Source organism: Pseudoalteromonas fenneropenaei, from assembly GCF_042643375.1.
In the GTDB taxonomy this organism is placed as follows: domain Bacteria; phylum Pseudomonadota; class Gammaproteobacteria; order Enterobacterales; family Alteromonadaceae; genus Pseudoalteromonas; species Pseudoalteromonas fenneropenaei.
Genome location: NZ_JBHRSD010000039.1, coordinates 1 through 57,671, shown reverse-complemented (window position 1 = coordinate 57,671; position 57,671 = coordinate 1). Strand labels below are relative to the sequence as shown.

Here is a 57,671-nt window from a genome sequence, read left to right as displayed (position 1 = left end):
CGTTGTAGCTTTGGATTTTTCGCTGTCCGTTTAGAATTAGCCTCATCAATCAACAATACTGCCCGCAGCACCAGCCGCTGCTCCACGCATATTGAAAATTATAGCCGCCTAACCAACCTGTTACGTCGGTGACTTCACCAATAAAGTAGAGTCCGGGCGTTTTTTTGGCTTCAAAGGTTTTACTGGAAAGCTCGTCAACGTCCACGCCGCCTAAAGTCACTTCTGCCGTGCGATACCCTTCGGTGCCGTTGGGTTTAATTTGCCATTGCGTGAGTGTCTGCGCTATTGCCTTTATTTCGCTGTGGTTAAGTTGATTCAGCGGTTTGTCTGGCAATGCCCCTTCTTCAGTCAGGATCTCAATAAAGCGTTTTGGCAATAACGTTGCCAGCACAGTTTTTAGCGATTTTTGTGGGCTTTGCTCACGCCAACCGGTGAGTAGTTCCGTCACATCCTGATCTGGCAATAAGTTAATGGTCACAGCTTGGCCTGCCTGCCAAAAACTGGAGATCTGTAAAATAGCGGGGCCTGATAACCCTCGGTGAGTAAAGAGGATATTCTCACGAAATTGCGTTCCATCTTCACTGCTCACTAAGCTATCAATACTCACGCCTGAGAGGCCTTCAAATCTTTGCTTGTCGTGGTCGTGTAAAGTTAGCGGCACTAGCGCGGCAGTGGTTGGGTGCACTTGCAGGCCAAATTGCTCAGCAATTTTATAGCCAATTGGCGTGGCGCCCAGTTTAGGCATAGTTAAGCCGCCAGAAGCAATCACCAGTGATTGGCAATGCAATTGGCCTTGGTTGGTCGTCACGGTATAACCTTGCTCGTTTCGCTCAACATTTAATACTTCGTGGCGTAAATGCAGTGCAACACCAGCCCACTCACACTCAGTTAAGAGAATATCAACAATGTCTTGCGCGCTGTTATCACAGAATAACTGCCCTAAGGTTTTATGGTGGTAAGCCAAACCATGACGGTCCACCAGCTCGATAAAGTCATGCTGGGTGTAGCGACTTAAGCAGCTTTTAACAAAGTGCGGATTACGACAGAGGTAGTTTTTTGGTGAAGCATTTTCATTGGTAAAATTGCAACGCCCACCACCACTGATGAGAATTTTACGACCCGCCTTTTTACCCATATCGATAACCGCAACTTGGCGGCCGCGATAACCCGCTTGTGCGGCACACATTAAGCCGGCAGCACCGGCACCAATGATCACTACGTCGTAATTCACTCGCTCTCTCGCTCTTTGCAATCAAAGACTATTTTAGGTTGTGCAGTATACCAGAGCGGGAAAAAGCCGTGTACCGGCAATTTTATTTACATTCGTTCACAATTACAAAATGCTACAAAGTTGAAACTTTCGCCAATAAAAGAAATTAATATCCAAAATTTAACATTTTTTTGCATTGAAAATCAGTAAAAAATCGTTCCAACTTTTCCACTGTCATATTAGAGACATATAGACATCCACTTATATCAATTCGGATATGAGAAATAACAAAACTTTATTTTGTTTAATTTAACATCAATTTTACCTTGTTAACCTTCTTTTAGAGTCTGCACTCAAAAGAAGTACATAAAATCTATCTAGGGAAAAATTATGACAACAATTAAACAGTTTAAGCTCGGTGCTTTAAGCATTGCAGTTGCCGCAATGATGCATACACCAGCTACTTTGGCAGCGGCGACAGCACAAGCTGAAACTGCAGCAAAAATTGCCGCGCAGCCAACGCTGGGCACGCAGTTTATTATTAAGTACAAAACTGCCAGCAACGACTTTGCAACCGCGATGAGCCAAGGCCAAGCTGAAGAACACGCCAAAGTTAAAGCTAAGCAATTTGTTGACTCATTTGCGGGCAAACAAAGTAAAGCAGCCGCTAAATATGTACGCGCCATGGCACTGCAAGGCCATCACGTCGTTCAGGCAGGTAAAAAATTGTCTCCCGCTGAAGCGCAGGCCTTTATGGATGACATGATGGAGTCTGGTCAGGTTGAATACATTGAAATCGACCAAATGCTCAAGGCATTTGCTACGCCAAACGACCCGCGCTACACCGACCAATGGCATTACTATGAGCAAACAGGTGGCTTAAACCTACCAACCGCTTGGAATACCGCTACTGGTGCAGGCGTTGTGGTTGCCGTACTGGATACGGGTTACCGTCCACATACTGATCTGGCAGCTAACATTTTACCGGGTTATGACATGATCTCAGACACCTTCGTGGCGAACGATGGTGGTGGCCGTGATAGCGACGCGAAAGACCCAGGTGATGCAATTGCGAAAAACGAGTGTGGTGACGTACATGATGCACAAGACTCAAGCTGGCATGGTACTCACGTTGCAGGCACAATTGCGGCAGTAACCAACAATAACCAAGGTGTGGCTGGTGTTGCTTACAACGCAAAAGTGGTTCCGGTACGCGTACTTGGTAAATGTGGTGGTTTAACGTCTGACATCGCTGACGGTATCATTTGGGCATCTGGTGGTAGTGTGTCTGGTATTCCTGCCAACTCTAACCCTGCTGATGTTATCAACATGAGTTTAGGTGGCAGCGGCGCATGTGGTGCAACAACGCAAAGTGCGATTAACCAAGCGCGTGCAAACGGCACGGTAGTGGTTATTGCAGCGGGTAACGACAACGACAATGCCAATAACTACAACCCAGGTAACTGTAATGGCGTGATCAACGTGGCATCGGTTGGTCGTAACGGTGGCCGTGCGTACTATTCAAACTATGGTACATCCATTGACGTTGCAGCACCGGGTGGCGCGCAAAGCTTCTACAATGACCCACAAGGTATTTTATCAACGCATAACTCTGGTACTGGCAGCCCATCAAGCGACAGCTACCACTATATGCAAGGTACTTCAATGGCGGCCCCGCATGTGGCCGGTGTAGCAGCACTTATCAAACAAGTTAAACCAAGCGCAACGCCAGATGAAGTGGAGTCAATTCTCAAATCGACTACTCGTTCATTCCCAGCAACTTGTAGCAACTGTGGTACAGGTATTGTTGATGCAGCAGCGGCGGTTGCGGCAGCGAACACTGGCGGTCCAGATCCAGTGGGTAATGAGCTACAAAACGGTGTGCCGTTAACGAACCTTTCTGGTTCAGCAAGCAGCAAAACCTATTACACTTACGATGTTGCAGCCGGTGCCTCTAAAGTGACTATCACTATGAGTGGCGGCAGTGGTGATGCTGACATGTACGTCCGTGCAGGCAGCCAACCAACCACGTCAACTTATGATTGTCGCCCGTACAAAAACGGCAACAACGAAAGCTGTACGTTTGACTCACCAGCTGCGGGTACTTACCACGTAATGCTAAGTGGTTACAGCGCGTATGCAGGCATTAGTTTAGTGGCGACGACTGAAGGCGGCACAACCACACCACCAACAGGCGGCGGCGCGACTGAAACTAACCTAAGTGCGTCGGCTGGCAATTGGATCCACTACACTTTGGATGTACCAGCAGGCATGTCGTCACTCACTGTAAGCACCTCTGGTGGTAGCGGTGATTCAGATATGTATGTGAAACTTGGCTCACAACCAACTACTAGCAGCTACGATTGCCGTCCATACAAAAACGGCAATAGCGAAACTTGTACGTTCTCAAATCCAGCAGCAGGTAAGTACTACATTAGCTTGTACGCTTATGCGACCTTCTCTGGCTTAACGTTGAACGCGCAGTACAACCCATAAGCTTTGACCCAGTAAGGATAAAGTCAGTTACTGACTTTATCCTTTTTAATTCGCTGCAGAATAAATAACCCCAACTGGGGTTATTTTTTGCCTAAATCCCTAACTTACTGCTGCAAAAAAACTGCAAAGCTCAACACACCCTCAGCTTACAAACCTAAGTTTTGTCGAATGGTGTTAATTTGCTCACGTAAACGCGTTTGAATATTACTGATCTGCGCGTTAGAGCTTTCAACCTGACTCTTCATGTTAAACATCGACTCACTAAAACGTCCTAGTAACTCGCTTTGTTGCTGTGCCAAGTTGGTTGCCTCACCCGCCACTTGATTGGCATGCTCAGCACTTTTTGCAACCCCTTGGGAGTTAGTACGTAGTTCTTTAGCATGCTGGGTTTGCAGCTCGGCATCGGCAGCAAGTGCAGTGATTTCATTCGACACCCGAGTAGAGTTATCACTTAAAATTTGCAGTTGCTGATTAATATCCGACAACGAGTTTTGTGTTTGCTGGGCAAGTTTACGCACTTCATCTGCCACTACCGCAAATCCTCGGCCATGCTCACCGGCGCGCGCCGACTCAATGGCAGCATTGAGCGCCAGCAAGTTGGTTTGCTCCGCAATTGTGCGGATCATTTCAATCACTTTACCAACATCGGCAACGCCGTTAAGTAGCTCATTCAAACTCCGCTGGCCATCTTCAACACGGCGCTCAGTCGTCGAGCTGGCTTTAAGCATATCATCAGCAAAGCCCACACTGTGCTCCATTGCCGCTACGGTGGACTTAGCATTTTCGGCCACTTGACCGTTGATGGCATTGACCTGACCACCGAGATCTTTAATGTCTTCTAGCATGCCCTGCGTTTGCTCTACCTGAATCGCAGTATGCTCTGCTTGCTTACTGATATTAGTTAAGTTGCCGCTCATTTCTTGCATAAACTCGTTGACCACAGCCAACATCTGTTCACGCGCTTCACTTTCTTCTTGCTGACGCTCTAACAAACGGTTGAAGTAATTTGCAATTTCTCCCACCTCAGTTTTGCTATTGAGATTATCAATGCGTTTAAGCTCATTACTTTCAAGTAAATACGCAAAGCCACTGCGTAGTTGGCGCAGTGGGTTAAGCACTTGCGACAACTGCACCCAATACACCCCAACCGCTAACACCGCCAATAAGCCAATTGCCGCGCTGAAAAATAAAAATACGTTAAATTTCAGCATATCTTGTTCGTCACGTAGCGCCTGCTCGGCACTTAATAAAGTATTAGAAAGCTGCTTGATATCCGCACGCAAGGAGTTGATCCCTACTCGGCGCTGCTCGGTTTGGGTTAAGGTATTGGCTAAGTCACGCTCATAACGTTTTGGCCAGCTGATCAATTCCGCTTTAATCTCAAGCGCTTTGTCTTCTGCCTCACCACCAAAAAAGGCTTCGTCTTCATCTAGTGGCTTCATCACGCCAAGATTATCAAGCCGTTCAATGTCGGTGGCTAAAGTCATTAAATTGGCCAGACTACGCTGTAAGCTGTGCTTGGTATTTTCATCAGCGTGGATCACTTGGTTATAGGTATAAATGGCAAGATTGCTAATTTCTGCTGAATAATCTTTACTGGCTTTTAAGTAATCCGCTGCCAATGGATGATTTTTCGCTTCCAAAGCGTAATTCACCATTGAGGAAGCAGAGCCCGACATCTGCCGTAAAGCGTTATCTAACAGCGCCATTTCATTACCTGAAAGCTTACCAAGGGCGCGATATTTACCCTGAATATCGCCATCTAAGCTGCTGAGCTGCTGATTAAGTAAAGTGGCAAGGTGCGTTGGCAGTTTGCCGAGTGAATCTGACTGGATACGCTTGATGATCTCAGACGCTTTACTCAAGTATTGGCTATCACCAGCACTGAGGTAGTCTTCTATCGTACCGGCTAAGTCCACCAAGATTTGGTTTTTGAGCAAAGAATAAGCAGAGTCTTGCTTATCGAGAGTGGACAGTACCTGACTGCCCCAAAACAAAGTGGCTGCCAGCACCATACTCGCTATCGCGAGTAATATTGCCAATAACCGAGTAAATGATGATACACGCATACGTCACAACCCCAATATTCCATAGCTGGCGCTAGAGTATTAAGCTTTTATGACAATTTGATGTAATTCCGCTGCTTTCTTCTAACCAGAACCCAAGCTGAAGCATGTTCTGGACGTAAAACGCACCCCATTTGCGGCTAGATAATTTTAACAAAGTGCTGAAATAGCAATAGGTTACAGTTACTACCAGACTCAGGTAATGGTGCCTAAACCCGCTAAGTGAAAATGTTTCATCTAGAGGAACATTGCTCAAAAGCTCACAATAACAAGTAAAACAGTTACAGCATGGCAGCTTTGACATAGACGTCAAAGCGGTTTTTCTTGGTTTCAATTTGCATACTGGGTTTTTGTAGCGCTAAAAATGGAGCGTAATCTGGGCGCTTTACCACCACTCTTTTACTGGCGAGTGTCAGTGCAAACGGCAATAACGCATCGGCATCATCATCCCCGCCCACTAAACTTTGAAATACACGCATTTCTTTTTTAACTAAGGCGCTTTTTTCACGATGCGGAAACATCGGATCTAAATACACTACATCTGGGGTAAATTCACTTTGGCTCAGTAAATCATGGCTTGAACCAAACACCATTTGCATGTGTTGCTGCATCCATGGTCCGATTTCTACATCAAGATACGCACGCTGCAAGCCATCAAAAAGCAGCGCCGCCACTACAGGATGGCGCTCATGTAACAGTACTTCACAGCCAAGTGCTGCCAAAACAAAGGCATCGCGTCCAAGCCCAGCGGTGGCATCGAGCACTTTTGGCACCGCCCCTTTGTTCATACCTACAGCTTTGGCTATGGCTTCACCTTTCCCACCACCATATTTACGGCGATGCGCACTGGCTCCGGTAACAAAATCTACCCGCACTGCGCCAAGCTTAGGCTCATCCTGCTTAAACAGCTGTAAACCCAACTCGTCGTACACCAAACGAAACCCCTGATGGCGGCTAAACCACTCAGCAAGCTTAAATTGTTGTTCTAAGGAATCGAGATAAGGACGATTTTCTGCAAATGGGGTGTGAATAACCAAAGCGCGCTCCAACTGGCAAACTGCGCTCAGTATAACGTTAGCGAGCGCATCGCCAAAGCCACATGGTAAAGAATTGACAAAATTGTTGGCTAAAAGTCGCCGTGCGCAGTTGTGGCATCACTATGCTTTGCCACTAACTGCACAGCGGTTTAAAACAATTCGATATCAGTTTGTGCGGGAACGTCTTCTTCACCCCAAGGTTTTGCTACTTTATTGAGACTTTCAATCAGTTCATGGCGTGCATCAGTAATTTCAGTCAGTTTAAATTTGATAATCGACAGTTCGTCGTTTAAAAACGCAAAATGCTGATACAGCTTTTCTAACTCAGCTACGCGCTGCTCAGAAAGCGCTATACCAATTTCGCCTTTTAGCACGGCAAGCTCGGCTTCTAATGCGAGGAGCTTTTGCCCTTGGTGCTCACTTATGCCCATCAATTGTTCCGACAATTCCTCAAAGACAATGCCAATTTGCTCAACTTTATTAAGTGCTTCTTCACTCACTTCCATATCTTTAATTTTGGCGTTGGTGGCCTCCAAAATATGCGGAAACAAGTCTTTATAGCGGCCATACAACGTCTCATCATCAATTGGCATATTTTTGATAAGCAAAGAGACTTTTGGATAGTTGATAATGGTACGACGGCCAAAATCAACAAATCGATTACCGTCTTTATGGGTTTCCATCAGCTCTTGCTCAATAGGCTGCACCGCGCCCTCTGCGGCAAAAAACACATTACTGTTGTGATACCAAAACGCGACTGCGACCTCCAACCCAAACGGCTGAAAAAACTCAAAAAAATAACTGACTAAAGTACGCAGATCATGAGCATGATAAGACTGGCCGACAAAACGCATAATGCGCCCCATGTCGCCTGAATCTGTCATGGCAATTTCTGCAGTCAGCTGCGCGCGTTTAATGTCCTGACTCAGGCGCTTGGAGAGCTGCATATAGTTATACAACACTTTGATCCGCGCTTTTAATTCCTCGGCATTAAACGGCTTCATAATATAGTCAGAGGCACCTGCGTTATAGCCACGCATGCGCTCTTCTAAATTCACCCGTGACGACAAAAACATAATTGGAATGTCGGCAGTCTGCTGGCATTTTTTTAGCTTCTCACAGACTTCATACCCCGTCAGCCCCGGCATTTCGACATCCAGCAGGATAATATCAGGATGATACTTTAGCGCCTGACGTATACCCTCATCACCATTTTTGGCATGGATAAGTTTGCAGAATTCGGAGAGTGATTCATCAATTATGTGATGTACCAAGCGGTCGTCGTCTATCGCCAGCACCAGTTTGGACATACAGCTTTCCCTATCTATTCATTACTTTACAAAGCATAGTCAGTGATAAGAAATTTGCTAACGAAAAAGCACCGCAAGCGGTGCTTTTATCTGCAACTAGATAAAGGTGTTACCCTAAATCATGCGGCGTTTTTTTCACTGATACCACTGTGACGCAGTAGTGCATCCACCGTTGGCGCACGGCCACGGAAGCGCTCAAACAACACCATAGGTGACTCAGAGCCGCCCTTTTCTAGAATATGCTGCATAAAGTCGCGACCTGTTGCTGGGTTAAACACCCCTTCTTCTTCAAAGCGCGAGAAGGCATCGGCCGACAACACCTCAGCCCACTTATAAGAGTAATAACCTGCGCTGTAGCCCCCCGCAAAAATATGGCTAAAACCATGCTGGAAGCGGTTAAACGCCGGTGGTGTAACAACGGTCGTACGCGCACGCACCGCATCTAACACCGCCTGAATAGACTGTGGTTGAGCTGGGTTGTAATCGGCATGGAGGTGGAAATCAAACAGCGCAAACTCAAGCTGGCGACACATCATCATCGCTGATTGATAATTTTTTGCTGCCAAGAGCTTATCTAACAGCACTTTTGGCAGTGGCTCGCCCGTTTCGTAGTGACCAGAAATAAGCTGCAGTGCTTCTTCGTCATAACACCAGTTTTCTAAAAACTGGCTTGGCAGCTCTACTGCATCCCATGCTACGCCATTAATGCCCGCAACGGGTGCGGCGTCCACTTGCGTCAACATATGGTGAATACCATGACCAAACTCATGGAATAAAGTGGTGACTTCATCATGGGTGAAGAGTGCTGGTTTGCCACCCACGGCTTTATTAAAGTTACACACTAAATACGCCACTGGGTGTTGTAAACTGCCATCAGCACGGAAACGTCGGTCAATACAGCCGTCCATCCACGCGCCACCGCGTTTTTTCGCACGCGCATACAAGTCTAAATAGAACTGCCCGCGCAGCTGGTTTTGTGCATCATAGATAGAGAAAAAGCGCACATCAGGATGATAGCTATCGAAGTCCTGCTGTTCTTTTACTTGAATACCAAACAGGCGCTCCACTGTGGTAAACAAGCCTTTTAATACTCTGTCTGCTGGGAAATACGGGCGTAATTCTTCGTCCGAAATCGCATACTTAGCTTGCTTAAGTTTTTCGCCAAAATAAGTGTAATCCCACGCTTCAAGCGCACTCACACCATATTGCGCTTTAGCAAATTCACGCAGTTCTGCCACTTCTTGCTCTGCTTGTGGTTTAGAGCGGTCAGCCAAGTCATTTAAAAACGCAAATACTTGCGCTGGCGACTCGGCCATTTTGGTCGCCAATGATTTGTGCGCGTAACTCTCAAAGCCGAGCAGCTGCGCAAGCTCATGACGAAGCGCCAGTTCTTCATCCATAATCGCTGAGTTATCAAACTCACCGGCATTAGGCCCTTGGTCCGATGCGCGAGTCACAAACGCACGGTAGGTTTCTTCGCGCAGTTGGCGATTATCGGCATACATCATAATCGGCAAATAAGACGGGAAGTCTAAGGTAAACACCCAGCCTTCTAACTCTTGGCTTTGCGCAGTATGTGCTGCCAATGCCAAAGCAGATTCTGGCAAGCCAGCCAGCTCTGCTTCATCAGTAATATGTTTGTGCCAAGCATGAGTGGCATCGAGCACGTTATTGCTAAACTTTGTCGCCAGTTCCGACATACGCGTAACAATTTCGCCGTAGCGCTTTTGCGCTTGTTCATCTAACGCGATACCTGACAATTTAAAATCACGCAGCGCATTATCAATACTGGTTTGCTGGGCTAAGGTCAGTGAAGCAAATTCAGGGCTATTTTTAATCGCTTGATAAGCATTGAACAAACCTTGGTGCTGACCAACAAACGTTGAGTATTCAGAAAGCTTTGGTAAACAGGCTTCATAGGCGGCACGTAACTCATCGTTATTCATCACCGAATTTAAATGCGAAACTGGCGACCACATCCGCGACATTTGGTCGTCAGCCTCTTCCAGTGGTAATACAAAGTTATCCCAAGTAAAGTGGTCTTGTTGTAAAACTTTATCTATGGTGGCACGGCAATGGGCAATTGCGGCATCTAGCGCAGGAACAACGTGCTCAGGCTTAATTTGCGAAAAAGGGGGCAAGCCGGACAGGCCAATTAATGGGTTGCTCATAGCGTCTCGCTTCTTTATAAACAGTTAGATTAAAGTTGAAATAGGGGCACCACGCCTCAATTACAAGTTACACTGTGATTTTTTACATTGCCAGCAGGTCTATGTACTCGCTTATTTAAAGCCTATCTGCTGTTCAGTTTGAGGAAATATAATGGCTCAACATTTTGATTATATCGCCATCGGTGGCGGAAGTGGCGGTATTGCCTCAGCCAATCGTGCAGCGATGCGCGGCGCCAAAGTGGCACTTATCGAAGCAAAACACATGGGCGGCACTTGCGTAAACGTTGGCTGCGTGCCCAAAAAAGTCATGTGGCATGGTGCACAAGTGGCTGAAGCAATTAAACTTTATGCCCCAGATTATGGCTTTGATGTAGAACTAAAACATTTTGACTGGGCCAAACTCGTTGAAAGCCGCGAAGCCTACATTGGCCGTATTCACCAAGGCTACAATGGTTACTTAGCGAAAAATGGCGTGACCGTGATAAACGGCTTTGCGCGCTTTGTGGACAATAAAACCATTGAAGTAAATGGTGAGCACTACACCGCCGACCATATTTGTATTGCAGTGGGTGGCCGTCCTTCTATTCCAGATATTCCCGGTGCCGAATTTGGTATTGATTCTAACGGCTTTTTTGCCCTTGAAGCTCAACCACGCCGAGTTGCGGTAGTCGGCGCAGGTTATATTGCCGTTGAGCTGGCAGGTGTACTGCACAGCCTTGGCACCGAAACCCATTTATTTGTCCGCCAACATGCGCCGCTACGTAACTTTGACCCTATCATTGTCGACACCCTCAGCGAGATCATGGCTAAAGAAGGTGCGAAGGTTCACCCTCATTCAACACCAGAAAAGCTCAGCAAAGAAGCCGATGGCTCAGTAACCCTGCATTTAAGCAACGGCGAGTCGCACAATGTTGACCAAGTGATTTGGGCGATTGGCCGCGAGCCAGTCACTGATTTAATCAACCTGAGCGCTACCGATGTCGTAGTCACTGAACGCGGTTATATCAAAGTCGATGAGTATCAAAACACCTCAGTTGCTGGCATTTATGCGCTTGGCGACATTATGGAAGGTGGCATTGAGCTTACCCCAGTCGCGGTAAAAGCCGGCCGCATGCTCGCAGAGCGGTTATTTAACCCAGCCATGCCAAACGCCAAAATGGATTACGAGTTAGTGCCCACTGTAGTGTTTAGCCACCCGCCTATTGGCACCATTGGCCTTACTGAACCACAAGCCCGCGAGCAATTTGGCGACGACGCAGTGAAAGTCTATACTTCAACCTTTGCCGCCATGTACACCGCAGTAACGCAACACCGCCAACCTGTGCGCATGAAGTTAGTCTGCGTTGGCCCAGAAGAAAAAATCGTCGGATTGCATGGCATCGGCTTTGCTGTTGATGAAATGATCCAAGGTTTCGCCGTCGCCATGAAAATGGGCGCCACCAAAGCCGACTTTGATTCGGTCGTTGCCATCCACCCCACTGGGTCGGAAGAGTTTGTTACTATGACGGGTTAATGTAGAAAACATACTGTCACACGTTTATAAATCTGGAAAGTTAACATTTACCATCTAAGTCGAACCGGCTTAGATGGTGCAACTTTTTAGGTAAATAAATGGTTCAGTTAATAAACTCAAGTAATGTATTTAGAAACACAAAATTAAATTTTGACGAAGGGTATTACCACTGCATACCCATTGATTACAACATCGGGTCTCTGCCTACCTTTTTTTCAAGAAGTGGCCAATTTTTAATTGAGCCAAACAGCTACCTTTTCTATTTGAAGACAGTCAAAAAAGCTAAAGATCTCTGTCGGTAATCCTCACATTTTTTGCCGTAGCTAAAAGTAAAAGTTAAGCAGCCATTGACTGTGGTTTCCCTCCTTTAGCCTAATGTAGCCGCGTATGATTACAACACCTCATAGGGATGATTTAACAGAAAGGAGCTTCAATCACATCAATGCTTAAACGCTTTCGCGCGAATGGCATGGAGATCATAAATGGTAATCACATTCCTAAATTACCCACCTTAAAGCGCCTTCATCTGTGCGTGTTACGCAAACATAGTTTGTCGAATTATGCATGTTAAATGAAATGAAAATGTTTAATAATATGTTTAACTATTTATTATAAGTGAAACACAATTTAAACATAAATACATCAAACTCTCTTAATGGAAGCTTCATTATTGCGATTATCACAATTTTTATTTTATACAGTTCATGCAATTAATATGAATTTTGACAATGAGTTGTTTAGAGGAGCATAAAGAGCGGGCTATGGGGAAGCATACAAAAATATTAAACGGAATTGGTGCCGAAGATCTCATTATAAGTAGAGATGAAGATTTTAAAGCTTGTATTCTAGCTAAAAATGAGGAGCTTGCCAGTATAGTGCAAGGTGAAACAGGAACTGGCAAGGAAGAATTTGCCAAATTGATTCATCGCAAACGTGAATATTATCAAGGAGAAAAAGTTCCATTTGTGTCCGTAAACTGTGCAAATTTTAATAATGAATTATCTTTGTCTCTGTTATTTGGTCATGTAAAAGGGGCGTTTTCCGGAGCAGATAAAACCACTGAAGGTTTTATCGCAGAAGCAAATGGTGGTATTTTATTTCTTGACGAGATCCACACGCTTTCCATAGAAACGCAACAGAAATTGTTGCGAGTTCTGAATGATGGCTCATATAGCCGCCTAGGCGATACCAAAACCTTATATTCCAAATTCCAAGTGATTGCGGCCACAACGAGAGACCTAGACGCGGAAGTGGAAAACGGCTCGTTTTTATTGGATCTTAGATTTCGTTTACTCGGTATCGAAATGACCATGAAACCTCTACGAGAACGCAAAGAGGACATTCCTAAGTTTGTTGATGCCTTTTTAAACAAGAAGGGAATTACATTAAGTCCAGCACAATACACTGAGCTACTGAGTTTGTGTAAGAAATGCTATTGGCAAGGCAATATCAGGCAACTGTTTAATGTTTTAAATGCTTGGGTGGCCATGTGTGATGGTAAACTCAATGTCGCCTATTTCCCGCAATATAATAATATGTACAAGCCTTCTGTTGTTTCTAAAGCTGAAAAGGAGAGCTATAAGAAAGTAATTTCTGTACTTGAACGCGCAGTAAGCTTAGATATTTCTTTTACCGAGGCCATTGAAGAAGTTGAATGCTTTATTCTTGAAGAAGCAATGGGCTTAAACCCGAGCATTTCTGATGTATATCAAGGCTTACAGCTCAGCAGAAATAACTTTTATGTTAAGAGAAGGAAATACGGCTTAGCTTAAGCAGTATCAACTGAATTTAGATTTAAACTGAATTAGTGTGATTACCAGCCAACTTAGCCGTAATTAACCTAAAAACAAATCATCCCGTGTATTTGTCAGTGAACTCTTTTACTATTGCAAAGCGTATTAAGAGTTCATTTACTCAACTGTATTTACAATTTCTACGTCTGCACTTTATGCTACTAGGCTCTAGTAGTGCCAGGCTCGGCGTTTACCAAAAATTGCCCCTCAACTACCTAACACAACCATCAAAGCACTGTGTGCAGCCGAGTGTGAAATAATTCCAGCAGACGCACAGCATAAAAAACCTAGACTCTGCATAACAATTCCATGTTCATGCAGGCATCTAGGTTTGAAGGTTACACAACTAATTCAGGGTTACGCGACCTGAGTATGTTGCTTTTTTCGATAACTGAAATCAGTATTATTTGGGAAGTGTTTGGTCAGGCCAAAGTCTGTAATAGCTAAGATAGACAAAGTTCCAGAGCCAGTATTTTCACTGAAATGATCAATCCATCGCGGTACGTAAACCAGTTGCCCCACTTTCACATCGATATGCTCGTCACCAATGTGCACTCGACCTTGCCCTGAAACCACGTAGAACAGTGATTCATGTGCATGCTTATGACATTCATTGCGACAGCCCTCAGGAATTTCTAACAACCTTGGGTCCATCACTTCACAACCTATGTTAAAGCGGCTTACTTCGAAGCTGATCCCTTCATTTTGTTGCTGATTGCTATAAAGTTTCACACCGCTTGATTTCGCCAGCGAGCTGGTAAATACCGAGACATCATCCGTGTTCAAATAAGGTAGTTTGCCACAAATAGCTGTCACTAAAGGCTCAATCTTAGCAGTAGTGATATCTTGATAAATTGCTTTAAAGTATTCGTTTCTAAGATCTAACGCTTTGTAGATAGCCGTCTCAATTTCACCAGCATGCGCTGCAATGTCACCACCACATTGAGATAATGCGATATTCTCAATCACCGCAGCGTGATCATCATCACACTCCATGTGAATGCTCAGATAACGCAACGCTTCTGGCGCAACACCCAAATTGAGCAACCCTTCGTACCAATACTCGTAAATGTTTGCCACTACACCTTCCGTGCCCCAGCCAAGGAAAGCTGCGGCACCAATACTGTTGGTGTTTTTCAAAAAGCGTAAACACTCATCAAAATAGCTAACCGTATAAGTTTTAAAATCAGTACTGTCAGGTTCTGCAATGCCAAACACATCGTTCATCATTTTGCGCAGTAAGTTGGAATGGCGTTCTTCCATATTTTCTTCGCCAGCTTCTTCCCATAAGTTATGAGATAGCTCAGCTCGAAATTTATCGTCCTCACACTGCATCATCAATGCAGAAAGAAGGCGTGTGAAGCCACGCGAATAGTAAAAGTGTTGCGCTATGAAATAGCCATAATCCTTGAGACTGAGTTCATTTCGCGCACACGCTACCAATAGCGGGTTTTGCCAAATGGGGTGTTTTGAAACTAACTCTTCAAAGCGCTCTCCAACCCGAGTTTTTGCTACGCTAGTTACGGTTCCTTGCATGATATACTCCGAAATTATTGTTTAAATTAGATTTTTAACCAAAAAGTAGTTCGTTCAACTCTGTATCAACTTCTGACTCGTGCTGGTAACCTGACACCAGTAACGCAACCTCCGAATCTATAATTGATTTGTTTTCGATTAGTCTGAATAACGCCGCTGCTAAGCTACAGAGTGTATTAAAGTTCTGCTTAACCTGAGCCACCAGCTCTTCGTCCGAATGCGGTGTAACCAAAGCGCGCTGCGCTCGCTGACCAAAGTTGTCGCGGCGGTCCACTATGATGTCTTTTCGCAATTCTCTATCAGGGAGTTCCTTACTCCAACGCCGGAATACCTGCTGCATGGTGGTATGCAGTTTGCCCATGAGCATTAACTCATCACTCACTTGCATAGCAACTTTGCTATTAGTGAATCTGTCGTTACAGAACATCACTCCAGCACCAGACCATGCCAGCGTGCCATCCCACAACAATTTACAACTCATGGCTAAGTTGTGTGCGAAAATTCCATATTGGTTTTCCACCGTGGAGATAAGCGAGTCATATCCAGCAAAGTACATTTGCTCCGATGCTTTACACGGTTCGGTCAGATCATTACCCGCGAGATCTTCGCCGATCAATTTACAAATCAACGTATTGGCTATGGCGATAAAGTCCGTACCTGGTGAGTAAAAAGGATCGGTAAAAGAACCACTGATCCCTGTTAATGCCCAACGCTGTGGACTAAATACGGTGTCACAGCGATAGGTGAAATTACCCATCGTCTTATAATCCATGACCTCATAGCTTTGCTTTTGTAGATAATGTGCTAATTGTGGTTCATGCGCTTGTAACCACTGCTGAGTTGACTCTAAAGTGTTTAGCTGCGCAACATCGTGCAACTCTGGGTCCACCACCACACCAATACTGGTATTATTGCCTGATAGCGGAATGATCCACACCCAATAGCCTTTACCAACCAGATGATTGGTACAGAGTTGGCGTGCAACCTCAGGAACTTGGTTTAACCACTGTGAGTCGCTCGACAAAGCGTTGACTTCAACCTTGCCTACTACCCTAAACCATGCTGAATAATGGCTCTTGGTATGACGAGCTGGCAATTTTAGTGCTTTTTGCAATAGTCTTGCGCCACCGCTTGCATCCAATACCCAATGGGCATTGATGTCGTGCTGGCTTCCGTCTGGCTTGCTGTAAGTTACAATATGAGAGGCATTGCCGATTTGGATATCGGTGACGCGTGCCGAATCGATAAAATCGACCCCTTGCTCTAATAACAGCGCATGCATAAAGTTTTCAAACTTACCCCGATCAAGCTGGTAACTCTTGGATGCTGGTCGTTTGCAATTGCCAACCTCAACGCGCTGCGTGATATCCTTGTTATCGCCAGCGGGTAAGAAAAACCGTAGTCCATATTTTGGCAGCTGCTCTTGCTCAAGATGCGCCTCTAAGCCTAGTACATTACGTAGGTAGTGACCCGCGATATCCACGGTCGATTCACCTACTTTAAATTTGGCTAATGGCACTGGAAACGAATTGGACTCGATAATTTTAATTTCTAAGCTTGGGTACATCAGCTTAACTTGTCGTGCTAATGTCGACCCAGCTAACCCCCCACCTAGGATAACCACTGTATTCGTCGCTGAATTTACTGCTTGGTTCATGTAAACTATGCTCCTTTAATTATTGTTAAAATTTAACCCTTGTTGTCGCCAGTTAGCAGCGTACGCAGACCAGCTTGCATGCGAGATCCATGCTGAACTTTGCGCAGCAGAGGTTGCTGAGTGTTGTAAGTCACACTCCATTGTTAGGTGAGTAAAATACTCAAGCCACTGCGGACTATGCGGCTCGGTATAAAACGGCAACACATTCAACAGCTGAGTGGTGTGTAGTTGTACTTTGCGGTGAATAGCTGCTAGCCATTGTTGCCACGACAGCGTTTGCTCTTCTTGACAACCAAGCAGGGCGAGCACCTCGTGCAATGGTTGAGCAACTGGCGCCTGTAAATTAAACAGCTGTATTTGGTTGTCGCGACTCTGCGCACAGCACAAGATAAATTGCACCAACCAATCAACAGGTAACATATCCACCACCAGCGCTTTTCCACGCAAGGAGGACGGATAAACGCCTAGTGATGCCATAACAGCTAATAAATTATGAACAAAGTCGTTGCTGCGTCCTTTGCCTGAATGACGCTCCCCCCCTATCTCACCGATACGATAAATAAAGGTTGACGCACTAGCGCGACATGCAGTGAGGAATTGTTCCCCAAGCCATTTACTCTGCCCATATCCAGACACTATCTCCTCTCCATGATGAAATACCGCTTGTTTTGTCCAGTTACCCTGTTTTAAACGGCATACCGCAATAGATGAGAAAAAATGAAACTGGGTGGATTGTTTGCGTAGAAATGGAATGAAGTTTTTCCAAGTTTGCAGCAGATCTGACCTAAGTGCTGGGTAACTTTGAATATGGTTCACATCTGCAGCGAGGTGATAAACCGTGCTAACTTGCGTTATCAGCTGAGTATAAGCTGATAACGAAATAGCAAATTGCGGCTTGCTGATATCCGCACGGAACGCATATAAGTTGCCGTTGACCCGTTCTGCTAAGCCATACTGTGCTAAGTTGCGGATGACTCGCGCCCGCGCCTCGTCATCACTGTCAGCCCGAACGGGGCAATATACTTTATGCTCACGTAGCAGTTCTGCCAGTAAGAAAGCGCCGACAAAGCCACTTGCACCTGTTAGCAGAATGGCACTACCAGCCGCTGCTATTGTGGTCTCTGCGCTTGCAGCAGCGCTTAATAGCAGATCTAAATCGCTATGCAACTGAGACTTGCTCAATTGTATCGGCTCACCTTTGATAAGCTTTACCAAATCAAGCAGTTGCTCGAGATTGGCTAACTCAGCAACCGAGTACACTTTGCCAAACCGTTGTTCAACAATTCTCGCTAACTTCACCAAAGCGAGTGAATCGATGCCAAGTTCACTTAGCGTATAACCATGCAGCTCTGCGACGCTCAGAGGCAACTCTGTGAGCTGCGATACAATTTGGATTAGCGCCTCAGTCACATCGTTGACGTGCGGCTCCGCAGACAACGTTAACTGTTTAACCAACGTCACTTTGTCCAACTTGCCATTCGCTAATTTAGGTAATTGAGTAACTTGTTTGAAGTAAGCAGGACAATAGTGGGCCGGCAACAGCGGTCGACACTGGCGCAGCAAATCAAGGGGGGACCATTGCTCATCGACGTAGAATGCGACCAATTGGGTTTCACCGTCTGATTTAGTGCGTGCGACCAAACTGAGTTCATGACAGGGTAGCAATGAGCGCAACTGTGCCTCAACACTCACCAGATCAACACGCATCCCTCGGACTTTGACAATGTTATTTTGCCGACCCAGTGGATAGAGCAAGCCCTCTGCATCGTAAAACACCCGATCACCAGTGGCGTAGCCAAACTCACTCATAGGCAGCGCTTGCAGGGCCCCATCTGCGTCGAGATAACCGAGCGCAAGTGTCGAGCCTGCAACATGTAGCATACCAGGTTGGAATGGTAAGCAAGGCTTACCATTACTACTCATAATTTGCACGTGCGCCGCATCCGATGGCTTGCCAAGCGCCACTCGACCTTCCGTCAGTAAGTGAAAAAACAGACAATTGCATTCGGTCGAACCAAAATCATTAAAGACGTCACAACCTGAAAATGCAGCACGCAGCGCGTTCACAAGCTGTGCATCAAAGCCTTCTCCAGCAAGTGAACAAACTCGCATGGTCCGACATCGAGCTTTGATATCGTCTGAATCCAGCAACAGCTTGGCAAGTGATGGCACCAGCGCGAGTCGAGTAATGCCAAATTTTTCTATATGAGCGGCTAGTTTAATTGGCTCCGCAACCACATCGTCTTGCAAGATAACGAGTTTAGCGCCTTTTAAAATAGCACCCAGACATTCCCAAATATGTGGCCCAAAGCCTAAATTTGTCCGCTGTCCAATGACGTCTTCATGGGTTATCGGCGAAACTCGCCATTGCCAATTAAAACGCTCCAGAAAAGAACGCTCAGCATGTACCACGGCTTTCGACTTGCCTGTTGAACCAGACGTAAACAAAATCGCAAACTCATGGTCGAATCCCCTTGTTGAAGGTGAAATCACCTTCGAGGGATGTAAACTGAGTCTGCGTAGATTCAACGCTTGCGGCAAAGTACCGTAAAATGCATGCTCATCATCGTACAACACCACCTGCGCATCCACTAAACTGAGCTGTTCACGAATATAGTGCTCTGGGTGCTGTACTTCGATGGGCACATATACCGCACCGATATAGTTAATTGCCAATAACGCGATGACAGAACGGCGACTGCGTTTGAGAATTACAGCTACACGACCACCCAGTGTCGTGTTTTCAGCTAAATGCTGGGCAACACTGAGCACCTCAGTGTAGAGCTGCTGATAAGTAACGCGCCCTTCATCATCCTCTATCGCGACTCGGCTTGGAAACTGCGCCACAATCGCAATAAATTGCTGTGTAATAGTCGTAAGTTGTGATCCCGTTGTGGCACTAAAAAGGGATTGTTGTAAATTTAGCGCATAGTGAGTGCGTTCGCTGTCACTGCTCAATTCGACTTCTATCAAGCGCAACATGATTTCGACTCGGTCTTCGGAAATCACCTGAGTATCAATGTCTAACTGTATTTTATCTGGTGTGACTTGCAGCACCATAAAAACGCGAGGCTGTGCTTCGGCTACCAGCTCCCTTTCAAACAAAGTTATGGTCGCGGGGAGCTGACACCCAGCAAGGTTTACTACGTCAAGTTGTTGCACGGCTGCAGACACGCTTTCCAGCTCCGAGACATCGAATCTAAAGCGCCGATTTTCAAACGCACAGCTCAGCTCGCTATCTCCTTTAACCTTACTTACGACACAAAGCGCCGTGGCCAGCAATTGCTTGGCCTCATGAGTATCACAATGCAAAGCATATTGTGCCCAAGCTGTTGACTGTGCCTGCGAACTTGACGTATTCCCGCTCATCTACCGTTACCTTTGTGCCAATTCATTGGTAAAGAGAATGTCGTTCAATGACAATTTGGAGCCTCTAGGCAATGGCGCTTTATTACGTTTGCCAAACACCACGAAATTACAAAGTACATAATTGTCAGGCAATGAGATAAGCTCACTTACCGCAGCAAATTTGAATCCAATCATGGGGCATGAGTCGTAACCCAAACTTGCCGCAGCCACCATCAATGCTTGTGAGTATGCAGCGCCATAAAACATTGCTTGGTCACGTAAATGGGTGTTGTTGTCCTGCGCTAATACATCAGTATCAATACACACCACCCATAGTTCACTGGCGCCAGTGTGCTGTGGCTGGTTGTAACCCACCTCACGGATTTGCTCCCGCAATGCCTTATCAGTGACACGACAAATGCGCAGCGGCAATGTCGCCAAACCAAGGTCAAGATCCTGTGCAAAATGCAATATGTAATCTCGGTCACTGGCTGGCACTTCAAAACTCGCTTCAAAATGCTTGATGGCTCTGCGTTCACGCATGGCTTTGTGTAATCTTTCATTAGAAATCATCATGATTAAAATCCGTTCTCTGAAACAACATGAGTACCTGCATGACATTTATGTAACGGCTTAAAGAATGCTGTATCAAATGTCACAACCGCAGCCACGGTATGGCTCGCTGGTATGTTTAATAGTTCTGCCACCGCTTCATTGCAGACTCCCTTGAGTATCTGGCAACCTTTACCCAACAGATTTGCGGTGATGGTCATATTGGTCAGCGCAAATCCGCAGCTCCGATTCACTTCATCACGTTGTGTTTGTGGGCTCTTTTCGTACACAATGGTCGATTTGGCAAGCGAGGCTTCTTCAAATTCTCGATTCACATGCTGCGCGAATGTTGCTGCTGCCTGCCAAACTTGGGTATCACCACATACCACCAGCACCAACTCAGGAACCAATGCTCTGTCCCAGTTACTGGCACTATTAAGTAACGTCAGCTTCTTATCCTCGTCTTGTACGTCAATAAAACGAAAATGCTGTAAGTTGAAGGACGTCGGTGCGAGTAGTGCTGCATCAAGCAACTCGTTTAAAAACTCTTTCCTATCCATTGCCTTATCCTTTTATGAAAAAGTTATAATGTTGAAAACGGGTATCTTTTTCGAATCCGATTTGTTCGTATAGCGTACTAGCAGCGGTATTGCTGAACTCAGTAGAAATGCGCAGCAGTTTTACTTGCTGCACTGTAGCAAGCTCAATACAGGTGTTGATGAGACGTTTGGCAATCCCCTGTCCTCTTGCGCTTTCACATACATACAGGTCGTTGATAAGCCAAACATTAGCCATTGAGATAGAAGAGAAAGTCGGGTAAACCTGCAATATACCTACTGCGCCGCTTGCATCAGAAGCCAGTAAAATGACAGAATCACAACGACTAATACGCGCATCGATGAACTGCATCGCCGAATTTAAATCAGACTGCTGCTGATAAAACTGGCGATACTTATCAAACAATGTTGCCACTGCCATACAGTCTTGTGCTGTCGCTACTTTGATCTCGACAGATTTCTTAGTCATGTATTTTGCTCCTGAGTATTTGACTAAAACCTGACATCACAGTCCGTGCAACTGCCTTTTGGCCCTGCAAACTCCAATGCAGCCCATCTTCTAAAAACATCGTCTCGCTTCTTTCACCAGCAAATAGCGGAGCGATGTCAATATGTTTTTCCGGTCTGGTTCTGATAAGTTCTGCGGTTTCAAGGATTTGTTTATTGCTCCAAGAGGCGCAGAATTGATTGAGCAACCAGTCTTGTTTGATCCACTCTTCTTTTACTCCCACAGGGGTTAACCAAATGAACTGTTTAACGACACTGGACAGCGCGCGCGAAGCAATTTCTGATAAGTTATCGATGACCTCACGGAACCCAGTGCAAGATTTTTCGCCAGCCCCATGAATGCGCCCATCGTTCGTACCAATCAAACAAAATAGGTAATCTGGCTTTAGCTTCTCTATTTGGGTTAAAGTTGAAAATAACTGCATCGTGGTATCACCAGATAAAGCAGTATTAATCCATTGCAGCTCTAACTCTGGACGAGCGATGGCAAAGCTTTTAGCAATAATTTCAAACCAAGACTGATAGTCGTCAGTTAGACTGTCTCCGATCACCGCGATTTTACTTCCTGCTGGCAGCGTAATGGTCTTAAGCGAGCGCATGTAATCCACTTCATTAAGTAGCTCTCGTGCAGTCAGATTGACATTCAGTTCAAACTCTTCGCGAATGGACAGATAATTTTGCTGCGAAACACCGAAGATCCTCGCCAAAGCCTCAGTGTCATTTGCTCCCGGCATAAACCCAAAACGCTTTTCTGGGTGGAAAAACCTGATTATTCTTTTTGCTTTTTCAAGCTCACTTTGCGACATACTCCCTCCCGCATTTGAATACCGTTACACCAAACAATATGGCTTTACTTCCAAAAGTTATGCCAAATAGATAAGCTTTTGATTTATATGAATTAAGATCAATAGTGAGCCACCTGAAAGGCCACTAAAGTACTGAAATGATTACATCGGGTACTGACAATAGGACATCACCCTAATGACAATTTGAACTAGTTTTAAAATGAAACAATAAAATTCATTTAAATCAAACAGATAAGTGCAAAAAGGAGATTTATAAATTTTGGCTTAGATTTTGCGTTAGCGTTCTACACTATAAACCATACCTATTTCAGGAAAATATAATGAAAGCGAGAATGACTTATAAAGACATGCCAAACTTTGTTTTCGGTTCTTTGATGAATATGGAGGAAAATATTCAATCAAGCTCCATTGACAAAAAACTACTACACCTAATTAAACTCTACGCTTCGCAAATAAATGGCTGTGCATTTTGTGTAGATATGCACTTTAAAAATGCACAAAAGGATGGACTGAATATTTACGAACTGGCTAACGTTCAGAATTGGCGTGAAACACCTTACTTTAATGAAAAAGAGCGCGCAGTATTATTATGGACAGAAACTCTAACCAATATATCGGCACAGCAAGTGCCAGATCATATATATGAAGAAGTACGAGCTTATTTTTCTAATAGTGAGATTGGCGAACTCAGTCTCGCAGTAATTGGGATCAACAGCTGGAACCGTTTAGTGCTTTCAATTGGTACAGTGGCAGGAACGTATAACGCATAGGAGAGTCATGATGCGTGCTTTAAAGATAGCTAAATTTGGTGGAACCAGTGTTGCCAGCTTCGAATCCCTTCTTCACTGTGCAAATATTGTAAAAAATGATAAAGCAATCAAAATAGTCGTTGTCAGTGCACAAGCCGGCATTACTGAAAAATTGATCGCTTTGACTCAAGCTAATTCTTTAGAGCATCTTCATGCCACAATACATAGCATTATATTATTTTATGATAATTTCACCTTACCTATGTACGGTTTGCCACTACAGACTGCATGTCAGAATATAATTTCAGATTGGGTAAGTAGTTTAAATAGTATTGCGTTGCAATATTTTTACACCAAAAGCCAAGATGACTACCAAACTGTTATTGCGATGGGTGAAATTATTTCTTCTCAACTAACATCGGTGATCTTCGATAGCTGTTTGTTGAAAAATAATCAAGTATCTGCACTTGAGCTTGTTTATGTCAAAGGCGACACCTACGATAACCACGAATTTGTACTACCCGCTTGTCGAGAAGCTTGCAATAATTGGCTTGCTAAACTTGAGCCAGGACAACTGATCGTCACCCAAGGGTTCATAGCAAAGCATATTGAAACCGCAAAGCTGATTACACTAGGGCGAGGAGGGAGTGATTTAAGTGCTGCCATCCTTGCAGAAGCATGTGATGCCAAAGAACTGCAAATATGGACCGACGTTGCGGGAGTCTATTCCGGCGATCCTCGCTTACTCCCTGCCAGCCATGCCATTCGAGAGCTGAGTTATCACACCACCGCCCTATTAGCTAATTTAGGCGCCAAAGTGCTGCATCGCAGATCTATAGAACCTGCTATGCGCGGCAACATTCCTATCATTGTTGCCTCAACCTTTAGACCCAATTCAGGTTATACCTTAATACATGATATGGTCGAAACATCAGGGCCATGCTCCGTTACCTATTTAAAGGACGTCACCGTCTTAAAAATAAAGCAAAATGCCTTAAATGGCGTGACACTAACTCATATTCTAATGGATATTCTTACGCAACTAGCTAGCTGCGTTTACACTTGTGAACTCCACGCAGATACTATCACCTTAGTAACGCCTCAGATTGAACAAACAACCTACACCAAGCTTAAACAATACTTAGTTACCCATGGTTTTAATGACATTGTGATAGAGTCACAACGCCATTTAACCTTAGTTTCAATCGTGGGTCACAAACTGCAGCAAACAGATCAATTTTATGAGCAAATTGGCGAAATAACTGGCTTATTCCCTATCAACAAGGTTATCGGCGTTGGCCATGAAAGTGCGCTCAGTTTTGTCATTGAACCTGTATACTTGTCGCAGCTCTTAACCTTTTTACATCAGTTAGTTGTAGAACATCAGGGTAATTCTGCACAGCAAATCGTGAATTAGAGTAGCGTTAAATAACAAACTGACTGGGTAATTCTTGTCGCAGGAAATCAATAAATGCTTGAATGGTTTTCTGCGTAAAGCTGTCTTTTAAGTAAAACACATAAACATGTGTACGGCCAATGTTCGCTTCCCAATCATCTAAGCAACGTACCAATCGGCCTTCGCGTAAATCCTGATAAAGTACCCATTCTGGTAGTAAAATATACCCTAAGTCTTGTCGAGCTGCTTCTATTAGCACTTGCCCACCCGCTGAAAGCAGATTACCGCGTACTTCAACACCAATCTCCTCCGCTCCTTTGCAAAAGTTCCACTTCACAGCTTTACCATTGCGACTCAATGACAAACAATTGTGCATAGTCAATTGATTCGGATGTTGTATGACTCCATGTTCACGCAGATAGGCTGGCGAAGCGCACAACACCAAGTTATTCCTGACCAGCGGGCGCACAACCAAGCTGGAATCTTTCGGGACGCCCAAGCGGATCCCAACGTCAAAACGCTTGCGGTAAAGATCCACCACATCATTATTCAAATCTAACTCTATCGACAAATTGGGGTGTTGCTTCAAAAATTTAGGTAACAATGGAGAAATATAAGCCAAACCAAAAGACTCAAATACGGAAATGCTCAGGGTACCCTTGATCTCGGTACTGTGAGACTTAACCGTTGAATTGAGGTTTTCGATATCTTTGATAATTTTAGAAGCTTGTTTGTAATACTCTTGCCCAATTTCGGTCAAAGCAAGAGAGCGGGCGGTTCTCTTTAACAGTTTGCCTTCGACTTTATCCTCCAAGTGACTGATTTGTCTAGAAACGGCTGAAGGGCTAACCCCTAATACTTCTGCGGCTTTACTCAAACTCCCGCATTCAACTACTTTCAAAAATGTAGAAATTGTTTTTAACATCCTTCTTACCCACATTACTACGCAAACAGCCCAATGCAATCGCGAGAAAAATCCAACATCTCATAGAAGAATTCAATAAAAATCACCAAACAAGTTAATAAAATGGAAACAAAAGCCCTTGCACCATAAGGCACATAAGAAGTTAACTCTCACATTTTCATAACTATTGTTGATATAAAAAGAGATAGTAATAAATCTAAGTTTATTTTTATATATGATCAACAATAAAATTTTTAAAATAATCAACTTAAAGCATCTCACCCTTTAAGTGTTGCAAAAAAACCAACAAAGTCACCCTCAAACTTTTTAATCTCAACCTAAAAGAAAAACAAGTTATTTAGCTTTAGTCAACACAGAAAAATGTTACTCTAAAATCACTACCCCTCCCTACCCCTGCATTAATACGAACAATAACCATTACTACCAATTTAATCAGACTTACCATTTCTAATTTAACACCTTGGATACTGCTGAACTTTGTAACGTATAAGATACATGGTGTACTTTTTTATCAATACAGCAAACCACTCAAAAAAATTAAAACACTGTATATAAAGGAAAAAATTATTGGTTCGGTTCTTGCTGAAAGAGATCAAACTTAATCTGCTATTTAATATTCAAGGAAAAAAAATGGAAGCTATTATCAAGAAAGAAGATTTAGTAATCGAAAAGTATGAAACCATAGAGAATGTGAACAGGCGTAGTGCTGTAAAACTAAATAACATTCGTAATAGTCGCGAAGATAAAAGAGCGGATCTCAACGGCCCAGTTATTTGGTTTGATACAAAAGGCTTGAAGCAACAGTCGCCAGATGACGATATATTTGCAAGAATTATCAACCTACAGTATTCAGGTATAATTACCTATTTAAGTAACATAGAAAACTTAATCAAATATATACCTAACCGTATGCTAGTGATTCTCAAACTCGCTGATAAAGACGAGCTTGAGCAATTCAAAAAAAGTAAATTTTACAAGCAATTTAAAGAAGATAAATCAAAGCGTTTAGTGGTTAGTTACACCGACAACCAAATGATCACAACTTTGAAGCAAGATGGTCTAACTGTTTGCTATCACTGTTATGTTGACGATAACCAAAGTCTTCATAGTTCGGTTTATGATGGCTTAAAAGCGGATTACTTGAGCATTTTATTTAAAGATCCAACTAATATCCCTCTCGAATTAGTCATTGCATCGTTACAAAAAACCAATACCATTTTGATGAAACAGATTTCATCGCCAAAAGATGTAGATGATGCCATCGTCACACTGGGTGTTATGGAATATGGTGCGGAAGGGGTAATTTACTCGCCTGAAGACCATGCTTGTCTTGACCAATTTATTTCTCGTATTGAGCACCGCGATCAAGACAATGTCAGCCTACAAGTCGGCACAGTTAAAGCCAGTTACCCAGTTGGCATGGGCTACCGCGCATGTATCGATACCAGCACTTTATTTGATGATGATGAAGGTATGTTGGTCGGCTCAACCTCACAAGGCGGCTTATTATGCTGTCCAGAAGTGTACTTCCTACCTTACATGGAATTACGTCCATTCAGAGTGAATGCAGGTGCCGTTCATAGCTATGTTTATAATACCAACGATAGAACCGATTACATGTCTGAACTCAAGGCTGGTTCTAACGTCATGTTGGTGAATTCGAAAGGCCGCGTAAGAACAGCGCCGGTTGGACGAGTGAAAATTGAAAAACGTCCGCTGCGGATCATTGAAGTCGTCTTCGCCAACGGTGAAGAAGTCAATGTGATTATGCAGGACGATTGGCACGTTCGTATTTTCTCTGCTGACGCCAAGCCATTAAACATCTCTGAACTCAAAGCCGGTGACAAGGTACTTGGTTACGTTACCGAAGTGGGTCGTCACGTTGGTATCAAAATCGATGAAACTATCATCGAACGCTAATTGCTCACCTGTTCAAAGGATTAATTAACATGAGTTATTTTGGAAGAAAATTACGCTTAAGCAGACTGCTCTACGGTGAGCAATCTGCTGGACTCATCGTTCCGATCGATCACGGCCTGACGGTAGGTCCGATTAAAGGTATCGAATCAACCCAACAGATCCAAAGCTGGGTCGGCAATCCTGACATTAGTGCGATCATTGCGCATAAAGGTATGTTGGAAAAGCTTATTCTGGCTGATGCTATCCCCTCTTCTACTGGCGTTATTGTCCATCTCAATGGCATGAACAGTTTGTTTGAAGACGCGGACACCAAACAGCTTGTCACAGATCTAAGCTATGCTGTGCAGCTCGGTGCGGATGCAGTTTCTATTCAAGTTAATTTTACTGCGAACAATGCAGCACACAATACGCGCCTACTTGGCGCGGTCGCTGACAAAGCACACGCTCTAGGTATTCCGCTGCTCAGCATGGTCTATGACAAAGTGGATGCAGGAGATTTAGAATCGGTCGAGCGGATGCGTTCATTTATTCGGATGGGGATTGAGCTAGGCAGTGACGCTCTGAAAATTGGCTTTCCGAAGCGTATTGAACAGTTAGAACACTTGCTTTCTGCCGCAGATGACAGCACGCCAGTGTTCTTTGCCGGTGGTGAAAAAGGTGATGAAAACGCGCTTATCAACAAAGCACAAGCAGCAATGTCTTATGGTGCAAAAGGGCTCTGTATTGGTCGTGGCGTCTTCCAAAGTGACAACAAGGAATATATTTTGTCGCGTTTAGCCAAAGTGCTCAAATCATCGGCAGCACAACCGACAGCAACACTTGGCTATTTTGATCAGCAACAAGCTGTGTAAGTCATCGACTAAGAGGGAAAGAGAAATGAGTCAAGTAGACCCATTTGAACTCCACAAAATGCTTGAAAATGAGCATTTAGGTGCGGGTAATTTTCTTCACTACTTAGTGAGGGAAAATAGTTACAGTGATCATGACTATTTGTTTTTAGAGCGTCCAATTATTGGCTTTGGTAATACCAAGCGCATGAGCTTTTCACAACAGAGTCTGTTGGAATGCGCCAAACAGTGGTCATCATTTTACTGCAAAGCGGGAGTAACGAGTAAAGATGTTGTCGCGGTCTTTATTGACGATACTATCGATTACTTTCTGCAATTCATTGCGCTCTCCAGTTTAGGTGCGATTCCAGCACTAATTAACAGTAAGCTCGCACCTGAAATTGCCATCCAATATATCAAGCACATCCAAGCCAATTTGGTACTGTCGACCAAAGAGCGGCTATCGGATATGCAAGCTTTTGAGAGTACGGATGGCATACAGTTTTTTGATATTGAACAAGTCGTTCAGCAACCAGCTGAAAACAAGCTACCTGTGCAATATCCCTTTATTCATGCCCCAACCGATCCCGTTTTGTTGACCCACACTTCTGGCACAACAGGCATACCTAAGTCGGTCATCGCAGCGCACAAGCCTTACTTTCATGGGATCCGGTTTAGACTAAATAATCCGATTGCGAATCTTGATCGCTATCTGACAGCCTTGCCGCATTCTCATAATTCAGGCCTAGCCTATTTAATGGAAGCAAGTATGCGCGGATGCCCTACATTGGTGCTGAGCGATAAATCGCCACAAAGCTTAGCGCAGCAAGTAGCGAGTTTTAAACCGAACTTTGTCGTCGCTTTTCCAAAGATTTTCGTTGAATTGGTTAGAAGTAAACCTCGAGTAGAAGACTTAGCTAGCGTCAACTACTGGCGAAGTACAGGCGATGCAGCGCACGAGCGGCACGTTAAGCATCTCACCAGTTGGGGTTCTCACTATCATCAAGGGGTACTCAAGCCCGGCTCCATTTACATTGATGGACTCGGTTCTTCGGAAATGGGCTCATCATTATTTACCGTTAATCATCACCAAGGTAAACGTGATTATGACCGTTGTGTTGGTAAACCACAGCCTTGGGTTGATGCGCAGGTAATTGATGATTTGGGGAATATCCTCCCTTGCGGTCAAGTTGGCCGCTTAGGCATAAAATCCCCGTCTCTCACCCCAGGATACTGGAACAGTACCTTACTGACTGAAAAATCACGGGTGAATGGTTATTGGATAACCGGTGACTTAGTGAAAAAAGATGAGCTTGGCTATTTTTATCACCTCGACCGGATCACAGACAAAATCACTTCTGCCGCAGGGGTACTCTATAGCCTACAAACCGAAGAGCTGATACTGAAGCAGTTTGATGAAATCTTCGATTGCTCAATTTATACCTATCAAGATGCACAACTCCATACCAAAGTGGCTATCCGAGTTGATTTAGTGAGTGAGGACAGATCAGAGCAATACTTAGCGTCGTTGTTAAGCCAGATCAATGATTGCTTGAGTGCAGACAAGATCCCAAAACTGGACAGTATTTCTGTGGTTGATAAAGATCAATCTTATGCACCTGAAGGCGTGACAGGGAAAGTACTGAAGCGTGTATTACGCCATGATGATAAGAGTGAAATCCGCGTATTTGCGCACACTTAAGTAAACTAGATGTGCCTTTGCTAAATGTGCTTTAGCAAAGGCATCCTTCCATAGGGTCTGGAATATTTTACGTTTTAATTCCACATTATTCATTGATGAAATGATAATTTACTAATACCTTTATTGCACCACATTAGATTTAAAAAATAACAAAGAGCAACCAAAGGCACTCTTTACATATAAAAACTCACGTACCAAATCTAATACACCTCGTACTTAATACGATTCAAAATCAACATTTAAAACCCTACAAACCAGTTTTAACCCCATTCATAAACCAGAAAAACCCTAATTAATCAACCACCATAACCCTAGATTAAATAATCGATAAAATGGCATAAAGCTTGCCTTAACTGCCTCTGGTTATTACACCTATAAATGGAAATATAAAAATGCATATTAAAACCTTAGCACTACTGGGAGTGCTCTCAACCTCTTCGGCAATGGCAGGCCAGCTTGTTGAAGATAAATACCCAGTCAGTGATCCGGAAGTATTTGGTGAACAAGTGTTCGACAATGGTCTTCATACGTTACGCGTATACGGTGAAGTCATGCATATGGCTGGCGGTACGGTGAATACTTGGGTAGCGCTGGCCGCTGGTGGTTATTACAAGATTGGTATGACACTGTCTCCTGAAATTTTAGATATCAACAACCTACCAACGGACGCAACGCATCACGATGCTCACCTTAACTTTCCGCGCATAGCAGGCAGCCCATTCAAACATTCTTATTTCTCTTGGAATCCAGCAGGACACTCACCCAGTGGTGTTTACGATATTGCTCACTTTGACATTCATCTGGCTTTTGTTGAAAAAGAAGAGTTGGCGGCAATTCAATTTGCAGATCCTGAAGGACAAATTTTACCTCCCGCAGAATACATGCCACCAACGTCAATCCCGCAAACGTTCCCTAACGGGAATTATATCAACGTGCCAGGTCAAGGTGTGCACTGGTATTATAACGACACACCAGAATTCAATGGTGGCGTATTTACCGAGACATTATTATGGGGTTCATACAACGGTAAACTTACTTTTGTAGAGCCTATGATCACATTCGACACTATTATTTCCAACCCTCATTTCGAAAAGGAAATAGACATGCCGTTATGTGTCGAGAACACTGGATTCTACCCGAAAGTATACGGTTGGGATCACAAACAAAATAGTGAAGGTCAAACCTATATAGAAATATATATGAGAGACTTCCGCATGATGTTTAAAAATGCACCAGGCTGCAGATAACATTTGCTAAAAGTCATCAGGGAAGTCTATTGACTTCCCGTATTTAATACTGATTACACCTAATGCTATTGTGTGGTTTTATGGAAAAAATATTTCACGTCGTCGTCACAACTTTGGTTTTAGTATTATTAACAAGCTGTGCTTTTTTTATTCATACCTTAAATTCAGAAAAAGCTACAACCGCAATACCTAATAGCGTTACAAAAACGAACGTTACTTCAAATACTTCTAACCAAACTGTCTATATTTGCCCCATGCACAATCATATTTTAGACAGTCATCAAAGTGATTGCCCAATTTGTGGTATGCAACTTGTTGCTCGAGACAATCCTCTCGATACCCATGCACGCCAAGTGATAGTCTCAGCATCAGCTCAAGCAAATATTGCTTTAGCAACGTCACCCGTAGAGCGCTCTACACTGTGGCAATACATTGAAACCCTAGGGACGGTGGACTATGACAAGAATCGGACTTTGGCTGTACATTCAAAAGCAAACGGGTGGATAGAACATTTAGCAGTAACTACACCTGGCGAGCTTATCAAAAAAGGGCAACTCTTATATAAGATTTACTCTCCTGATCTCGTCGCCGCACAAGACTATTACTTAGGTATTTACAAGAGTAAAACCGTAAATAAAACGCTGCTAGAACGTGCGCATTCTAGGCTGATACTCTTAGGGATCACCCAAGAGCTAATTACAGAAATTGAAAAAAGAGGAGATTCTATTGATATTCTTCCGTTTTTCTCACCATTTGACGCGATTGTCAGCACTATGCATATTCAACAAGGAGCTTATGTCAGCACGGCATCACAAATGATGACATTGGCTGATGCGTCAACCATGTGGATGCTCGTCAATGTCTTTGAGCATCAGGCAAATTGGCTTAATAAGGGCACTTGGGCAGAAGTAGATATTCCGGCTATCGGGAAAAGTCGCCTTGAAGCCAAAATTGAACATATCTATCCCGAACTAGACCCCGTTACTCGTACGCTGCGCTTACATCTTTCCGTCAATAATAGCGACCTAAAAATTAAGAAAAATATGCTTTCAAACGTGAGAATATACGGAGGCGGGAAACATAACGTGCTGAATGTTCCAGTAGGCGCCGTGATCCGCACCGAGCATGAACAGCGTGTTATTGTTAAAGATGATCAGCATCACTTTTCGCCGCGAGTGGTAAAGGTGGGCATCACAACACAGGGAAGAGTGGAAATTTTAGCGGGTCTAAATGAAGGAGAGCATGTCGTCACCTCCGGCCAGTTCCTTATTGATTCAGAATCCAACATCCGAGAGGCCATCATCAAAATGGCACGTACGGACTCTGGCCTGCAAGAGAATTAACATGCTCACAAAACTCATTATAAAAAGTCTAAAAAATAAAGTACTCGTTATATTGCTCGCTTTGGCATTAGCCTTAAGCGGATTACATTCGTTAGTGAAAATCCCTTTAGACGCTATCCCTGATCTCTCAGATGTGCAAGTGATTGTTAAAACCACTTACCCGGGTCAAGCATCTGAGATAGTGGAGCAGCAAGTGACTTTTCCACTTTCCACTTGGCTGCTCTCTGTACCTAAAGCTAAAACCGTGCGCGGCTGGTCATTTTTCGGCGATTCATATATTTACGTGATCTTTGAAGATGGCACAGATCCTTACTGGGCAAGAGCGCGTGTTAATGAGTTCTTGAGCCGTACTTCACATCTTTTACCCGCAGAAGCTCAAACTAATATGGGCCCAGATGCTTCAGGTGTCGGCTGGATCTTCCAATATGTACTCAAAGATCCTAGCCAACAATATAACCTCAGTGAATTGAGAACGCTGCAAGATTGGTTCCTAAAATACGAGTTACAAAGCATCTCGGGCGTCAGTGAAGTCGCCACGGTAGGAGGCATGGAGGAAACCTACCAAATCGTATTAGAACCTCAGAAATTAATGCAATATGGCCTTACCGTCAAAGCGGTTAAAAATGCCATCCAAAATGCCAATTTAGAGCAAGGTGGTGCGGTTATAGAAATGGCAGAAGCCGAATATATGGTGCGTAGTAGAGGGTATTTATCAACCTTAACCGATTTGCATCACATCTTTTTAGGCGTACACAATGGCGATGGCACTCCCCTTACGCTTGAGCATGTCGCACATATCACCAAAGGGCCGCAATTAAGACGTGGGATTGCAGATCTTAATGGTGAAGGTGAAGTGGTTGGTGGGATCATTGTGATGCGGGATGGGGAAAATGCCCTGTCCACCATAGCCGCAGTTAAAGCTAAACTAGCAACCTTACAAAACGCCCTCCCTAGTGGAGTCGAAATTGAGACAGTTTATGACCGAAGCACACTAATTACTGCTGCAATTGCCAATCTGACCAACAAAATCATGATCGAAATAGCAGTTGTCGCGTTAGTGTGTTTTGCTTTTTTACTCCACGTTCGTTCTATGCTGGTGGTGGTGATCTCCATTCCATTTGCACTACTCATAGGTGGTCTAGCTATGTATTGGAGTGGGCTGAATGCCAATATAATGAGTTTAGGGGGCATTGCGATCGCGGTTGGAGCGCTGGTCGATTCTGCTATCGTCATGGTCGAAAATTTAAATCGCCATCTGATTAATCATCAAAATAGTTACAACAGGCTACCAACCAAAGCCGAGCACGGACAATTGGTTGAACGTGCCGCAACTGAACTTGGCCCTGTGCTGTTCATTTCGCTACTCATTATTACGCTGGGATTTTTTCCTATATTTGTACTGGAAGGCCAAGAGGGCAAATTGTTTACCCCCTTAGCGCTGACCAAAACTTTTGTGATGGCCGCTACTGCACTATTGAGCGTCACATTGATCCCCGTATTAATGAGTTTTTGCATTAAAGGTCGGATCCCAGAAGAAACGACCAATCCGCTCAATCGGTTGCTCATTCGCCTTTACCAACCGCTCTTAAACTTAAGCCTACGATCCCCAAAAATTATTGTAGCTGTGGGTTGTTTGTTTGCCCTGTCCATGGTGTATCCCATTCACCATATGAGCAGTGAATTTATGCCTGAACTCTACGAAGGTGATTTGCTGTATATGCCAACAACGTTACCGGGCGTTTCCATTCAAGAAGCTGGGGAAATATTGCAGCAAACTGATCGCTTAATCAAAACAGTACCAGAAGTTGCGTCGGTTTTTGGCAAAGCAGGGCGAGCCGATACTGCAACGGATCCTGCCCCACTCACCATGTTGGAAACAACCATTCAACTAAAACCCAAAGCACAATGGCGTGAGGATATGACCTTAGAGAAACTGATTGCCGAGTTGGAAAGTAAAGTGCAATTACCTGGGGTCACCAATGCGTGGGTACAACCGATTAAAACCCGCATTGATATGCTCTCAACTGGAGTCAAAACCCAAGTAGGAATAAAAATCTCGGGCACCGACCATCACAGTTTGGAGCAACTTGGTAAGCAAATTGAGGGGATACTAGCGCAGTTAGATAACACGGATTCTGTGTATGCCGAGCGCGTGCAATCAGGCCGTTACATCGACATCCTCCCTAAACGGCGCGAAGCTGCGCAATATGGGCTGATGATCTCAGATATTCAAGCGATTGTGCAGTATGCCTTGGGAGGTGCCAATATCGGCGAGTTGGTCGTAGATAGAACTCGCTTCCCTATCAACCTGCGCTACCCCAGAGACTATCGAAATGATATTGAAGCACTCAAACAGCTGCCCTTTGTATCACCTTCAGGAGCTTGGGTTACGTTAGAGCAAGTCGCTGAAATAAGCATAAAAAATGGTCCGGCTATCATAAAAAGCGAAAATGGAGCAGTCAGTGCTTGGGTATTTATCAATGTCAAATCAGGGGTATCAATTAAAGACTATGTTGCAGATGCAAAAATCAAACTGGCAGAACAAGTCACCTTACCTGATAAGCATACTTACACTTTTGTTGGTCAATACGAACACATTGAAAGGTTAATTGATAAAATGCAGGAAGTGGTGCCGTTAACTATTCTCATCATTCTCATGCTGCTTTTCATCGCATTTAACTCGCTGAAGCAAGCGCTGCTGGTGTTGTTTACGCTCCCAATTGCGATTGCTGGCGCGTTTTGGTTTGTGTATTTGCTCAATTATCCACTTTCTGGTGCCGTTGCGGTTGGCATTATCGCTCTTGGTGGTGTAGCCGCTGAGTTTGGCGTTGTGATCATGATTTATTTAAATCAAGCACGTCTTGAATCAAGCTCGATTATTGAAGCAATTAAAAGCGGCGCAATTTTAAGGATAAGGCCCAAAGCGATGACAGTCTTTACCATTACTGCCAGTTTAGTACCCATTATGTTTAGTTCTGGCAGTGGTGACCAAATTATGCAAAAGATCGCCGCCCCCATGATTGGCGGTATGTTAGTCAGCCCAATTATGTCAATGCTAGTGATACCTGCTGGTTACCTCATACTGTATGGCACTAAACCTATTTCACACCACAACTTGCAATTTAACCAAACAAGGGAGTCTTAAGTGAAGATAAATGAATATCTACTCGCAATATTAGTTACCGCTATCTGGGGATGGAATTTTTCAATCATTAAACTTGGGTTAGGTACTTTAGACCCATTTATGCTGGCCGGATTGAGATTTTTATTCTGTGCATTACCGCTGATATTTTTTGTTCAAAAACCAAATACCTCTCTTAAAGCAATGATTTTTTACGGGGTATTATTTGGTACAGGCGTATGGGGCATGGTCAATGTGGGTGTCTATTTGGGCGTATCCGCCGGTGTTGCCTCTTTGCTGTTACAGTTCAGTGCGTTTTTTACCATCATTTTTGGTGTGCTGTTTTTCAAAGAAAAAGTGGGCATGCCACAACTTTTCGGTTTTTCAGTGGCGATGCTAGGGTTGATGATAGTACTCAATTTAACGGACGGTAGTATCTCTTACGCAGGTATCGCGTTTGTTTTATTTGGCGCGTTATGCTGGAGCTTAACTAATGTCGTAGTCAAAAAAGTGAAGCCCAACAACGTCTTTTCTTTCCTAGTATGGTCTTGTTTATTTGCATCTTTCCCACTATTTGTGCTCGGCTATTTCGTCAATGGCGGAGATGCGTTAGTGCAGATGAGTCAAAACATTGATGCGATGACGGTTTTTTCAATCTTCTTCCAAATCTATCCAGCGACCTTATTTAGTTTCTGGATCTGGAGCTCACTGATGAAAAAACACCCTATTTCCAGCGTCGCTCCTTTGTCACTATTAGTCCCGTTATTTGGTTTAATGGGTTCAATGGTGATCTTCGACGAAGCATTGAATGTTGATAAAATGGCTGCGTTTGGTCTTATACTATCGGGCTTAATCATTGGCATGTTTGGCAGTAAATTTTACCGCCTCCTCGTCCCTGCAACAAATAAAGTCTAACGCGGCTGCAGGTTTAAGCTTCCCAAAAACAAAGTGGTTTGCAAGTCACCACTTTGTTTTTATGGCCGCTTTTTTGCCAGGCTCAGCACACTTGTCTTGGGTATATCACACCCATCTTCAATCACTATTACGCTCTGCTGGAATATCGCTAAAATATTCCACAAATTCGACTTCAAATCCAGCTGGGTCAATGAAATAGACATTATCCCGATGCGGATGTTTGGCACCCAATTTATCCACTTGGAAACCGGCCGCGACAAGGCGTTCAACCACCGCTTTTAAATTATTCACCACATAAGCAAAGTGGGCAAAACCAACTTGATGACCGCTTAAATCTCGATTTTGCCCCTCACCATGATCGCTTAGCGCGATATATTGACGCTCATCACCAAAGTGTAGCCATGTTCTTGCTTTACCGTACCATTCACCTTGCCCTTGCGAACGTACATACCAGTGTGGAAACGCCGCTTGATAAAACCGCAACATAGCCGGAATATCATCTACCACCAAATTCACGTGCTCTAACTACATCATAAACTCCTTGCATCAAATATTATTTTCGCCGCGCTTAGGCGACCATACCCTTGCGTCTTGAAGTTGCTGCCATGTTGGCGCCGCCCGTCCACCTCAATCACATAGGATCACTATGCTTATGGGCATTCGCTGACTTGCCGATGACTTACAACGCCACGTACTGCGGGTGTAAAAAAGCCAAGCTTAGAATCTCAAGTTAAGTTGAGGTAAAGGTTTTTTTGACTTTTTTTGACTTTTTTTGACTTGTTTTGATCTGGTTTAAGAGTGAGCGGCTTAATTCGGCTAGACTCGTTGCTGTGCTTAATTATTCAAGGAGAGCCAATATGAAAGCAGCGGTAGCCCATCAATTTAAACAACAGCTTGAAATTCAAGATATTCCTGTCCCCACCATTACAGCGCAAGAAGTACTGGTGAAAATTCACGCCTGTGGGGTGTGCCATACCGATTTACACGCGTGCCACGGTGACTGGCCGGTCAAACCCAAATTACCTTTAGTACCCGGCCATGAAGGCGTCGGCGAAGTCGTAGCCTTGGGTGACCAAGTCACCCATTTAAAAGTGGGCGATCGTGTCGGTATTCCTTGGCTTTATAGCGCCTGTGGACAATGCGAACATTGTTTAAGTGGCAATGAGAACCTCTGTTTAGCGCAGCAAAATGCCGGTTATTCGGTAGATGGTAGCTACGCCGAATATTGTAAAGCCAACGCCAATTATGTGGTGAAAATCCCCGCGAACATCAGCTATCGCGATGCTGCACCTTTGTTTTGTGCTGGAGTCACTACTTATAAAGCCCTTAAAGTATCGGGTGCCAAACCGGGGCATTGGGTCGCCATTTTTGGTATTGGCGGTTTAGGCCATTTAGCGGTGCAATATGCAGTCGCCATGGGGCTACGCGTTGTTGCAGTGGATACGGGTGCTGAAAAACTTCAGCTTGCCAAGCAACTTGGTGCTGAGCTGTGCTTTGACTTTAAAACCGACAAAGTTGTCGATGCTGTTCTTGCTGCAACGCAAGGCGCCCACGCCAGTATTTGCACTGCGGTTAGTAAAGCGGGTTTTGAACAAAGTTATCGGGTCATTCGCCGTGGTGGTAAGTGTGTGCTGGTGGGCTTACCACCAGAGGAAATGCCTTTACCTATTTTTGACACTGTACTCAATGGCGTCAGCGTTGTCGGCTCTATTGTTGGCACGCGACAAGATTTAGTGGAATGTTTGGAATTTGCGGCGAACGGTAAAATTAAGGCGCAGATCATTGATAAGTCACTGGATGACATCAACCAAATTTTTGCCGATTTGGCAGCAGGCGAGGTCACCGGTCGGGTGGTGATGACTATCGCAAATTAATCTGCACATTTAACCCAGTTCATCTTGCAGCTGGGCCGAAATTGACTAGTCTAATGGGTGCAATTCGCAAGATTGAGTTGCACCACATCAAAGCAGTTGCGCACCACACTGGTGCAACAACTATTTTTCTTACCGACCTATTTTGCAAAAACCATTATAATTCAAAGTATTAAAATAATGGCATAGTTTAAGCTTTAAAGTTGGCACTTGCAGTACATAATGCAGCAAAACAATTAACCCCAATGAGTCGGAGGACACATGTCACAATCGGTTTTAGATTTTATGAAAGAGCACGACGTTAAGTTTGTTGACTTACGTTTTACTGATACTAAAGGTAAAGAGCAGCACGTCTCTATTCCTCATCATCAAGCCGATGAAGCCTTCTTTGAAGATGGCAAAATGTTCGACGGTTCATCTATCGCGGGTTGGAAACACATTAACGAATCTGACATGGTGTTAATGCCTGATTCTGCGTCAATCAAACTTGACCCGTTTGCTGAAGAAACCACCATGATCGTACGTTGTGACGTATTAGAGCCAGGCACAATGCAAGGCTACGAGCGTGACCCACGTTCAGTTGCTAAACGCGCTGAAGATTACATGCGTTCAACAGGTATTGCAGACACAGTATTGTTCGGGCCAGAGCCAGAATTCTTCCTATTTGACGATGTTAAATACAAAACTGACATGTCTGGTTCTATGTACAAAATCGACGCGAAAGAAGCAGCGTGGAACTCAGACCGTGACTACGAAGAAGGTAACACAGGTCACCGTCCAGGTGTTAAAGGTGGTTACTTCCCAGTTTCTCCAGTTGATTCATCACAAGACTGGCGTTCAGCAACGTGTCTAGTTCTAGAAGAAATGGGCCACGTTGTAGAAGCACACCACCACGAAGTAGCAACAGCGGGTCAAAACGAGATCGCATGTCGCTTCAACACTATGGTGATCAAGGCTGACGAAATTCAAGAAATGAAATACGTTATCCACAACATGGCACACCTATACGGCAAAACAGCAACATTTATGCCTAAGCCAATCGTTGGCGACAACGGTTCTGGTATGCACTGCCACCAGTCTCTAGCAAAAGATGGTAAAAACCTATTTGCTGGCGACAAGTACGGCGGTCTATCTGAAATGGCACTTTACTACATCGGCGGTATTATCAAGCACGCTAAAGCTATCAACGCGTTTGCAAACCCAACCACTAACTCTTACAAGCGTCTAGTGCCAGGTTTCGAAGCGCCAGTAATGCTTGCTTACTCTGCGCGTAACCGCTCTGCGTCAATCCGTATTCCAGTTGTACCATCTGAGAAAGGTCGTCGTATCGAAGTACGTTTCCCAGATCCAGCAGCTAACCCATACCTAGCATTCGCAGCACAGCTAATGGCTGGCCTTGACGGTATCCGTAACAAGATCCACCCAGGCGATGCAATGGATAAAGATTTGTACGATTTACCAGCTGAAGAAGCAGCAGAAATCCCAACTGTAGCCTCTTCACTACAAGAAGCTTTAGCTTGTCTTGATGCAGACCGTGAATTCTTAACTCAAGGCGGCGTTTTCACTAACGACTTAATTGATGCATACATCACGCTTAAGTCTAAAGAAGTGGAAAGACTGAACATGACAACTCACCCTGTTGAGTTTGAAATGTACTACAGCGTGTAACGCAACGCGTAAAACTCGCTCTTAAATCATATGTGTTCTCAAGCCCGCTTAATGCGGGCTTTTTTATGGTAATAATGGCTGAACTCGACTAAAGTAAACGAGGCGTAACAAACGCTTACACCTATTCCTGTACATGTACCAAGGGTAGGTAAAACTCTTTAATAAGCGCATGCTGGCAGGGCTTTTGCAACGCTCTCGCTTATTCATGCAAGGACAGGTGAGTTTACTGCCAATAGAGGTTGGCGCATGATTAGGTAGCGGAACAAATGAAAGGCACATGGCTAGTTTTAATAATGCTGATATCAAGCTGTTTTAATACAGCACAAGCAAGTAAAAAGATTTACCGCTGGAAAGATGCTACCGGCAACTGGGTGTTTTCTGATATTCCGCGCGAAGGCGCTGAAGAAGTGCGCCTCAACAGTAACGCCTTAACTATGCCTAGAGAATCAACAGCTATTCTCAATGAAACCGTTGCACCTGCCAATATCAGCTATAAAGTCATCATCGCCTCGCCTAAGCCTGAAGAAACCATCCGTGAAAATTCCGGCTCTGTCTATGTTAATGCGCGAATTGAACCGAGCTTTAGCCCAGGCCTACTCCTGCAATTATTTATTGATGGCAATGAAGCAAGCCCAAAACAAAGCTCCACCACCTTTGCGCTGCGCGATGTGCCGCGTGGTGAACACAGCGTGGTTATCAAACTATTTAATGCTGAAGGTCAGCAACTTGCCGCAAGCAGTGCAGTGGTGTTTTTTATGCACCGTGCCAGCAGCTTGAATAAACCTTAATTAATCACTAAGATCAACGCACCAAATTGGTGCAAAGCGACCCATGATAGAACATAGCCCAACCCCCTACTTAGCCGCGATCTGGCAAAATTTATCAACTTCGGTGCTGTTACTCGACCAAGCGTTAACCATAGTTTATGTCAATGACAGTGCCAGTGAACTGTTCGGCTTGGGTCAAAAGCGTATGCTCAAGCAACCCATTGGTCAGCTGTTTAACCATCATAATATCGACTTAGCCCGTATTGCCCGCTATGCCTTAGATGATGGCGTAGATTGCCAACAACATAGAGTTGACGTGGTGTTCAACGATTCGCGCCACGCCACTTTAGCGCTTTATGCCAGCCGTGTTGCCATCGAACATCAACGGTTTATTTTGCTTGAGTGCCGCCGCACCGATGATGAAATTCGATATGACCAAGCATCTCAACAATTGCATCAGTATCAAGCGGCACGGAATTTGATCCGAGGACTTGCCCACGAAATTAAAAATCCTTTAGGCGGGATCCGCGGAGCGGCGCAATTATTGCAGTATGAAGTCGATCAGCAGGAACGCGAAGAGTGTGCGCAGTTAATCATCAGTCAGGCTGACCGATTGAGCGAATTAGTGGATAGGCTATTAGGTCCGAATCAAAGACCCCGAAAAGCGCCGTGCAATATCCATGAAACGCTAGAGGCGGTAATGAAACTCAGCGCCTTAGACAATCAGAAGCAAATCAAACTGGTGAAAGACTACGACCCCAGTATTCCCGATATCGTTATTGATGCGGCGAAAATCCAACAAGTGGTGCTCAACATTGTCAGAAATGCCCAGCAAGCGCTGGTCGATGGCGGCATTATTAGCGTTACCACTCGTATTAAGCACCGTCTGCGCCGTGGTGAGCGGATGATGAAAAAAGCCCTGCTGATCCAAATTGCCGACAACGGCCCAGGTATAGCCGAAGAACTGCGAGAGACGCTATTCTTCCCTATGGTCACCAACAAAGAAGGTGGCTCTGGGTTAGGTTTAGCGATTGCACAGACCTTGATAGAACAACATCATGGCATGATAGATTGCGATAGCTGGCCTGGGCATACTGAATTTAATATTTATTTGCCGTTTGACAACCAATAACGCAGGAGCAATCGATGAAATCAGTGTGGCTTGTAGATGATGATGCCTCCATCCGCTTTGTTTTAGATAAGGCACTCACCCGCGCCGGTTTTACGACTGAATCCTTTGCGAATGGTCAGGATGTACTGACAGCCCTCACCTACAGCCAGCCCTCGGTACTGGTGTCTGATGTGCGTATGCCGGGGCTTGATGGCATGGCGTTATTGGAACAAATTCACGCGCAATACCCTAATTTACCCGTGATCATTATTACCGCCCATTCCGATTTAGATTCGGCGGTCAATGCTTTTCAAAAAGGTGCTTTCGAATATTTAGCCAAACCTTTCGATCTTGAAGAAGCGGTCAACTTGGTCGAACGCGCACATCGCGCTTCAAGCGAAAGCAAAAAGACCCGCCGTAAAGAAGAGCCGCAATCGCAATCTGAGATCATCGGCGAAGCGCCAGCCATGCAGGAAGTATTTCGCGCCATCGGCAAACTGTCGGTGTCGAGCATGAGCGTGCTTATTAATGGTGAATCAGGTACAGGTAAAGAGCTCGTCGCAAGCGCACTACATAACCACAGCCCACGTCGCAGTAACGCTTTTATTGCCCTCAACATGGCTGCCATTCCCAAAGATTTAGTGGAATCGGAATTGTTCGGCCATGAAAAAGGCGCGTTTACCGGAGCGGATAGCATGCGTCGGGGCCGCTTTGAACAAGCCGATGGCGGCACGTTATTTCTTGATGAAATCGGCGACATGCCACTGGATGTACAGACTCGGTTATTACGGGTGTTGGCCGATGGTGAGTTTTACCGGGTTGGCGGTCACAACAGCGTAAAAGTGAATGTGCGGATCATCGCTGCAACTCACCAAAACCTCGAAGAACGCGTTAAAAAAGGCCAATTTCGCGAAGATTTGTTTCACCGTTTAAATGTCGTGAGGCTACGCCTACCACCATTACGTGAGCGACCTGAAGACATTGCCAAGCTCGCGAACCACTTTCTTGCCCGCAGCGCCAAAGAGCTGCAGGTAGAGAGCAAAATACTCAGTAAAGAAGCCATCAAGGCACTCCAAGCCTATCATTGGCCGGGTAACGTCAGACAATTAGAAAACACCTGTCGCTGGCTCACTGTGATGGCACCGGGCGAGTTAGTCAGCCCTGCCGATTTACCGCAAGAGCTCAGCACTCCAGAGCCATTGGCTGAGCTCAGTGGTGATTGGTTAGATGGCTTTCAAAACTGGCTCAGCAGCGAGCTACGCCAAGGCAAAGATCATATCTGGCCAGCGATTCAAGACGAGTTAGAGACGCGCTTAATCAAAACCGCCCTACAAGCCTGTGGCGGCCATAAACAAGAAGCGGCATTGAAAATCGGCTGGGGCCGCAATACCTTGACCCGCAAATTGAAAGAGCGCAATATTCAAGACTGATCTGTTCCACGGTATTGATAATGCGTTTACTGGAAAATATCTCGCTGATAAAACAGCTGGAGATTGTCAACCGACTGGCCTTTTTTAAAGAGTTCAGCGTTGCTGAGCGTCAGGTATTGCTCGAATCCTTTAGTCACTTGTATTTGATCTCAGCCGGACGTCATGCCTTTAAACGTTTTGAGCAAGATCACCGCTTGTATATCGTACTCAGCGGCGAACTCTGCATTTACAGCCGCTCAGAGCATCAAGCGTTGGGGAAAATTGCCCCCGGAGAGTTTGTTGGTGAAGGGGCTTTTATCCGGCATAAAGAGCGCTCTACGAGCGCAAAGGCGCTGGTGGATACTATAGTGCTTGCGATTACAGCCGAAGCCCTCACCCGTTTACCGAATGTGATCCGTGAAAAAATCAAAGATCAACTCATTCTTGGAATGAGTGAGCGCATTGCCAAACTCGATGCGCATATTGAGCAAACGCAATAACACTACGCAGACGTAGCTAGAGCGTGTTGATCTTTGTAGTTTTTAGCTGCTCTCAACATGCTCTTAGCAAAACGATGTAATGGCGTATGACAAACAAAGTACACTCACCCAGATTAAGACCTAGGCCACAAGCAAACTACGTAATCTAAGCCAGATCTCAAATGGGAGCATTTTTTGTTTTGATGGTCGCACTGTGTATCACTACAAACTGCAAGGCGTGCTAATTGACGAAGCACCTCTAAAGGCTGACAACCTCTATTACCAGGTTGCCCAAACTCTATGAATAGTAAATCAGCAAGGTCAGTTATACCTGCTTAAAGACTTATACCAATCCTTTTGGTCAAAATTGGACTAGATGGGGTCGCTTAATTTGGCAAAAAGAGGGAAAGGAAACCTTACCCAAGAGCGCTATTAAGAAAAGCGGTGAAATATGCTTCACGCTCTAGAAATAAGAATGCCACTCGCTCTTAAGCGAGCGGCATTATGCAGTTTGCACCCATTTTCTTGTTATTGCGCACGCAACTGAGCGAGTACTTCAAACAGTTTTTCTAACTCAGCGATGGTGTTGTAATGCATACAACCAATGCGCACTACCCCACCTTTATCCATTAACTCTAGTTGCTCACATAAGCCTTGCGCATAAAAATTACCGTCCCATACGCAAATATGCCGCTCCCCGAGAAACTCCGAAACTTTGCGCGGTTCAATACCTTCAAAAGTTAATGCAAATGTTGGAGTACGCTCAGCCAAACGGTTTAAATCCGTAATGCCATACACACGGATATTGGGGAAATCCGCTAAACGCGTCAGCACATATTCACTGAGCGCCATTTCATGTGCTTTAGTTTTGCCAAACGCGTCTACTAACCGCGCGCGGCGCGAGGTTGTATTGGGCAAATCACTTAAGCTGGCGATATAGTCAATCGCTGCAATCACTCCAGCTAAGCCTTCAAAACTTTGCGTACCGGTTTCCCAGCGACCTGGGATCACGTCTTTGGCAGGCTCTACTTTATACGGTGTAAAGCCCTCTAAATGCTCACGCTTGCCGTACACTATACCAATATGGGGACCAAAAAACTTATAGGCAGAACAAGCTAAGAAGTCACAATCTAACGCTTGCACGTCGATTAGCTCATGCGGGGCATAATGAACCGCATCAACATACACCAATGCACCAACTTGGTGCGCAAGCTCAACTATACGTTTAATGTTATTGATTGAACCTGTGGTATTGGAGGCATACGTCACCGCGACCAGTTTAGTGTTGGTGTTTAACAGGCTGGCGTAATGGTCTAAATCTAAGGTGCAATCCACTTCGTTAATGCGTACCGCATGCACGGTTGCGCCTTTGTCCTCGGCCGCTTGGCGCCAAGAAGAAACATTCGAGTAATGGTCAGCATTGGTGACAATCACTTCATCACCCGCTTGCCAATCACGCGAAATGGCACGGCTAAAACTAAAAGTAAGGCTAGTCATATTCGCGCCAAACACAATTTGCGTTTTGCTTGGTGCATTGAATAGATCAGCCACAGCTTGGCGCGCTTCGTCCATTAATGTCACGGTTTTATGGCTAGAAAAAAACGCCCCGCCGAGATTAGAATTGAAATAGCCTAAATAAGCCGACATGGCACTTAATACTGATTGTGGTACCTGCGAGCCACCAGGGCCGTCGAGGAAAATCGGGGCAATACCATTGATTTGTTGCATTAACGCCGGAAACTGGCGACGAAGTGATTGTAATTCCATAATGCTCTCTTAGGCAGTAAACACAAAACAGTCTAAATAACCGATTTCATCAGCTTTGATTTTATTCATTGGGGTCGCGTTGTGCCACACTTCACGGTCATTAATTAATGCAAACAAACCGTCTTTAATCTCCATCTTAAAGCAAGGTTCAACGTCTTTATTCTCATAGACCAACAGCTCACCACCTTGCAGATTGTGGTGTGACACGCCACACACGCAGACATGGTCAAAACCGTCTTGATGAATACCTTCTGGCGCTGGCGGAGTATCGCTTTCAATGGCGAGCATGCGGAACTGATGTACTTCGATAGCGCGTTCATCATTGATTCCTGTCATGGCTTTGAATTGGGACAATAAATGCTTGAATCCGTCGCTGTGGAGTAAATCCTCAGTTAAGTTTTCATAAACTCGCTCAACATTGCCTTGAAAAGTATTGATAGAGCCGTCTTGTACAAATGCTTTGGTTGGTTGTAGTTGGACCTGCTCACCATCGAACTTCACCACTGAATAGCGACGCTTACGAAAAGCTCCATCGGCATAAGGGTTATCCGGTAAGTGATTGAAAGTAGGTTTCACCGCGTCGATATGCGGCTGTGCGATAAAACGTAATTGCAGTAAATTCTGGTTGTGATTGGTTGTCATCAGAAACTTCGCCTATTGATGAAAATCTGGCGAGGATCATAATCTATTCGGCGAGAAAATTTGATTTCATTTAACTAGCTTTAGTTTGATTTTGGTCTTATTTTTCCATAAAAGCAAACAATATTAGATTTATACGCCAATAAATTTGCATAAAAAAAGGCCAGTTTTTTACTGGCCTTTTTGATCCTAAACGGTGCTTAAACCGCTTGCTGGATGATCACAGTATCCGCTTTTTTGGTGTACTGTGGCATCTTGTGGAAGTTCAAGTAACGGTAGGTATCAGCCGCCGTTGCGTTGATCTTCTCTGCGTACTCTTGGTACTCAGCAGGCGTTGGTAATTTTCCAATAATCGCCGCTACCGCAGCAAGTTCTGCTGATGCTAGGTAAACGTTTGCACCTGTACCTAAACGGTTCGGGAAGTTACGTGTAGAGGTAGAAACAACGGTCGCTTTATCCGCTACACGTGCTTGGTTACCCATACACAGTGAACATCCTGGTGTTTCGATACGTGCGCCAACGCGGCCGTAAATACCGTAGTAACCTTCGTCCGTTAACTGGTCACGGTCCATCTTCGTTGGAGGAGCAATCCACATACGAGTTGGTAATTGACCTTTAAAGTTATCCAGCAGTTTACCTGCAGCACGGAAGTGACCGATGTTAGTCATACAAGAACCGATGAACACTTCATCAATCTTGTCACCTTGAACATCAGAAAGCAGACGTGCGTCGTCTGGATCGTTTGGCGCACACAGGATTGGCTCTTTGATTTCAGCTAGGTCGATATCAATGATATGCGCGTATTCTGCATCTGCATCCGCTTCCATCAACTCTGGGTTTGCAAGCCACTCTTGCATCTTAGCGATACGACGTTCGATAGTACGCACATCACCGTAACCTTCAGAGATCATCCACTTAAGCATAACGATGTTAGAGTTCAAGTATTCAGCAACTGATGCTTGAGACAGTTTAACTGTACAACCCGCGGCAGAACGCTCAGCTGACGCATCAGAAAGTTCAAACGCTTGCTCAACCGTTAAGTGCTCAACACCTTCAATCTCTAGGATACGACCAGAGAACTCGTTCACTTTACCTTTCTTCTCAACCGTCAATAGACCTTGCTTGATGGCGTAGTAAGGAATAGCGTGAACTAGGTCACGTAGTGTGATACCTGGTTGCATTTCGCCTTTGAAACGCACTAGGATTGATTCTGGCATATCTAGTGGCATAACACCTGTTGCTGCTGCGAATGCAACTGCACCAGACCCCGCAGGGAATGAAATACCAAGAGGGAAACGCGTATGTGAGTCACCACCAGTACCAACTGTGTCAGGTAGTAACATACGGTTTAACCATGAATGGATAACACCGTCACCTGGGCGAAGTGAAACACCGCCACGGTTCATGATGAAATCAGGAAGGGTGTGGTGCGTTTGTACGTCAATTGGTTTTGGATATGCAGAGGTGTGACAGAAAGACTGCATCGTTAGATCTGCTGAGAAACCTAAACACGCAAGATCTTTAAGTTCGTCACGCGTCATTGGACCGGTAGTATCTTGAGAACCCACCGTCGTCATCTTAGGTTCGCAGTATTGACCTGGGCGAACGCCTGCAACGTTACATGCACGACCAACCATCTTCTGCGCAAGCGTATAGCCTTTACCTGAATCCACAGGTGCTGCTGGCTTACGGAAAATCGTTTCTGCAGGTAAACCAAGAGACGCACGCGCTTTGTCAGTTAAGCCGCGACCAATGATAAGTGGAATACGACCACCGGCACGTACTTCGTCAAGAATTACGTCTGATTTTAAAGTGAACGTAGTGATCACTTCATCAGTACCGTGACGCTTTACCACACCTTCAAATGGGTAGATGTCAATTTGGTCGCCCATGTTTAGGTCATCAACTGGTAACTCGATTGGTAATGCACCTGAGTCTTCCATCGTGTTGAAGAAAATTGGTGCAATTTTGCCACCTAAACATACACCACCAACGCGCTTGTTTGGTACGAATGGGATGTCTTCACCCATAAACCAAAGTACTGAGTTGGTTGCTGATTTACGAGAAGAACCCGTACCAACAACGTCACCTACGTACGCAAGTGGTAAGCCTTTCGCTTTTAATTCTTCTAGTTGAGAAATAGGACCGATTTCACCAGCTTTTTCAGGCACAATACCATCACGCTCGTTTTTCAACATTGCAAGTGCGTGTAGTGGAATATCTGGACGTGACCAAGCGTCTGGAGCAGGAGATAGGTCGTCTGTATTCGTCTCACCCGTCACTTTGAATACGGTAACAGAGATTTTCTCAGCCACATTTGGACGCTCAAGGAACCAGTCAGCATTTGCCCATGACTCAATTACTTTTTGCGCGTTAACATTACCTGCTTTGGCTTTTTCTTCAACATCATAAAACGCATCGAACATCAGTAATGTGTGTGATAGGCCTTTTGCCACGATTGGCGCAAGCGCTTCATCGTCAAGTAAGTCAACCATTGGTTCGATGTTGTAACCACCAAGCATAGTGCCAAGTAGTTCTGCGGCATATTCTCTTGATACCAGCGGTGAACTTGCTTCACCTTTAGCTACAGCAGCAAGGAAACCCGCTTTGATATAAGCTGCGTCATCCACACCTGGTGGTACACGGTTTACCAATAGGTCAAGAATGAACTCTTCTTCGCCCGCTGGTGGGTTTTTTAATAAATCGATTAAATCTGCGGTTTGTTGCGCGTCGAGAGGCTTAGGAACGATGCCTTGCGCTGCGCGCTCTTCTACATGTTTACGGTAATCTTGAAGCACAATATTGCCCTCTTGGTGACGTGGAGGAAAAGGGAGATGCGATCACTCGCTTGGTATCCCTACACCTAGAATTTATCGTTATAGATTATAAGGCCTTTAAGTATAGATGAAAATGACAGCACGGCGAGTCCATCTTATAGTGACTATAAATTTTGTGAATACTTACCCAGAAAAACTTTGCTCGATGTGAATAATAGCTGTTTGCATTCAATTTTTCGCCTTTCCTCAGCGAGGTATAGACACAAAAAAGCCCGAAGACAAGTCGGGCTTTTTCTAAAGTTAAAGACGCTTACTTGCGGCTTACTTTTACTTTTTCAGTTGCACTTACTTGTGCTTCAACGCGACGGTTTTCAGCGTGTGCATCACGGCTATTAGCGGTGTTTTTCAAACGCTCTTCACCGTAACCAACAGTGCTAATACGACCCGCATCAATACCTAATCCAGAAAGTTGCTTAGCTACTGAGTCAGCACGCTTTTTAGATAACCATTGGTTGTACTTAGCTGCACCAACTGCAGATGCGTGGCCTTCAAGTACGACTGTTGATTGTGGGTGTGCTTTCATAAATTCAGCAACCGCTTTGATATCATCAAAGTACTGTTGTTTTACTTGTGCATTGTCATGTGGGAAACGCACAAGCAGGCTTACAGTCACTTGCTCATCACGGTATAAAGTACAACCTTTGCTGTCTACTGCATCGCTCATTGGCGTGTTAGCACATTGGTCATCTGCGTCCATCACACCGTCATTGTCTGAATCAACAGGGGCTGCCACAACTGGCTCTGGAGCTGCTTCTACAGGCTTTGCACTACCCGTGCCGCCAAAGAAATAGTTAACGCCAACTTTACCATTCCAGTCTGAGTAACCACGGTCAAGACCTTGGTAAACCGCACCTTCTAAGTTCAACGCCCAGTTTTCGCTTAACATGTGACGGTAACCCGCACCTAAGTTAGCAAAAGTCATGCTTTCAAAGGCGTCAATCGATTTGATACCGAATAGACCGTAGAATGGACCGCCATCAAAATGGTACAAACCATCTACACCAAAACGGCTGCCATCAAGTGAACCGGTACGTGCGCCAGACAAATCAAAATCCATGTCTGCATACTCAATACGCGCACTCCAGAAGTTGTTAAAACGATAACCCAGTTCTGCACCCCAAGAGGTTGAGTCATCGACATTTACACCCGCTACGTCACGGATGTTTTGCCATTCAGATTTGTAGTAATCACCGAATACGCCTAAATAAACGCCTTCGTTGTTGTCTTGTGCATGAGCTGAACCAGCAGCTACTAATAACGCTAAACTAAGTGCTTTTAATTTCATGTTTCTTCCCGTCCTTTTCTCGCGTCGCGAAAATAGCGGCGCTGTCTACATTGACTGTAATGATATTAGCCAATTTATTAATTAATACTTAACGCAGAGGCAATTTAATCCGATTGCACCAAGAATATTATAACTGATGCCCGAATAAAGTTTGATACAAACCTTCCTCAGATAGTAAATTTTCATGACAACCACTTTGACTCACTACCCCATCGTCCAATACATAGATCACGTCTGCTTGTTTAATCGCACTTAGACGGTGCGCAATAATCAAGGTGGTACGCCCACTTAGGAAAGTTTCTAAGTTTCTATGGATACGTGCTTCGGTCTCTACGTCGAGCGCTGAAGTTGCTTCATCGAGAATGACCATTTTAGGGTCACCGAGCACCATACGTGCAATTGCTAAACGCTGCCTTTGCCCGCCTGATAGTCGCATACCGTTGCGCCCGACCAAAGTATCAAGCTGTAGTTCCAAACCTTCAACTGTGTGTGCTAGTTCAGCTATTTGTAGTGCTTGCCACAGTTCAGCATCTGAAGCATCTGCACCCATAGTTAAATTTTCTCGAATAGTAGCATTGAGCAAAATGGGCTGCTGTAACACGGTGGCAACATTACTACGCACTGTATCATATCCAACATGCTCAATCACTTGATTATTAATAAAAATATCCCCGCCTTGTTTTTCATACAAGCCGAGCAATAACTGCACTAGGGTTGATTTCCCGCCACCAGATACCGCGACCACTGCGGTTTTTTTCGCCGCTGGGATGATTAAACTCACGCCTCTTAGCACGGGCAAGTCGGGCTGATAGGCAAAATCCACTTGTTTAAATTCGACTGCAATACTTGGCTCGTCAACAAACGGATTAACCCGCTGAAGGTAAGTCGGCTCTGCCGCAAAGCCAAGAACCTGATTTAAACGTCCAAGCGCAGCGCTGGCACCATAATACGCATATTGAATACCGAGTAACTCTTGCACTGGCCCCATCATAAACCACAGGTAACCAAATACCGCGAACATCTGACCTACGCTCAAGTCAGAGAACACCACCATTAACATGGCAATAGCGCGAAACAGTTCAAAACCAAGTAAAAACACCGTAAAGCTCAATCGGTTCACCGCATCGGTTTTCCACTGCGCTTGCACTGAGCGTTGCTGCAATTGCTTTGCGGCATCTAACACTTGGGCAAAATAGGTTTTTTCTCGTCGCGAGGCTTTTAATTGCGTGATGGCATCTAAGGTTTCTACTAATGCAGTCTGAAATGCTTCAAATGCCGCATTCTGGTCTTTCTTCAGCGTTTTAACGTGCTTGCCAAAGCTGCGCGAGAAGTAAATCACCACTGGGTTTAACAGCAAAATCACCGCACCTAAAATAGGGTCTAACCATAGTAACACCACCGCAGTGCCTAAAATGGTTAATATGCCGATCAGGAAGCGTGATAAGGTCTGGCTAATAAAGCTATCAATGGTTTCAACGTCTGTAACACAGCGCGAGCTAATGGCTGCTCCCCCTTGTGTCTCATAAGTTTGCAGTGTCACTTTAGGTAAGTGACTCAGCAAACGTTGGCGAATGCCAAAACTAATGGTTTTGCCTATGATGGTAAATTGTTGTGATTGCCACACCCCTAGACCTAAACTGAGTAAGCGCATCACTACAACGGCAAAAAAAATACTAAAAATATACCCTGTAGCATTTTGCCAGCCTGCAGGTAACCAGGCATTCAAAAACTCAATAGCAGGGCCTCCTTGCGCCAACAGCACTTCGTCAACCAACAATGGCATCATCAATGGGATCGGGACACTGATAAGCGCAGCTAACAAAGCAATAACATGTGCCAAAGTTAAGGTTTTTTTGTGCGCCGCAACGTCGTGGAGCAGCCCTTTAAAAGTCAATGGCCCATCGGCCTGAGTAGAGATTACTTGCATTAGGTTCCACAAAAAGTCTGGTAGCCAGCACCCGCATTAGGGTCTGGGGTGATGTAACGAGAGTCTAGCTGTTCATAATGATAAGGTGATGACAATGCCTTGAGCCAAACTTCTAACTCCTCGTAGCGACCTTGCTTCGCCTCAGCAATAAAATGCTCGACCAGATGATTACGAGGAATAATGGCTGGATTGCTTGTACGCATAATTGCGAGCGCAGCTTGAGTCTCGATGGCCGCCAACCAACGTTCACACCAATCATTCAGCTGGACAGGCAAAGCAAACGGGCTAGCGTGACCATTGGCGAGCAAACAGGTCAAAGCGGCAAAAGTGTTGGTGTAGTCGAATTTATGCTCAGTTAGTAACGTTTTAAACTCTACCAGTAGTTGCTGATGCGTGGCGTTATCCGGCATCAAACCTAGCTTGTCGCACCACATTTTTTCATATTCATGATGAAACTGGGTGGCAAATTGCGCTAACACCGCAGAGAGTTCTGTCACTGCCTGCTGCTCATCATCACCCAATAACGGAATTAAACACTCTGCTAAGCGCGCGCAGTTCCAACTCGCGATATTCGCTTGTTGGCCAAATGCGTAGCGCCCATTACGGTCTATAGAACTAAATACCGTATTCAAATCATAACCTTCCATCATGGCACAAGGGCCATAATCTATGGTGTCACCGCTGATAAGCGTGTTATCCGTATTCATCACGCCATGAATAAAACCCACCCGCAGCCAGTGAATGATGAGTTTTACCTGCCGTTCACAGACGTGTTTAAAAAAGGCCAGTACTCGCTGCGATCCGGTTGCATCAATCTCGGGATAGTGAGTTTTTATTGCCAACTCCAACAACTGCCACAATGCACCTTCATCTTGCTGCAGCGCCAAATATTGAAAGCTACCCACGCGAATATGACTCGTGGCCAATCTAAACACCACAGCACCTTGCTCGGCGCCTTGACGATAAACCATTTGCCCCGTACTTATCACCCCTAAGCAATGCGTCGTTGGCACGCCAAGCGCCGCCATGGCTTGGCTCATGACAAATTCCCGCACCGCAGGGCCAAGCGCACATAAACCGTCCCCTCCACGCGAGAATCGCGTGGCCCCGCTACCCTTGCTTTGTAAATCAAACCACCCTAATGGTGTGTCAAGCTGGGCCAGTAAGTGTGCTCTGCCATCACCTAGGCTGGGATTAAACTGACCAAACTGATGACCACTGTATGCTAACGCTACACTCTCGACTAAGCTTTTGTCCGGTTCACCCGCAAGGAAAGCCAGTGAACCAGCAGCACTCCATGGCCACGCTAAGCCATCAGCGAGCTGCTGGTGCCACAGCACTAATTTTGCGTTTGGAAAATGTTCGCGCTCGGCAGGACTTGCCAATGCACTACCAAGGGCCGTGTATCTAGAAGGGTTAAAATACATAAATTCAACGTAATGGCTATCGCTCTATATCGTTAAGCATAACATGTAAGTGTATTTTTGTGTGACAGACTGGCCCTATGAAACCACTCCACTATATTTAAAAAAATGCTGCGATATGAATACCTATGCTCAAACTTCTTTGTCTGTTCGTGCTGAGTTTATTCACCCAGACTGTGGCTGCACAGCACATCTACATTACCACAGGTGAGTGGCCTCCTTACATGGACAGTAAGGCCGAGGATAAAGGCTGTGTCGCTCGCTTGATCCGCGATGCGTCTGCCGTCAGTGGTGCGCAAGTGCATTTTGTCTTTATGCCGTGGGAGCGGGCTTATTTTGAAGGTTTAAAAAACGAGTACATTGGTAGTGCGTATTGGTATTACAGCGCCGAGCGGGCGGAAGCTTACCATTACACGCGCAACCCCATCACTATGGAAAGCAGTTACTATTATTATCTCAAAGAGCAACCGCCCAAATTAGATGACCTCAACGGCTTGGTAGGACACACGCTGATTTTGACCAAAGGCTTGACCTATCCGGTGGCGCTGTTGGATTTAATTGAAACTAAGCACATTAATGTGGTCGAATCGACTTATACCAGTAAGAATTTTCCTTTGCTGCTCGCTGGTCGCGGTAATGTCACTATTCTGACTCAAGATACGGCGCAAAACTACTTAGAGCAGCTTTCCGCCGCTGAACGAGCACGCTTGGTGCAACATCCTGAGCCGGCTTTTACTATGGCGGGCTATTTGCTGGTGAATCATCACAATCTCAATTATGCGGCCCTATTTGATTATGGGCTCAGCCACATCCTTGCGGATCCCATTTACTACACCAACTATCAGACTTCCTGTCCACCGTTGCCTTTAAAAGCGCCCCCAGTGATTGAAGCCCGGCCGTTTTATCACTGATTGACTATGCTTGGTTAGGAATAATTTGAATTTCCACGCGTCGATTCTGCGCTTTGCCACTTTCTGTGCTATTTGAAGCGATCGGTTGCGACTCACCCATACCTTGCACTTGTAAACGGGCCGCCAGTACTTGTTTTGACACCAGATAGTTGCGAACACTCATCGCACGCTGCTCAGATAAACGTTGGTTGTGATCTGCAGCACCAGTCGAATCGGTATGGCCAATGATGTTGAGATAGGTTTTGTCGTATTTATTCATCACCTGCGCCACGCCATCTAAGGTATTAAAGAATGAACCTGAGATCACAGCTTGGTTAGATGCAAAGGTGATATTCGAAGGCATAACTAACGTCATGTTATTGCCATCACGCACCACTTCAACGCCAGTACCCGCTAAGGCATCACGAAATTCTGCTTCTTGCTTGTCCATATAATCACCGATAGCAGCACCGGCTAGCGCACCGATAGCAGCACCGATAAAAATTCGCTTATCTTTATGGTTGCCGGTTGCTTTACCAAGCACGGCGCCTGTCGCAGCTCCAATTGCTGCACCTTTACCAGTATTAGTGGTTTGACAGCCACTAAGCGCCAAGGCCAATACACTCAACGCAAGCACTGATTGATACGCTTTCATACTTATATCTCCCATCAAGTTTGTACTTACATTTTGGCGCACCAAGCTGAATCGGCTCTGAAGCTAAGGGCAATTCACCGACATTAAGGTAAAGATTGTAGCTTTTTAGGAATGGCAGGCAACTGATAAGGCGCAACTAATAGGGACAAACGATTACTGTGATGTAACGCAGCCATACCACTGCGGACTAAGTCGCCACCATGGGAGCTTGAAAATTGACGACTTAAAGCGAGGTTGCCGTAAATAGTTTGCGTATGACGAAAAGCCACTTTGGCCAATTGATAACTCGGCTGATTGAGAATGCTCATGGCATGATCGGCGGTTTCTTCTACTGCTATCACCAAGTCAACTCGCTCTTTAAGCAACAAGTCTATCGCGGTTTTTTCGTCGTTGATTAATACCCGATTGATTTTCTTATCTTCATCGAAGCGCGGAAAAAACGCGCCACCACGGATCACCGCAATGCGTTTATTGTATAAGTCTTCGTAGCGCGTGACGCTAAGGTCGTTATCAGCCCGTTTGTAAAATACGTAAGAGGATTCCAACACCATATAAGGCGGTTCAACAAATGCCATGATCTGGCGCCGTTCAGGGGTTGCGACTAAGCCGCCCATAGCATCAATTTCGCCCTGCGCGAGCATTTTCAAACAGCGCGGAATAGGACAAGCCACAGGTGCTAATTGGTAGTCAGCAAGTTCCGGCATGGCACGCAAAATATCAAGCACCAGACCACTTTTGACTTGTTCATTTTCAATATAACTATAGGGCGGCGCATGATCGACACCAACCATAATCACTTGCTTTGCGACGCTTGGCAGAGCCAAAAACCACATCATAGCTGTCAGCGTTCTTAACATAAGTGATTTCACTTCCCGATTAAGACTCATTTATTACTGTAGCCATAAATACCACAGCTTGCGTATAGGCTGGCACGAGTCACATCAAACCGTCATAATATGGTCATTTTATTGCCATAAACTACTTGGTCAACGGCTAAATTGTTACCTTCTATGTTAATTACTATTTTTTATCAATTTTTTCTCCTTGGCTGGACTAGCTTTGGCGGACCAGCGGCACATTTAGGTTATTTCCAGCGCCATTTTGTTAGTCATTTAGGCTGGCTAAGTGCCGAGCGCTACGCCCACCTAATTAGCTTGTCACAAATTTTACCGGGTCCTGGATCAAGTCAGGTTGGCTTCGCTATTGGTATGGAGAAAGCAGGCTGGCTTGGCGGTCTTGCAGCCTTTATCGGCTTCACTTTGCCCTCTTTTTTAATCATGGTACTACTTGCTTTTGCTACCAATACCTTAGGCCAGCAAACCATGGGGATTGTCGCTGGACTTAAATTGTTTGCAGTAGTGATAGTGGCTGATGCGATTATCAGTATGGCAAGAAGCTTTTGTAAAACGCTAACGGCTCGGCTGATCGCCGCTTTTGCCGCAATCGCCTTTATGCTCTTGCCTTCATTTGCTGGTCAGTTGCTAATTCTAATTGCAGTCACAACGTTTGGCGCTGTGGTGCCACAAACTTCACTTCCCAACGATAGCCAAAAAGCGCCATTAAGCACTTTACCTTGGCAGCCATTAGCGTTATTTATTGGCCTCTTTGTATTGAGCTTAACGCTTTGGCAAGACTCTTTATTTGGGCAAATCTATCAAGCTGGGGCGTTGGTGTTTGGTGGCGGCCATGTGGTGCTGCCGTTATTACAAGCAAGCGTCCCGACCCTACCTGACAGTGAATTTTTGACCGCTTATGCTGCAGCGCAAGCAGTACCCGGCCCCATGTTTACCATTGCCAGCTACTTGGGTGCGCTTGCTGAAGGCACGCCAAGTCTGGGTGGCGCATTCCTTGCGACCATCGCTATTTTTTTACCGGGCTTACTGTTGATGGGGAGCTTTATCGGCCATTGGCAGGCGCTGTTAACCCGACCCCGCTTTGCTAGCATTAGCGTTTGCCTAAATGCGGCTGTAGTTGGACTCTTAACCGCGGCGTGGCTTGACCCGATTATCCCCGCAGCCATAAGTTCTTACTGGCATTGGCTGGTGGTACTGCTAGGTTACATGGTGCTGGTGCGCTTTAAGCCGCCAATCTGGACACTATTGCTGGCTTTTGCCATCGTTGGCCTGATGTCTTAAAGCAAAAACGCGGCTTAGGCCGCGTTTCAGACTGTTGAAAAAGGGCTAGACACAGATCTAGCCCTTTGATCTAATAAGCACAGTGAGTATCGAGAGTTCACCA

The 57,671-nt window shown here is 45.0% G+C and carries 42 protein-coding genes; 20 read left to right on the top strand and 22 right to left on the bottom strand.

The window, feature by feature from the left end; all coding sequences use genetic code 11:
- Window positions 1-49: 49 nt before the first annotated feature.
- The gene (locus ACFOEE_RS17840) at window positions 50-1,231 is read right to left on the bottom strand and encodes a BaiN/RdsA family NAD(P)/FAD-dependent oxidoreductase (protein ID WP_377127536.1); all 1,182 of its coding nucleotides are present in this window, start codon (window positions 1,229-1,231) and stop codon (window positions 50-52) included.
- Between the two features lie 369 nt (window positions 1,232-1,600).
- Here ACFOEE_RS17840 and ACFOEE_RS17835 point away from each other — a divergent pair, with 369 nt between their 5' ends.
- Window positions 1,601-3,706, top strand: a complete 2,106-nt coding sequence (locus ACFOEE_RS17835) for a S8 family peptidase (protein ID WP_377127533.1) — start codon at window positions 1,601-1,603, stop codon at window positions 3,704-3,706.
- A gap of 146 nt (window positions 3,707-3,852) precedes the next feature.
- On the opposite strand, the gene ACFOEE_RS17830 is transcribed toward ACFOEE_RS17835, so the two are convergent.
- From ACFOEE_RS17830 to prlC, 4 genes are all read right to left on the bottom strand, one after another.
- On the bottom strand, window positions 3,853-5,775 hold the full coding sequence (locus tag ACFOEE_RS17830) for a methyl-accepting chemotaxis protein (protein ID WP_377127530.1): 1,923 nt from the start codon (window positions 5,773-5,775) through the stop codon (window positions 3,853-3,855).
- Between the two features lie 278 nt (window positions 5,776-6,053).
- Window positions 6,054-6,809: a class I SAM-dependent methyltransferase gene (locus ACFOEE_RS17825; protein ID WP_377127527.1), complete on the bottom strand. Its 756-nt coding sequence runs from the start codon at window positions 6,807-6,809 to the stop codon at window positions 6,054-6,056.
- A gap of 149 nt (window positions 6,810-6,958) precedes the next feature.
- Window positions 6,959-8,119, bottom strand: a complete 1,161-nt coding sequence (locus tag ACFOEE_RS17820) for a response regulator (protein WP_377127524.1) — start codon at window positions 8,117-8,119, stop codon at window positions 6,959-6,961.
- Window positions 8,120-8,238: 119 nt separating this feature from the next.
- On the bottom strand, window positions 8,239-10,290 hold the full coding sequence (prlC, locus tag ACFOEE_RS17815; protein ID WP_377127521.1) for an oligopeptidase A: 2,052 nt from the start codon (window positions 10,288-10,290) through the stop codon (window positions 8,239-8,241).
- Window positions 10,291-10,441: 151 nt separating this feature from the next.
- Between prlC and gorA the strand changes: the two genes are divergently transcribed.
- Both gorA and ACFOEE_RS17805 read left to right on the top strand, forming a co-directional pair.
- Window positions 10,442-11,803, top strand: coding sequence for a glutathione-disulfide reductase (gene gorA / locus ACFOEE_RS17810; protein WP_377127518.1), 1,362 nt, complete (start codon window positions 10,442-10,444; stop codon window positions 11,801-11,803).
- Between the two features lie 761 nt (window positions 11,804-12,564).
- Complete coding sequence (locus ACFOEE_RS17805; RefSeq protein ID WP_377127515.1) at window positions 12,565-13,575, top strand: sigma-54-dependent transcriptional regulator; 1,011 nt, start codon at window positions 12,565-12,567, stop codon at window positions 13,573-13,575.
- Window positions 13,576-13,953: 378 nt separating this feature from the next.
- On the opposite strand, the gene ACFOEE_RS17800 is transcribed toward ACFOEE_RS17805, so the two are convergent.
- Genes ACFOEE_RS17800 through ACFOEE_RS17770 form a run of 7 tightly spaced genes read right to left on the bottom strand, consistent with a single transcriptional unit; the run spans window position 13,954 to window position 22,559 of the window.
- Window positions 13,954-15,132: an iron-containing redox enzyme family protein gene (locus ACFOEE_RS17800; protein WP_377127512.1), complete on the bottom strand. Its 1,179-nt coding sequence runs from the start codon at window positions 15,130-15,132 to the stop codon at window positions 13,954-13,956.
- A gap of 34 nt (window positions 15,133-15,166) precedes the next feature.
- Window positions 15,167-16,789, bottom strand: a complete 1,623-nt coding sequence (locus ACFOEE_RS17795) for an NAD(P)/FAD-dependent oxidoreductase (RefSeq protein ID WP_377127510.1) — start codon at window positions 16,787-16,789, stop codon at window positions 15,167-15,169.
- Between the two features lie 15 nt (window positions 16,790-16,804).
- On the bottom strand, window positions 16,805-20,158 hold the full coding sequence (locus tag ACFOEE_RS17790) for a non-ribosomal peptide synthetase (RefSeq protein ID WP_377127507.1): 3,354 nt from the start codon (window positions 20,156-20,158) through the stop codon (window positions 16,805-16,807).
- Window positions 20,159-20,164: 6 nt separating this feature from the next.
- Window positions 20,165-20,713, bottom strand: coding sequence for a nitroreductase family protein (locus tag ACFOEE_RS17785; RefSeq protein ID WP_377127504.1), 549 nt, complete (start codon window positions 20,711-20,713; stop codon window positions 20,165-20,167).
- Window positions 20,714-20,715: 2 nt separating this feature from the next.
- Complete coding sequence (locus tag ACFOEE_RS17780) at window positions 20,716-21,249, bottom strand: nitroreductase family protein (protein ID WP_377127502.1); 534 nt, start codon at window positions 21,247-21,249, stop codon at window positions 20,716-20,718.
- 4 nt (window positions 21,250-21,253) lie between these two features.
- Window positions 21,254-21,715: a GNAT family N-acetyltransferase gene (locus ACFOEE_RS17775; protein ID WP_377127499.1), complete on the bottom strand. Its 462-nt coding sequence runs from the start codon at window positions 21,713-21,715 to the stop codon at window positions 21,254-21,256.
- Window positions 21,708-22,559: an SGNH/GDSL hydrolase family protein gene (locus ACFOEE_RS17770; protein WP_377127496.1), complete on the bottom strand. Its 852-nt coding sequence runs from the start codon at window positions 22,557-22,559 to the stop codon at window positions 21,708-21,710. Before ACFOEE_RS17770 ends, ACFOEE_RS17775 begins: the two co-directional genes overlap by 8 nt.
- Before the next feature lie 320 nt (window positions 22,560-22,879).
- Here ACFOEE_RS17770 and ACFOEE_RS17765 point away from each other — a divergent pair, with 320 nt between their 5' ends.
- Window positions 22,880-23,329 carry a carboxymuconolactone decarboxylase family protein gene (locus ACFOEE_RS17765; protein ID WP_377127493.1) on the top strand — a complete coding sequence of 150 codons (450 nt, stop codon included), beginning with the start codon at window positions 22,880-22,882 and terminating at the stop codon, window positions 23,327-23,329.
- A 7-nt stretch (window positions 23,330-23,336) separates the two neighbouring features.
- The gene (locus tag ACFOEE_RS17760; protein ID WP_377127491.1) at window positions 23,337-24,725 is read left to right on the top strand and encodes an aspartate kinase; all 1,389 of its coding nucleotides are present in this window, start codon (window positions 23,337-23,339) and stop codon (window positions 24,723-24,725) included.
- 7 nt (window positions 24,726-24,732) lie between these two features.
- Here ACFOEE_RS17760 and ACFOEE_RS17755 read toward each other — a convergent pair whose 3' ends face one another.
- Window positions 24,733-25,629, bottom strand: a complete 897-nt coding sequence (locus ACFOEE_RS17755) for a LysR family transcriptional regulator (RefSeq protein WP_377127488.1) — start codon at window positions 25,627-25,629, stop codon at window positions 24,733-24,735.
- 630 nt (window positions 25,630-26,259) lie between these two features.
- Between ACFOEE_RS17755 and ACFOEE_RS17750 the strand changes: the two genes are divergently transcribed.
- The 7 genes from ACFOEE_RS17750 (at window position 26,260) to ACFOEE_RS17720 (ending at window position 36,704) form a co-directional block, all read left to right on the top strand.
- Window positions 26,260-27,549: a 3-dehydroquinate synthase II gene (locus ACFOEE_RS17750; protein WP_377127486.1), complete on the top strand. Its 1,290-nt coding sequence runs from the start codon at window positions 26,260-26,262 to the stop codon at window positions 27,547-27,549.
- Window positions 27,550-27,578: 29 nt separating this feature from the next.
- Window positions 27,579-28,400: a class I fructose-bisphosphate aldolase gene (locus ACFOEE_RS17745; protein WP_377127484.1), complete on the top strand. Its 822-nt coding sequence runs from the start codon at window positions 27,579-27,581 to the stop codon at window positions 28,398-28,400.
- A 25-nt stretch (window positions 28,401-28,425) separates the two neighbouring features.
- Window positions 28,426-30,078, top strand: coding sequence for a class I adenylate-forming enzyme family protein (locus ACFOEE_RS17740; protein ID WP_377127481.1), 1,653 nt, complete (start codon window positions 28,426-28,428; stop codon window positions 30,076-30,078).
- A 392-nt stretch (window positions 30,079-30,470) separates the two neighbouring features.
- A complete protein-coding gene (locus tag ACFOEE_RS17735) occupies window positions 30,471-31,325 on the top strand; it encodes a hypothetical protein (protein ID WP_377127478.1) in 855 nt (284 codons plus the stop codon).
- An 80-nt stretch (window positions 31,326-31,405) separates the two neighbouring features.
- A complete protein-coding gene (locus ACFOEE_RS17730) occupies window positions 31,406-32,668 on the top strand; it encodes an efflux RND transporter periplasmic adaptor subunit (RefSeq protein ID WP_377127475.1) in 1,263 nt (420 codons plus the stop codon).
- Between the two features lies 1 nt (window position 32,669).
- Window positions 32,670-35,813: an efflux RND transporter permease subunit gene (locus ACFOEE_RS17725; RefSeq protein WP_377127472.1), complete on the top strand. Its 3,144-nt coding sequence runs from the start codon at window positions 32,670-32,672 to the stop codon at window positions 35,811-35,813.
- The gene (locus ACFOEE_RS17720) at window positions 35,814-36,704 is read left to right on the top strand and encodes an EamA family transporter (protein WP_377127469.1); all 891 of its coding nucleotides are present in this window, start codon (window positions 35,814-35,816) and stop codon (window positions 36,702-36,704) included. It begins immediately after the preceding gene.
- Between the two features lie 117 nt (window positions 36,705-36,821).
- Here the strand turns inward: ACFOEE_RS17720 and ACFOEE_RS17715 are convergent, their stop codons facing one another.
- Window positions 36,822-37,220, bottom strand: a complete 399-nt coding sequence (locus tag ACFOEE_RS17715) for a VOC family protein (RefSeq protein WP_377127466.1) — start codon at window positions 37,218-37,220, stop codon at window positions 36,822-36,824.
- 341 nt (window positions 37,221-37,561) lie between these two features.
- Here ACFOEE_RS17715 and adhP point away from each other — a divergent pair, with 341 nt between their 5' ends.
- From adhP to ACFOEE_RS17685, 6 genes are all read left to right on the top strand, one after another.
- Window positions 37,562-38,578 carry an alcohol dehydrogenase AdhP gene (adhP, locus tag ACFOEE_RS17710; RefSeq protein ID WP_377127463.1) on the top strand — a complete coding sequence of 339 codons (1,017 nt, stop codon included), beginning with the start codon at window positions 37,562-37,564 and terminating at the stop codon, window positions 38,576-38,578.
- Window positions 38,579-38,836: 258 nt separating this feature from the next.
- Entirely contained in the window at window positions 38,837-40,243 is a 1,407-nt protein-coding gene (gene glnA / locus ACFOEE_RS17705; protein ID WP_377127461.1) for a glutamate--ammonia ligase, read from the top strand.
- A gap of 293 nt (window positions 40,244-40,536) precedes the next feature.
- On the top strand, window positions 40,537-41,031 hold the full coding sequence (locus ACFOEE_RS17700) for a DUF4124 domain-containing protein (RefSeq protein ID WP_377127458.1): 495 nt from the start codon (window positions 40,537-40,539) through the stop codon (window positions 41,029-41,031).
- 43 nt (window positions 41,032-41,074) lie between these two features.
- A complete protein-coding gene (gene glnL, locus ACFOEE_RS17695) occupies window positions 41,075-42,142 on the top strand; it encodes a nitrogen regulation protein NR(II) (protein WP_377127455.1) in 1,068 nt (355 codons plus the stop codon).
- A gap of 14 nt (window positions 42,143-42,156) precedes the next feature.
- Complete coding sequence (gene glnG / locus ACFOEE_RS17690) at window positions 42,157-43,551, top strand: nitrogen regulation protein NR(I) (protein ID WP_377127452.1); 1,395 nt, start codon at window positions 42,157-42,159, stop codon at window positions 43,549-43,551.
- Window positions 43,552-43,571: 20 nt separating this feature from the next.
- The gene (locus tag ACFOEE_RS17685) at window positions 43,572-44,030 is read left to right on the top strand and encodes a cyclic nucleotide-binding domain-containing protein (RefSeq protein WP_377127449.1); all 459 of its coding nucleotides are present in this window, start codon (window positions 43,572-43,574) and stop codon (window positions 44,028-44,030) included.
- A gap of 507 nt (window positions 44,031-44,537) precedes the next feature.
- Here the strand turns inward: ACFOEE_RS17685 and ACFOEE_RS17680 are convergent.
- From ACFOEE_RS17680 to ACFOEE_RS17655, 6 genes are all read right to left on the bottom strand, one after another.
- Window positions 44,538-45,776: a cysteine desulfurase-like protein gene (locus ACFOEE_RS17680; protein WP_377127447.1), complete on the bottom strand. Its 1,239-nt coding sequence runs from the start codon at window positions 45,774-45,776 to the stop codon at window positions 44,538-44,540.
- Window positions 45,777-45,785: 9 nt separating this feature from the next.
- Window positions 45,786-46,418, bottom strand: a complete 633-nt coding sequence (locus ACFOEE_RS17675) for a 2OG-Fe dioxygenase family protein (protein ID WP_377127444.1) — start codon at window positions 46,416-46,418, stop codon at window positions 45,786-45,788.
- A gap of 197 nt (window positions 46,419-46,615) precedes the next feature.
- Window positions 46,616-49,213 (bottom strand): bifunctional aconitate hydratase 2/2-methylisocitrate dehydratase, encoded by a 2,598-nt coding sequence (gene acnB / locus ACFOEE_RS17670; protein ID WP_377127441.1) that lies wholly within the window; start codon window positions 49,211-49,213, stop codon window positions 46,616-46,618.
- A 289-nt stretch (window positions 49,214-49,502) separates the two neighbouring features.
- Window positions 49,503-50,537 carry an OmpA family protein gene (locus tag ACFOEE_RS17665; protein ID WP_377127438.1) on the bottom strand — a complete coding sequence of 345 codons (1,035 nt, stop codon included), beginning with the start codon at window positions 50,535-50,537 and terminating at the stop codon, window positions 49,503-49,505.
- 127 nt (window positions 50,538-50,664) lie between these two features.
- On the bottom strand, window positions 50,665-52,464 hold the full coding sequence (locus tag ACFOEE_RS17660) for an ABC transporter ATP-binding protein (protein ID WP_377127435.1): 1,800 nt from the start codon (window positions 52,462-52,464) through the stop codon (window positions 50,665-50,667).
- Entirely contained in the window at window positions 52,464-53,891 is a 1,428-nt protein-coding gene (locus tag ACFOEE_RS17655; protein ID WP_377127432.1) for a protein adenylyltransferase SelO, read from the bottom strand. The genes ACFOEE_RS17660 and ACFOEE_RS17655 overlap by 1 nt, the downstream gene beginning before the upstream one ends.
- 125 nt (window positions 53,892-54,016) lie before the next feature.
- Here ACFOEE_RS17655 and ACFOEE_RS17650 point away from each other — a divergent pair, with 125 nt between their 5' ends.
- Window positions 54,017-54,799: a substrate-binding periplasmic protein gene (locus ACFOEE_RS17650; RefSeq protein ID WP_377127429.1), complete on the top strand. Its 783-nt coding sequence runs from the start codon at window positions 54,017-54,019 to the stop codon at window positions 54,797-54,799.
- A 4-nt stretch (window positions 54,800-54,803) separates the two neighbouring features.
- On the opposite strand, the gene ACFOEE_RS17645 is transcribed toward ACFOEE_RS17650, so the two are convergent.
- Both ACFOEE_RS17645 and ACFOEE_RS17640 read right to left on the bottom strand, forming a co-directional pair.
- Window positions 54,804-55,433, bottom strand: a complete 630-nt coding sequence (locus ACFOEE_RS17645) for an OmpA family protein (protein WP_377127426.1) — start codon at window positions 55,431-55,433, stop codon at window positions 54,804-54,806.
- A gap of 83 nt (window positions 55,434-55,516) precedes the next feature.
- Window positions 55,517-56,290, bottom strand: coding sequence for a substrate-binding periplasmic protein (locus ACFOEE_RS17640; protein WP_377127423.1), 774 nt, complete (start codon window positions 56,288-56,290; stop codon window positions 55,517-55,519).
- A gap of 153 nt (window positions 56,291-56,443) precedes the next feature.
- Here ACFOEE_RS17640 and chrA point away from each other — a divergent pair, with 153 nt between their 5' ends.
- Window positions 56,444-57,568, top strand: a complete 1,125-nt coding sequence (gene chrA / locus ACFOEE_RS17635; protein ID WP_377127420.1) for a chromate efflux transporter — start codon at window positions 56,444-56,446, stop codon at window positions 57,566-57,568.
- Window positions 57,569-57,671: the final 103 nt, after the last annotated feature.

Bases quoted from the DNA above. Each gene is read 5' to 3' on its own strand.
- ACFOEE_RS17800 (WP_377127512.1), bottom strand. From the start codon at position 15,132: ATGCAAGGAACCGTAACTAGCGTAGCAAAAACTCGGGTTGGAGAGCGC.
- ACFOEE_RS17665 (WP_377127438.1), bottom strand. From the start codon at position 50,537: ATGAAATTAAAAGCACTTAGTTTAGCGTTATTAGTAGCTGCTGGTTCA.
- ACFOEE_RS17730 (WP_377127475.1), top strand. From the start codon at position 31,406: ATGGAAAAAATATTTCACGTCGTCGTCACAACTTTGGTTTTAGTATTA.
- glnA (WP_377127461.1), top strand. From the start codon at position 38,837: ATGTCACAATCGGTTTTAGATTTTATGAAAGAGCACGACGTTAAGTTT.
- ACFOEE_RS17640 (WP_377127423.1), bottom strand. From the start codon at position 56,290: ATGTTAAGAACGCTGACAGCTATGATGTGGTTTTTGGCTCTGCCAAGC.
- ACFOEE_RS17725 (WP_377127472.1), top strand. From the start codon at position 32,670: ATGCTCACAAAACTCATTATAAAAAGTCTAAAAAATAAAGTACTCGTT.
- ACFOEE_RS17740 (WP_377127481.1), top strand. From the start codon at position 28,426: ATGAGTCAAGTAGACCCATTTGAACTCCACAAAATGCTTGAAAATGAG.
- ACFOEE_RS17835 (WP_377127533.1), top strand. From the start codon at position 1,601: ATGACAACAATTAAACAGTTTAAGCTCGGTGCTTTAAGCATTGCAGTT.
- ACFOEE_RS17675 (WP_377127444.1), bottom strand. From the start codon at position 46,418: ATGACAACCAATCACAACCAGAATTTACTGCAATTACGTTTTATCGCA.
- chrA (WP_377127420.1), top strand. From the start codon at position 56,444: ATGTTAATTACTATTTTTTATCAATTTTTTCTCCTTGGCTGGACTAGC.
- ACFOEE_RS17795 (WP_377127510.1), bottom strand. From the start codon at position 16,789: ATGAACCAAGCAGTAAATTCAGCGACGAATACAGTGGTTATCCTAGGT.
- ACFOEE_RS17745 (WP_377127484.1), top strand. From the start codon at position 27,579: ATGAGTTATTTTGGAAGAAAATTACGCTTAAGCAGACTGCTCTACGGT.
- ACFOEE_RS17765 (WP_377127493.1), top strand. From the start codon at position 22,880: ATGAAAGCGAGAATGACTTATAAAGACATGCCAAACTTTGTTTTCGGT.
- glnG (WP_377127452.1), top strand. From the start codon at position 42,157: ATGAAATCAGTGTGGCTTGTAGATGATGATGCCTCCATCCGCTTTGTT.
- adhP (WP_377127463.1), top strand. From the start codon at position 37,562: ATGAAAGCAGCGGTAGCCCATCAATTTAAACAACAGCTTGAAATTCAA.
- glnL (WP_377127455.1), top strand. From the start codon at position 41,075: ATGATAGAACATAGCCCAACCCCCTACTTAGCCGCGATCTGGCAAAAT.
- ACFOEE_RS17820 (WP_377127524.1), bottom strand. From the start codon at position 8,119: ATGTCCAAACTGGTGCTGGCGATAGACGACGACCGCTTGGTACATCAC.
- ACFOEE_RS17760 (WP_377127491.1), top strand. From the start codon at position 23,337: ATGATGCGTGCTTTAAAGATAGCTAAATTTGGTGGAACCAGTGTTGCC.
- prlC (WP_377127521.1), bottom strand. From the start codon at position 10,290: ATGAGCAACCCATTAATTGGCCTGTCCGGCTTGCCCCCTTTTTCGCAA.
- ACFOEE_RS17790 (WP_377127507.1), bottom strand. From the start codon at position 20,158: ATGAGCGGGAATACGTCAAGTTCGCAGGCACAGTCAACAGCTTGGGCA.
- ACFOEE_RS17660 (WP_377127435.1), bottom strand. From the start codon at position 52,464: ATGCAAGTAATCTCTACTCAGGCCGATGGGCCATTGACTTTTAAAGGG.
- ACFOEE_RS17785 (WP_377127504.1), bottom strand. From the start codon at position 20,713: ATGATGATTTCTAATGAAAGATTACACAAAGCCATGCGTGAACGCAGA.
- ACFOEE_RS17755 (WP_377127488.1), bottom strand. From the start codon at position 25,629: ATGTTAAAAACAATTTCTACATTTTTGAAAGTAGTTGAATGCGGGAGT.
- ACFOEE_RS17650 (WP_377127429.1), top strand. From the start codon at position 54,017: ATGCTCAAACTTCTTTGTCTGTTCGTGCTGAGTTTATTCACCCAGACT.
- ACFOEE_RS17750 (WP_377127486.1), top strand. From the start codon at position 26,260: ATGGAAGCTATTATCAAGAAAGAAGATTTAGTAATCGAAAAGTATGAA.
- ACFOEE_RS17830 (WP_377127530.1), bottom strand. From the start codon at position 5,775: ATGCGTGTATCATCATTTACTCGGTTATTGGCAATATTACTCGCGATA.
- ACFOEE_RS17780 (WP_377127502.1), bottom strand. From the start codon at position 21,249: ATGGATAGGAAAGAGTTTTTAAACGAGTTGCTTGATGCAGCACTACTC.
- ACFOEE_RS17735 (WP_377127478.1), top strand. From the start codon at position 30,471: ATGCATATTAAAACCTTAGCACTACTGGGAGTGCTCTCAACCTCTTCG.
- ACFOEE_RS17655 (WP_377127432.1), bottom strand. From the start codon at position 53,891: ATGTATTTTAACCCTTCTAGATACACGGCCCTTGGTAGTGCATTGGCA.
- ACFOEE_RS17805 (WP_377127515.1), top strand. From the start codon at position 12,565: ATGGGGAAGCATACAAAAATATTAAACGGAATTGGTGCCGAAGATCTC.
- ACFOEE_RS17685 (WP_377127449.1), top strand. From the start codon at position 43,572: ATGCGTTTACTGGAAAATATCTCGCTGATAAAACAGCTGGAGATTGTC.
- ACFOEE_RS17770 (WP_377127496.1), bottom strand. From the start codon at position 22,559: ATGTCGCAAAGTGAGCTTGAAAAAGCAAAAAGAATAATCAGGTTTTTC.
- ACFOEE_RS17680 (WP_377127447.1), bottom strand. From the start codon at position 45,776: ATGGAATTACAATCACTTCGTCGCCAGTTTCCGGCGTTAATGCAACAA.
- ACFOEE_RS17775 (WP_377127499.1), bottom strand. From the start codon at position 21,715: ATGACTAAGAAATCTGTCGAGATCAAAGTAGCGACAGCACAAGACTGT.
- ACFOEE_RS17645 (WP_377127426.1), bottom strand. From the start codon at position 55,433: ATGAAAGCGTATCAATCAGTGCTTGCGTTGAGTGTATTGGCCTTGGCG.
- gorA (WP_377127518.1), top strand. From the start codon at position 10,442: ATGGCTCAACATTTTGATTATATCGCCATCGGTGGCGGAAGTGGCGGT.
- ACFOEE_RS17700 (WP_377127458.1), top strand. From the start codon at position 40,537: ATGCTGATATCAAGCTGTTTTAATACAGCACAAGCAAGTAAAAAGATT.